The 56,741-nt window shown below is 63.1% G+C and carries 50 protein-coding genes (1 of these 50 only partly in view); 23 read left to right on the top strand and 27 right to left on the bottom strand.

Annotated elements, in window-relative coordinates; translation table 11 throughout:
* Positions 1 to 295: 295 nt before the first annotated feature.
* The 6 genes from lpxC to CQ12_RS23590 all read left to right on the top strand — a co-directional run bounded on the left by lpxC (position 296) and on the right by CQ12_RS23590 (position 7,927).
* The gene (gene lpxC, locus CQ12_RS23565; RefSeq protein WP_057837689.1) at positions 296 to 1,255 is read left to right on the top strand and encodes a UDP-3-O-acyl-N-acetylglucosamine deacetylase; all 960 of its coding nucleotides are present in this window, start codon (positions 296 to 298) and stop codon (positions 1,253 to 1,255) included.
* Positions 1,256 to 1,560: 305 nt separating this feature from the next.
* Positions 1,561 to 2,460 carry an outer membrane protein assembly factor BamD gene (locus CQ12_RS23570; protein ID WP_057837690.1) on the top strand — a complete coding sequence of 300 codons (900 nt, stop codon included), beginning with the start codon at positions 1,561 to 1,563 and terminating at the stop codon, positions 2,458 to 2,460.
* A gap of 167 nt (positions 2,461 to 2,627) precedes the next feature.
* Positions 2,628 to 4,298, top strand: coding sequence for a DNA repair protein RecN (recN, locus tag CQ12_RS23575; protein WP_057837691.1), 1,671 nt, complete (start codon positions 2,628 to 2,630; stop codon positions 4,296 to 4,298).
* Positions 4,299 to 4,471: 173 nt separating this feature from the next.
* The gene (gene ligA / locus CQ12_RS23580) at positions 4,472 to 6,628 is read left to right on the top strand and encodes an NAD-dependent DNA ligase LigA (RefSeq protein WP_057837692.1); all 2,157 of its coding nucleotides are present in this window, start codon (positions 4,472 to 4,474) and stop codon (positions 6,626 to 6,628) included.
* A 184-nt stretch (positions 6,629 to 6,812) separates the two neighbouring features.
* Positions 6,813 to 7,274: a riboflavin biosynthesis intermediates N-glycosidase gene (ybiA, locus tag CQ12_RS23585; protein ID WP_057837693.1), complete on the top strand. Its 462-nt coding sequence runs from the start codon at positions 6,813 to 6,815 to the stop codon at positions 7,272 to 7,274.
* A gap of 77 nt (positions 7,275 to 7,351) precedes the next feature.
* On the top strand, positions 7,352 to 7,927 hold the full coding sequence (locus CQ12_RS23590; RefSeq protein ID WP_057837694.1) for a DUF4291 domain-containing protein: 576 nt from the start codon (positions 7,352 to 7,354) through the stop codon (positions 7,925 to 7,927).
* Between the two features lie 17 nt (positions 7,928 to 7,944).
* On the opposite strand, the gene CQ12_RS23595 is transcribed toward CQ12_RS23590, so the two are convergent.
* The 3 genes from CQ12_RS23595 to CQ12_RS23605 form a co-directional block, all read right to left on the bottom strand.
* A complete protein-coding gene (locus CQ12_RS23595; protein WP_057837695.1) occupies positions 7,945 to 8,550 on the bottom strand; it encodes a WG repeat-containing protein in 606 nt (201 codons plus the stop codon).
* A 193-nt stretch (positions 8,551 to 8,743) separates the two neighbouring features.
* Positions 8,744 to 10,021: a multidrug effflux MFS transporter gene (locus CQ12_RS23600; protein ID WP_057837696.1), complete on the bottom strand. Its 1,278-nt coding sequence runs from the start codon at positions 10,019 to 10,021 to the stop codon at positions 8,744 to 8,746.
* A 270-nt stretch (positions 10,022 to 10,291) separates the two neighbouring features.
* Entirely contained in the window at positions 10,292 to 12,127 is a 1,836-nt protein-coding gene (locus CQ12_RS23605) for an aminopeptidase P family protein (RefSeq protein ID WP_057837697.1), read from the bottom strand.
* Between the two features lie 188 nt (positions 12,128 to 12,315).
* Between CQ12_RS23605 and CQ12_RS23610 the strand changes: the two genes are divergently transcribed.
* Positions 12,316 to 12,507, top strand: a complete 192-nt coding sequence (locus tag CQ12_RS23610; protein WP_057837698.1) for a hypothetical protein — start codon at positions 12,316 to 12,318, stop codon at positions 12,505 to 12,507.
* Between the two features lie 4 nt (positions 12,508 to 12,511).
* Here CQ12_RS23610 and CQ12_RS23615 read toward each other — a convergent pair whose 3' ends face one another.
* Positions 12,512 to 13,402, bottom strand: coding sequence for a 50S ribosomal protein L11 methyltransferase (locus tag CQ12_RS23615; RefSeq protein ID WP_057837699.1), 891 nt, complete (start codon positions 13,400 to 13,402; stop codon positions 12,512 to 12,514).
* 202 nt (positions 13,403 to 13,604) lie between these two features.
* On the opposite strand from CQ12_RS23615, the gene CQ12_RS23620 reads away from it, so the two are divergent.
* Positions 13,605 to 13,766: a Flp family type IVb pilin gene (locus tag CQ12_RS23620; RefSeq protein WP_057837700.1), complete on the top strand. Its 162-nt coding sequence runs from the start codon at positions 13,605 to 13,607 to the stop codon at positions 13,764 to 13,766.
* A 303-nt stretch (positions 13,767 to 14,069) separates the two neighbouring features.
* Here the strand turns inward: CQ12_RS23620 and CQ12_RS23625 are convergent, their stop codons facing one another.
* A complete protein-coding gene (locus tag CQ12_RS23625) occupies positions 14,070 to 15,671 on the bottom strand; it encodes a phytoene desaturase family protein (RefSeq protein WP_057837701.1) in 1,602 nt (533 codons plus the stop codon).
* A 177-nt stretch (positions 15,672 to 15,848) separates the two neighbouring features.
* On the opposite strand from CQ12_RS23625, the gene CQ12_RS23630 reads away from it, so the two are divergent.
* From CQ12_RS23630 to CQ12_RS23640, 3 genes are all read left to right on the top strand, one after another.
* Entirely contained in the window at positions 15,849 to 18,110 is a 2,262-nt protein-coding gene (locus tag CQ12_RS23630) for a spermidine synthase (protein ID WP_057837702.1), read from the top strand.
* A 63-nt stretch (positions 18,111 to 18,173) separates the two neighbouring features.
* Entirely contained in the window at positions 18,174 to 18,599 is a 426-nt protein-coding gene (locus tag CQ12_RS23635) for a YeeE/YedE family protein (RefSeq protein WP_057837703.1), read from the top strand.
* A 3-nt stretch (positions 18,600 to 18,602) separates the two neighbouring features.
* Positions 18,603 to 19,061 carry a DUF6691 family protein gene (locus tag CQ12_RS23640; protein ID WP_057837704.1) on the top strand — a complete coding sequence of 153 codons (459 nt, stop codon included), beginning with the start codon at positions 18,603 to 18,605 and terminating at the stop codon, positions 19,059 to 19,061.
* 39 nt (positions 19,062 to 19,100) lie between these two features.
* Here CQ12_RS23640 and CQ12_RS23645 read toward each other — a convergent pair whose 3' ends face one another.
* The 4 genes from CQ12_RS23645 to CQ12_RS23660 all read right to left on the bottom strand — a co-directional run bounded on the left by CQ12_RS23645 (position 19,101) and on the right by CQ12_RS23660 (position 24,730).
* Positions 19,101 to 19,898, bottom strand: coding sequence for a L,D-transpeptidase family protein (locus CQ12_RS23645; RefSeq protein WP_057837705.1), 798 nt, complete (start codon positions 19,896 to 19,898; stop codon positions 19,101 to 19,103).
* A 300-nt stretch (positions 19,899 to 20,198) separates the two neighbouring features.
* A complete protein-coding gene (locus CQ12_RS23650) occupies positions 20,199 to 20,960 on the bottom strand; it encodes an ABC transporter permease (RefSeq protein WP_057837706.1) in 762 nt (253 codons plus the stop codon).
* Positions 20,957 to 21,889 (bottom strand): ABC transporter ATP-binding protein, encoded by a 933-nt coding sequence (locus CQ12_RS23655; protein WP_057837707.1) that lies wholly within the window; start codon positions 21,887 to 21,889, stop codon positions 20,957 to 20,959. The genes CQ12_RS23650 and CQ12_RS23655 overlap by 4 nt, the downstream gene beginning before the upstream one ends.
* Positions 21,890 to 22,087: 198 nt before the next feature.
* Positions 22,088 to 24,730 (bottom strand): ATP-dependent helicase, encoded by a 2,643-nt coding sequence (locus tag CQ12_RS23660; protein WP_057837708.1) that lies wholly within the window; start codon positions 24,728 to 24,730, stop codon positions 22,088 to 22,090.
* Positions 24,731 to 25,019: 289 nt separating this feature from the next.
* Between CQ12_RS23660 and CQ12_RS23665 the strand changes: the two genes are divergently transcribed.
* A complete protein-coding gene (locus CQ12_RS23665) occupies positions 25,020 to 25,193 on the top strand; it encodes a DUF1328 domain-containing protein (protein ID WP_065752682.1) in 174 nt (57 codons plus the stop codon).
* Positions 25,194 to 25,229: 36 nt separating this feature from the next.
* On the opposite strand, the gene CQ12_RS23670 is transcribed toward CQ12_RS23665, so the two are convergent.
* Together CQ12_RS23670 and CQ12_RS23675 are read right to left on the bottom strand one after the other, a co-directional pair.
* The gene (locus tag CQ12_RS23670; RefSeq protein ID WP_057837710.1) at positions 25,230 to 26,057 is read right to left on the bottom strand and encodes an alpha/beta fold hydrolase; all 828 of its coding nucleotides are present in this window, start codon (positions 26,055 to 26,057) and stop codon (positions 25,230 to 25,232) included.
* Positions 26,058 to 26,126: 69 nt separating this feature from the next.
* On the bottom strand, positions 26,127 to 26,969 hold the full coding sequence (locus CQ12_RS23675; protein WP_057837711.1) for a class I SAM-dependent methyltransferase: 843 nt from the start codon (positions 26,967 to 26,969) through the stop codon (positions 26,127 to 26,129).
* Positions 26,970 to 27,130: 161 nt separating this feature from the next.
* Here CQ12_RS23675 and CQ12_RS23680 point away from each other — a divergent pair, with 161 nt between their 5' ends.
* Positions 27,131 to 28,666, top strand: coding sequence for a helix-turn-helix domain-containing protein (locus CQ12_RS23680; protein WP_057837712.1), 1,536 nt, complete (start codon positions 27,131 to 27,133; stop codon positions 28,664 to 28,666).
* 8 nt (positions 28,667 to 28,674) lie between these two features.
* Here CQ12_RS23680 and CQ12_RS23685 read toward each other — a convergent pair whose 3' ends face one another.
* A complete protein-coding gene (locus CQ12_RS23685) occupies positions 28,675 to 29,199 on the bottom strand; it encodes a thioesterase family protein (protein ID WP_057837735.1) in 525 nt (174 codons plus the stop codon).
* Positions 29,200 to 29,287: 88 nt separating this feature from the next.
* On the opposite strand from CQ12_RS23685, the gene CQ12_RS23690 reads away from it, so the two are divergent.
* On the top strand, positions 29,288 to 30,700 hold the full coding sequence (locus CQ12_RS23690; RefSeq protein WP_057837713.1) for an FAD-binding oxidoreductase: 1,413 nt from the start codon (positions 29,288 to 29,290) through the stop codon (positions 30,698 to 30,700).
* A gap of 201 nt (positions 30,701 to 30,901) precedes the next feature.
* Here the strand turns inward: CQ12_RS23690 and CQ12_RS23695 are convergent, their stop codons facing one another.
* Positions 30,902 to 32,653: an MASE1 domain-containing protein gene (locus CQ12_RS23695; RefSeq protein WP_057837714.1), complete on the bottom strand. Its 1,752-nt coding sequence runs from the start codon at positions 32,651 to 32,653 to the stop codon at positions 30,902 to 30,904.
* Between the two features lie 470 nt (positions 32,654 to 33,123).
* Between CQ12_RS23695 and CQ12_RS23700 the strand changes: the two genes are divergently transcribed.
* The 4 genes from CQ12_RS23700 to CQ12_RS23715 all read left to right on the top strand — a co-directional run bounded on the left by CQ12_RS23700 (position 33,124) and on the right by CQ12_RS23715 (position 36,752).
* Positions 33,124 to 33,822, top strand: a complete 699-nt coding sequence (locus CQ12_RS23700) for an outer membrane protein (RefSeq protein ID WP_057837715.1) — start codon at positions 33,124 to 33,126, stop codon at positions 33,820 to 33,822.
* Positions 33,823 to 34,557: 735 nt separating this feature from the next.
* A complete protein-coding gene (locus tag CQ12_RS23705; protein ID WP_057837716.1) occupies positions 34,558 to 35,310 on the top strand; it encodes an SDR family oxidoreductase in 753 nt (250 codons plus the stop codon).
* Positions 35,311 to 35,375: 65 nt separating this feature from the next.
* Complete coding sequence (locus tag CQ12_RS23710; RefSeq protein ID WP_057837717.1) at positions 35,376 to 35,765, top strand: cupin domain-containing protein; 390 nt, start codon at positions 35,376 to 35,378, stop codon at positions 35,763 to 35,765.
* Positions 35,766 to 35,816: 51 nt separating this feature from the next.
* Entirely contained in the window at positions 35,817 to 36,752 is a 936-nt protein-coding gene (locus CQ12_RS23715) for an MBL fold metallo-hydrolase (RefSeq protein ID WP_057837736.1), read from the top strand.
* A 73-nt stretch (positions 36,753 to 36,825) separates the two neighbouring features.
* Here the strand turns inward: CQ12_RS23715 and CQ12_RS23720 are convergent, their stop codons facing one another.
* From CQ12_RS23720 to CQ12_RS23760, 9 genes are all read right to left on the bottom strand, one after another.
* Complete coding sequence (locus tag CQ12_RS23720; protein ID WP_057837718.1) at positions 36,826 to 37,818, bottom strand: hypothetical protein; 993 nt, start codon at positions 37,816 to 37,818, stop codon at positions 36,826 to 36,828.
* Entirely contained in the window at positions 37,815 to 38,603 is a 789-nt protein-coding gene (locus CQ12_RS23725; RefSeq protein ID WP_057837719.1) for a creatininase family protein, read from the bottom strand. The genes CQ12_RS23720 and CQ12_RS23725 overlap by 4 nt, the downstream gene beginning before the upstream one ends.
* Before the next feature lie 17 nt (positions 38,604 to 38,620).
* Complete coding sequence (locus CQ12_RS23730) at positions 38,621 to 39,406, bottom strand: HvfC/BufC N-terminal domain-containing protein (RefSeq protein WP_057837720.1); 786 nt, start codon at positions 39,404 to 39,406, stop codon at positions 38,621 to 38,623.
* A complete protein-coding gene (bufB, locus tag CQ12_RS23735) occupies positions 39,403 to 40,305 on the bottom strand; it encodes an MNIO family bufferin maturase (protein WP_083519448.1) in 903 nt (300 codons plus the stop codon). Before bufB ends, CQ12_RS23730 begins: the two co-directional genes overlap by 4 nt.
* Before the next feature lie 100 nt (positions 40,306 to 40,405).
* Positions 40,406 to 40,663, bottom strand: a complete 258-nt coding sequence (bufA2, locus tag CQ12_RS23740) for a BufA2 family periplasmic bufferin-type metallophore (RefSeq protein ID WP_063799799.1) — start codon at positions 40,661 to 40,663, stop codon at positions 40,406 to 40,408.
* Positions 40,664 to 40,852: 189 nt separating this feature from the next.
* Entirely contained in the window at positions 40,853 to 41,116 is a 264-nt protein-coding gene (gene bufA2 / locus CQ12_RS23745) for a BufA2 family periplasmic bufferin-type metallophore (protein ID WP_057837739.1), read from the bottom strand.
* 272 nt (positions 41,117 to 41,388) lie between these two features.
* Positions 41,389 to 43,173: a DUF255 domain-containing protein gene (locus tag CQ12_RS23750; protein ID WP_057837721.1), complete on the bottom strand. Its 1,785-nt coding sequence runs from the start codon at positions 43,171 to 43,173 to the stop codon at positions 41,389 to 41,391.
* Positions 43,174 to 43,246: 73 nt separating this feature from the next.
* Positions 43,247 to 43,726, bottom strand: a complete 480-nt coding sequence (locus CQ12_RS23755) for a DoxX family protein (protein WP_057837722.1) — start codon at positions 43,724 to 43,726, stop codon at positions 43,247 to 43,249.
* A 139-nt stretch (positions 43,727 to 43,865) separates the two neighbouring features.
* The gene (locus CQ12_RS23760) at positions 43,866 to 44,597 is read right to left on the bottom strand and encodes a cytochrome c biogenesis CcdA family protein (RefSeq protein ID WP_057837723.1); all 732 of its coding nucleotides are present in this window, start codon (positions 44,595 to 44,597) and stop codon (positions 43,866 to 43,868) included.
* Between the two features lie 196 nt (positions 44,598 to 44,793).
* Between CQ12_RS23760 and CQ12_RS23765 the strand changes: the two genes are divergently transcribed.
* Both CQ12_RS23765 and CQ12_RS23770 read left to right on the top strand, forming a co-directional pair.
* Positions 44,794 to 46,839 carry an adenylate/guanylate cyclase domain-containing protein gene (locus CQ12_RS23765; protein ID WP_057837724.1) on the top strand — a complete coding sequence of 682 codons (2,046 nt, stop codon included), beginning with the start codon at positions 44,794 to 44,796 and terminating at the stop codon, positions 46,837 to 46,839.
* Between the two features lie 97 nt (positions 46,840 to 46,936).
* Positions 46,937 to 47,914 (top strand): hydroxyacid dehydrogenase, encoded by a 978-nt coding sequence (locus tag CQ12_RS23770; RefSeq protein ID WP_057837725.1) that lies wholly within the window; start codon positions 46,937 to 46,939, stop codon positions 47,912 to 47,914.
* Between the two features lie 72 nt (positions 47,915 to 47,986).
* On the opposite strand, the gene CQ12_RS23775 is transcribed toward CQ12_RS23770, so the two are convergent.
* The 3 genes from CQ12_RS23775 to CQ12_RS23785 are packed head-to-tail and all read right to left on the bottom strand — an operon-like array spanning position 47,987 to position 49,815.
* Positions 47,987 to 48,520 carry a hypothetical protein gene (locus CQ12_RS23775; RefSeq protein ID WP_057837726.1) on the bottom strand — a complete coding sequence of 178 codons (534 nt, stop codon included), beginning with the start codon at positions 48,518 to 48,520 and terminating at the stop codon, positions 47,987 to 47,989.
* Between the two features lie 16 nt (positions 48,521 to 48,536).
* Complete coding sequence (locus CQ12_RS23780) at positions 48,537 to 48,722, bottom strand: PqqD family protein (protein WP_245310100.1); 186 nt, start codon at positions 48,720 to 48,722, stop codon at positions 48,537 to 48,539.
* 49 nt (positions 48,723 to 48,771) lie between these two features.
* Entirely contained in the window at positions 48,772 to 49,815 is a 1,044-nt protein-coding gene (locus CQ12_RS23785) for a radical SAM protein (protein ID WP_057837728.1), read from the bottom strand.
* 123 nt (positions 49,816 to 49,938) lie between these two features.
* Between CQ12_RS23785 and CQ12_RS23790 the strand changes: the two genes are divergently transcribed.
* Positions 49,939 to 53,283: an adenylate/guanylate cyclase domain-containing protein gene (locus CQ12_RS23790; RefSeq protein ID WP_057837729.1), complete on the top strand. Its 3,345-nt coding sequence runs from the start codon at positions 49,939 to 49,941 to the stop codon at positions 53,281 to 53,283.
* Positions 53,284 to 53,410: 127 nt separating this feature from the next.
* The gene (locus CQ12_RS23795; protein ID WP_057837730.1) at positions 53,411 to 54,712 is read left to right on the top strand and encodes an MFS transporter; all 1,302 of its coding nucleotides are present in this window, start codon (positions 53,411 to 53,413) and stop codon (positions 54,710 to 54,712) included.
* 13 nt (positions 54,713 to 54,725) lie between these two features.
* On the opposite strand, the gene CQ12_RS23800 is transcribed toward CQ12_RS23795, so the two are convergent.
* A complete protein-coding gene (locus CQ12_RS23800; RefSeq protein WP_057837731.1) occupies positions 54,726 to 55,724 on the bottom strand; it encodes a M23 family metallopeptidase in 999 nt (332 codons plus the stop codon).
* A gap of 75 nt (positions 55,725 to 55,799) precedes the next feature.
* Complete coding sequence (locus CQ12_RS23805; protein ID WP_057837732.1) at positions 55,800 to 56,411, bottom strand: TetR/AcrR family transcriptional regulator; 612 nt, start codon at positions 56,409 to 56,411, stop codon at positions 55,800 to 55,802.
* Positions 56,412 to 56,518: 107 nt separating this feature from the next.
* Between CQ12_RS23805 and CQ12_RS23810 the strand changes: the two genes are divergently transcribed.
* Positions 56,519 to 56,741, top strand: partial view of a cytochrome P450 gene (locus CQ12_RS23810; protein WP_057837733.1) — the 5' end (the start) only. Its footprint extends 1,010 nt past the window's final position; 223 of the gene's 1,233 nt are visible here — the first part of the coding sequence; the start codon lies at positions 56,519 to 56,521; its stop codon lies beyond the right edge, outside the window.

The raw sequence follows: 56,741 nt of genomic DNA on the forward strand, positions 1-56,741 counted from the left end.
CCGGGGCCTTTCTCTTTGGAATGGCAGATGGTTCGCCAACCAACTGATTTTAAATCATTAATTGTACTTTAAGTGCTCAAATGCCACAGTTGGAACCGGTGGCGGCCATGCAGGAATTTGGTTAACGCTTGGCGCGAATGAGGCAGAGATGGGGTAACAATCCGTAAAGAAGCGTGAGTTGCGGGGTTAAGGGCAGTGACTATGGTCTGCCGTGACTTGGGGATGCCTAAAACGCGAATCGCCGCGCAAGTGCGGTTCCGAGCTTTAGGTTAAGTCGGGTAGTGGGCAGTTATCGATGAAATTCAGCCGCCAAACCACGCTTCGGTCGCAAGCCACCGTAACCGGCGTTGGCGTCCATTCCGGTTTACCTGTCAGCCTGACGCTCGGACCTGCTCCTGTGGATGCGGGTTTTATTTTTGTCCGTACCGGCCTCGATGAGGCCGACCGCGAAGTTCCCGCGATCGCCGAATCCGTTACCGCCACCGATTTCGCCACCGTCCTCGGCGACCGCGAAGGCCCGCTGGTTTCTACCGCCGAACATGTCCTCGCTGCCTTGCGCGGCATGGGCGTCGACAACGCCATCATCGAAGTCGACGGTCCCGAAGTCCCGATCATGGACGGCAGCTCGGCCGCCTTCGTCGCCGCCATCGATCAGGCCGGCATCGTCTCCCAGTCGGCCTCCCGCCGCTTCATTCAGGTGCTGAAGCCGGTGCAGGTCGCGATCGGCGACAGCTTCGGCGAACTGCGCCCGCACGCGAACGGGTTCCGCGTCGAGGTCGAGATCGACTTCGCCAATCCGGTGATCGGCCGCCAGAACTATTCCATCGATCTCAGCCCTGAAAGCTTCCGCCGCGAGATTTCCCGCGCCCGGACCTTTGGCTGCATGAACGATCAGGCTCGGCTCTGGAGCGCCGGCTTTGCGCTCGGTGCTTCCTTTGAGAATACGGTGGTGTTTGACGATACCCGCCTGCTGAATCCCGAAGGCTTCCGCTTTAGCGACGAATGCGCCCGTCACAAGGTGCTGGATGCGATCGGCGATCTGACCCTGGCTGGCCTGCCGCTGCTCGGCGCCTATCGTTCGATGCGCGGTGGCCACAAGCTGAACCACGCCGTGCTGACGGCCCTGCTGGCCGACCGCAGCGCCTGGCGGGTAGTCGATGCCGAACCGGCACGCCGTCCCCGCGGTCATGTCGAGGCAGGCGCGGGCATGGTGGGTGGCATGATCGCCCCGGCCTATGGCCCGGACGTTTCCTGACCTCGGTCTTTGCAATTTCTCTGAATTTCTGAGGCGTTTGCGCGGCTAGGCGCATTTTCCGTAATAACCACAATTGGTAACCAGGTGAGCCAGCCGCCTTAATCCGGGCGAATTGGCTGCGTATTCGGTTGGTCGAGGACCATTTTTCGGCTAGAGAAGCCTGCGGTTGCACCACAAGGCGCCACAGGCCTTGAGAATTGGGCACCAACGCATTGGGTACGGGGTATATGACGTCCATGACGACGGTTCACGGACGGACGGGCTCAATCATCAGTCGCATCACAGGGCGCCAGGTCACAGATTCCATGTCGGCACAGCGTATGACGCTTGAACCCAACAAATCACTCAGGCTTTCCAGCCTCGGACGGTCGCTGCGGCTGGCAGCGGGCCTGATTGCGCTTGCGATTCCCCTGAGCGGCTGCGGCACCGGCGCGCTGTGGGATAAGTTCACCCAGAAGGACGATACCTTCAACGAGGAGCCCGCGGACAAGCTCTATAATGAGGGCTTGTACCTGATGAACCAGCGCAAGGATAACAAGGCGGCCTCGAAGAAGTTCGAGGAAGTCGACCGCCAGCATCCTTATTCGGACTGGGCGCGCAAATCGCTGCTGATGTCCGCCTATTCCTTCTACAACCAGGGCGACTACGATAGCTGCATCGGCGCCGCGACCCGTTACGTCACGCTGCATCCCGGCAGCCCCGACGCGGCCTACGCGCAATACCTGATCGCAGCCTCGCATTACGATCAGATCCCGGACATCTCCCGCGACCAGGGGCGCACCGAAAAGGCGATTGCGGCGCTGGAAGAGGTGATTCGCAAATATCCGACCTCGGAATATGCCAACTCCGCCAAGGCCAAGCTCGAAGGCGCGCGCGACCAACTCGCCGGCAAGGAAATGGACGTCGGCCGCTACTATTTGGAAAAGAAGGACTACACCGCCGCCATCAACCGCTTCAAGACCGTGGTCACCCGCTACCAGACCACGCGGCACGTCGAGGAAGCACTGGCGCGCCTGACCGAGTCCTATATGTCGATCGGCATCGTCGGCGAAGCGCAGACGGCAGCGGCCGTGCTCGGGCATAATTTCCCTGACAGCAAGTGGTACAAGGACGCCTACAATCTCGTGAAGTCGGGCGGCGTCGAGCCGAGCGAGAACAAGGGGTCCTATATCTCCAGGGCTTTCAAGAAGATGGGGCTGGGCTGATAGTCTGGGCTGACCGGCAGGCGGCATTTACCCTGTGTCCATAACATGAACAAATATAGTACAAAACGCCCACTACATCTGCTAATGATGTGTCGATTCTAACATCTGCAGAGTCGGCCCCTAGGCGGGGCCGATGTCAGAACCTGACCAGTGGGGATTACCGTCACATGCTGGCGCGTCTGTCGATCCGTGACATTGTGCTGATCGAGCGTCTCGATCTCGAATTTTCCCGCGGCCTTGCGGTGCTTACCGGCGAGACCGGCGCGGGCAAGTCGATCCTGCTCGACGCCTTCGCGCTGGCGCTTGGCGGCCGCGGTGATGCCGGGCTGGTGCGCCACGGCGCGGAGCAGGGGCAGGTGACGGCCACCTTCGACATCCGGAACGGGCATCCGGCGACGAAGATCCTTGCCGGCAACGGCCTGGACGATTCCGGCGAAATGATTCTTCGCCGCGTCCAGTTCGCTGACGGCCGCACCCGTGCCTTCATTAACGACCAGTCGGTCAGCGTGCAAACCCTGAAGGCCGTCGGGGCGACGCTGGTCGAGATCCATGGCCAGCACGATGAGCGCGCGCTGGTGGACGCCTCGACGCACCGGCAACTGCTCGACGCCTTTGCCGGGCTAGAAAAGGAAGTCACGGCGCTGGAGACGCTGTGGGAGTCGCGCGGCGCCGCCGTCAGCGCGCTCGACGCGCATCGCGCCAGCATGGAACGCGCCGCCCGGGAGGCGGACTATCTGCGCCATGCTTCCGATGAACTTCGCGCACTGAAGCCGGAGGATGGCGAGGAAACCTCGCTCGCCGTGCGCCGCACCACCATGATGCAGGGCGAGAAGATCGCCAGCGACCTGCGCGAGGCACAGGAAGCGGTCGGCGGTCCGCATTCGCCGGTTCCGGCGCTGGCTGCCGCCGTGCGCCGCCTCGAACGCCGTGCTGCCAATTCGCCGAGCCTGGTCGAGCCGGCGGTGCGGGCCATCGACATCGCGATCAATGCGCTGGAGGAAGCCGACCAGCACCTCCACGCCGCGCTGGTCGCGGCTGATTTCGATCCGGCCGAACTGGAGCGCATCGAGGAGCGGCTGTTTGCGTTGCGCGCTGCCTCGCGCAAATATTCGACGCCGGTCGACGGGCTGGCGGCGCTGGCCGCCAAGTTCGCTTCCGACGTCGCGCTGATCGACGCCGGTGCGAGCCGGTTGAAGAAACTGGAAGCCGTTGCCGCCGAGGCCGACCAGCGCTACGGCGCGGCGGCGGCCAAGCTCTCCGCGGCCCGCAGCAAGTCGGCCGACAAGCTCAACAAGGCCGTCAACGCCGAACTGGCGCCGCTGAAGCTCGAACGTGCAAAATTCATGACCCAGGTGGAGAGCGACGCCAACGCGCCGGGCCCGCAGGGCATCGACCGTGTCGAGTTCTGGGTGCAGACCAATCCGGGCACCAGGCCGGGACCGATCATGAAGGTCGCGTCCGGCGGCGAGTTGTCGCGCTTCCTGCTCGCGCTCAAGGTGGTGCTGGCTGACCGCGGCTCTGCGCCGACGCTGGTGTTCGACGAGATCGATACCGGGGTCGGTGGTGCTGTGGCGGACGCCATCGGCTCGCGCCTCGCACGGCTCGCCGGCGGGGTGCAGGTGATGGCCGTGACGCATGCGCCGCAGGTCGCCGCGCGCGCCAGCCAGCATTTGCTGATCTCCAAGGACGCGCTCGACAGGGGCAAGCGCGTCGCCACCCGCGTCAATGCACTCGCCGCCGACCACCGCCGCGAGGAAATCGCCCGCATGCTGGCGGGCGCCGAGATTACCGTAGAGGCCAGGGCCGCGGCGAGGCGGCTGCTGCAGGCGGCCAGCTAGCCGTGTCCCGGACGCGGTGCAGCGCTCTTCGCGCTGCTCCGCAGAACCGGACCCACAGCCAGCCCAACATGGGCCCCGGACCAGCAGCGCACCGCTGCGCGCTGCGCAGCATCCGGGGCACGATATCTGTTTCCGGTTTTGCCCTCAGCCCCGCTTCATCGTATCCATGGCCCATGGCCAAGACAGCGAAAACCAGAACCCCCGTCGACATCTCAAAACTCACCAAGGCCCAGGCCAAGGTCGAGCACATGCGGCTGTCGCTGGAGATCGAAGTTCACAACGAGCGCTACTATCAGAAGGACGCGCCGACCGTCTCAGACGCGGCCTATGACGAACTGCGCCAGCGGCTGGAGGCGATCGAGGCGAAATTTCCCGATCTCGTGACGACGGATTCGCCGACGCAAAAGGTCGGCGCCGCGCCGGCGCGCGGTTTTGCAAAAGTGCAGCATGCTGTCCCGATGCTCTCGCTCGGCAATGCCTTCAGCGACGAGGACGTCACCGAATTCGTCGACCGCATCCGCCGCTTCCTCAAGCTCGATGCCGAGCACATTCCGGCGCTGGTCGCCGAGCCCAAGATCGACGGCCTGTCGCTGTCGCTGCGCTACGAAAACGGCGAACTGGTCCGCGCCGCGACGCGCGGTGACGGGTTTACCGGCGAGGACGTCACCGCCAACGTCCGTACCATCAAGGACATTCCGCACACGCTGAAGGGCAAGAATATTCCGGCCGCCTGCGAAATGCGCGGCGAGGTCTACATGCTCAAGAAGGATTTTCTCGAGCTGAACAGGAAGCAGGCGGAGGCGGACGACACGGTGTTCGCCAATCCGCGCAATTCGGCGGCAGGCTCGCTGCGCCAGAAGGACGTCGCGATCACCGCGTCACGGCCGCTGAAGTTTTTTGCCTATACCTGGGGCGAGGTGAGCGAGCGTCCGGCCGAAACCCAGCACGGCATGCTGGAGTGGATGGACAAGGCCGGCTTTGTCGTCAATCCACGAACGAAGCTTTGCAAGGATATCGAGGCGGTGCTGGCGTTCTACAGCAAGATCGGCGAGGAGCGGGCGACGCTCGGCTACGACATCGATGGCGTGGTCTACAAGGTCGACCGGCTCGACTGGCAGGACCGGCTCGGCTTCGTGTCGCGCAGTCCGCGCTGGGCGATCGCGCATAAATTCGCGGCCGAGCAGGCGACGACCATTCTCAACGGCATCGACATCCAGGTCGGCCGCACCGGTGCGATGACGCCGGTGGCACGGCTGGAGCCGGTCACCGTCGGCGGCGTCGTCGTCTCGAACGCGACGCTGCACAATGAGGACTACATCAAGGGCATCGGCAACGACGGCAATCCGATTCGTGACGGCGTCGATCTTCGCGTCGGCGACACCGTCGTCGTCCAGCGCGCCGGCGACGTCATTCCTCAGGTCGTCAGTGTTATCTTGGACAAACGGCCGAAGACCGCCAAGCCGTACAAGTTTCCGGAGACATGTCCGGTTTGCGGCAGTCATGCCGTACGCGAGGAAGACGAGGCGGTACGTCGTTGCACCGGCGCGCTGATCTGCCCGGCGCAGGCGGTGGAGCGGCTGAAGCATTTCGTCTCGCGGCTGGCGTTCGACATCGACGGGCTCGGCGACAAGCAGATCCAGGAATTCTACGAAGGTGGCCTCGTAATGTCGCCGGTCGATATCTTCACGCTGCAGAAGCGCGATGCGCGCTCAACCAGCAGACTGATGGAGCGCGAAGGGTACGGCGAAACCTCTGTCCGCAACCTCTTCAACGCCATCGACGCCCGTCGCAGCATCGAGCTGCATCGCCTGATCTTCGCGCTCGGCATCCGCCACGTCGGCGAGGGCAACGCAAAACTGCTGGCGCGGCATTACGGCACAATCGGGAATTTTCGCGAGTCGATGCTGGCCGCCGCCAAGGGCAGCGGTGACGAGGAGAACACCACCGAGGCCTATCAGGATCTCAACAATATCGGCGGCATCGGCGAGATCGTCGCCGACGCGGTGGTGGAGTTCTTCGCCGAGCCCCGCAATATGAAGGCCCTCGGCGAACTCCTGAGCGAGATCGAGGTGAAGCCGGCCGAACAGCCGCGCAAGAGTTCGCCCGTCTCCGACAAGACGGTCGTGTTCACGGGCTCCCTGACCAAGTTCACCCGCGACGAAGCCAAGGCGATGGCGGAGCGTCTCGGCGCCAAGGTCGCCGGCTCGGTGTCGAAGAAGACGGATTATGTCGTTGCGGGCGAGGAGGCCGGCTCCAAGCTCACCAAGGCGCGGGAGCTGGGCGTTGCGGTGCTGACCGAGGATGAATGGCTGAAGCTGATCGGGGAGTGAGGCGCCGCCCGTCATTGCGAGGAGCGAAGCGACGAAGCAATCCATCGTGCCGCAAGCGGATAGGTGAATTGCTTCGCTCCGCTCGCTGTGACGTCCAGTGAACCGTCAGCTCGAGAAGCCAAGTAGCCCGGATGAGCGAAGCGAGATCCGGGGGCATCCCCGCATGCGAATATGGAATGCAGCAATGAGCGGAAGTGTCATCTTATTTTACTCTACCAAGGACGCCTACGGAGAGTTTTCGAATTTCGCTGCCTTCCCGATCGAAATTGACGGTCGGACCTGGCCGACTTCGGAGCATTATTTTCAAGCGCAGAAATTCGCCGGCACTGAACATGAGGAACTGATCCGCACCACACCGTCCCCAATGACGGTTGCTAAGATCGGTCGTGACCGCAAGCGGCCGCTACGCCCAGACTGGGAGGAGGTCAAGGACAGCATTATGCGGAAGGCTGTCCGGGCGAAGTTCGATCAACATCCGCGGCTCGCAGCGATGCTGATTGAGACCGGAGATGCCGAAATAGTGGAGCATACAAAGAACGATGCCTATTGGGGCGATGGCGGCGACGGCAAGGGCCTAAACCGGCTCGGACAAATTCTGATGCAAGTGCGAGCGGAGATGGTGCGAGCGGGGAAAGACGTCATTTAACCTCCACGCGCCACGCACCCTCGGCGTTCATTTCATTCTGTGTGCCTTGACCACCCCTGCAAGATTACCCCCAGCCCATGACCGATACTCCTGAACGACAGATTCGCGCCGTCTATGACGCGCATACGATACGTGTGTATCAAGCCTACAGCGATGAGATTGCGGACGCGGCCCTCGCTCGCGGCACCTTCATTTCTCCGTCGTTCAAGATGGAGCGGATGACATGGATAAAGCCGTCGTTCCTCTGGATGATGTATCGTGCCGGATGGGGCTACAAGGATGCCGGTCAGCGCAGGATTCTCGCGATCGACATAAGCCGGGAAGGGTTTCACTGGGCTCTGGCACATAGCTGCCCCAGCCACCCCGAACCCTCGATGAGCGATGAAGACTGGAGCAGGCTGAAAGCGGCTTCGCCGGTGCGGATTCAATGGGATCCGGAGCGTGATCTGCATCTTCAGCCGCTGCCCCATCGCGCCATCCAGATCGGCATAAGCGGAGAGGCGGTCTCGCTCTACGTCAACCAATGGATATGGAAGATCACCGATATTACGGACGCCGCGCACGCCATTTGCGATCTGGTGAAGCGCAATGAACTGGATCAGGCTCGAGCAAAATTGCCGGCCGAACGCCCCTACGATGTGGTTTTCGGATAAATCACAAGCGTTCGACGTCAGTCGAAATCGAGGCGCTTGCCTTTCTCCTGCGGCCGGAAGGGTGAAACCACACGTCCCCTGCGGTCAATGCGTCCCCACTGTCCGCCCTCGTACCAGCCACGCTCGCCTTCAGTGGCAGTGCTGTCCGAGACATACGTACAAGCCGTGCAGACAACAGCAACGCCATCCCTGAACGGATAGGCACCGTCATACGTCGCCGGGATCACGAGATTGAGTTTGCGGTCGATGTACCCGACCTTGTCTCCGACCCGCGACCGCGCGAGACCGTCCTCGAAATAGTCCGGGCCGTTGTCCATTGATTCAACCGGCACCGGGATGGCGCCACGTCGAACGTAGTACCATTGGTATTTTCGTGTGTCGGTCCCATTGAACAACATGACCGAGGCCAGCCCATCACGGTCATATCGAAGTCGAGCCAGATAGGCCGGCTTCAAGCGCGGCCGCCCGTCGGGGCCGGTTGCCGCGCATTGCCTGAAAATGCGCTCGGGCTCCCAGCAATCGAAGACCGCTGGCGAAACCGCGCCCTGATCAATCGCCATGGCCGGTTTGGATGAGAGCGCAAGCAGGACGCCCAGCGCAGCGATCTTGAGAAAATCAGGCATGATGCGGGCTCGTAGAGGGTGGGCTGTATCCCGCCGTCTTTGCGAGCGAAGCAATTCATTGCGGCGTAAGAAAGTAGGGCGTCGTTCGCAGAACCGTCGTCGCTCGCAAGGCGGTAGCCTCGTAGCCCGGATGAGCGAAGCGATATCCGGGACAACTCTACATCCACCCCGGATGTCGCTGCGCTCATCCGGGCTACAACATTCCCTTATCTTCTTCCTCCGCCTTCTCGATCAATTCCTCGCTCACCACCACGTTTCGCCGCGGCACCAGGAAGAACATCGCCGACGCGCAGGCGATCGAGAGCGCGAAGACCGCGGCGGTCAGCGGCAGCGTGGTGGTGGAGTGGCCGCCGAGATAGGCGCCGAATTGCGAGACCAGCGCGCCGATGCCCTGCTGCAGAAAACCCATCGCGCCGGAGGCGGTGCCGGCGGCCTCGGGGCGAACGCTGATGGCGCCGGCCGCGGCGTTGTTCATCACGAAGGCATTGGCGACCATCACGATCATCTGGGTGCCGAACAGCCAGAGCGGCGCCTGGTTGGTGCCGGTGATGCTGAAGACAAGGTTGAGCAGGGCGCCGGCGAATTGCAGCGCCAGCCCGAACCAGATCAGCCGCTCGAGCGACTGGCGCGGCGCGAAGCGGACGCAGAACACGTTGCCGATCAGATAGGCGAATCCCGTCGCCGCGAACCAGGCGCCGTATTCGGCGGTGGTTCGGCCCATCTGCGTCACCACGATGTAAGGCCCGCCGCCGGCGAACATGAAGATGATCTGCGACGCCAGCACCTGGCACAGCACATAGCCGATGAAGGCGCGATTGCGAACGAGGCTGCCGATGTCGCCGCGAAAGCTGCTGCTCTGGCTGCGGACGCGGCGCGTCTCGGGCAGTGCGAGGGCGATCAGCACCGCGACGCTGAGCGAAGCCGCCGTGATGAAATAGAAGATGGCGCGCCAGCCGAACGCGGTTTCCAGCAGGCCGCCGACGAGTGCGCTGAGCATCTGCGCCATCATCATGACCGCGATCACGAGGCTGATCATGGAGCTGATGCGGTCGCGGCTGTAGAGGTCGCGGATGATGGCGCGGCTCACCACCATGCCGGTGGCGCCGCCCAGCGCCTGCAGGAACCGCGCGGCGATCAGTTGCGGCAGGGTCTGGGCCAGCGAACAGCCGATGCTGGCCACCACCATCAGGGCGAGGCCGGCGAGCAGCACCGGGCGGCGGCCGAATTTGTCCGACAGCGGCCCCATGATGAGCTGCGAGCAGGCGATGCCGACCATGTAGAGCGACACCGTCATCTGCGCCACCGAGATGTCGCCGCCGAACGTCGTCGCCAGCACGGGCAGCGCCGGCACCAGCATGTAAAGCGAGATCGGCGCGACGCCGGTCATGGCGACCAGCATCAGCAGCATGATTTTCGAGGTCGCAACGGCATTCGCCGCCGCGCCGGGCGGTTTGCCCACGACGCCGTGCATTCAGCTCAGATCCTGTTTTGGTTGAACTGACTTTTACCCAGATGGCTCAGCGGGAATAGCGACGTTTCGGCATGCGGCCATGCCGAATTGGGGAGGCGGCCACCGGACTGGGCCGCCGGATTCTACTTTGCATGGGGTTGTTTTCGCGGTTTTTGTGTCCGCCGTGGAAAGTAGGATGGGTGGAGCGCAGCGATACCCATCGTCTCACCACGCGCACCGGCATTGATGGGTATCGCTGCGCTCCACCCATCCTACGGCTTTAGCCTGTGCTCAAAGCGGCAGCAATGCTGCCGTTGCTTCATCCAGCCACAGCTTGGTGGCGTTGTCGTTGAGATGAGGACGCACCGCGCGGTTGACGCGCTCGTGGTAGTCGTTGAGCCACTTCAGTTCCGTTGCGCTCAGCATGTTGACGTCGATCAGGCGGCGGTCGATCGGCGCCAGCGTGAGCGTCTCGAAGGCGTTCACCGGCTTCTCGGCGCCGGGCACGTCGGTGCCGACGACCAGTTCGAGGTTCTCGATCCGGATGCCATAGGCGTCGGTCTTGTAATAGCCGGGCTCGTTGGACAGGATCATGCCGCGCTTCAGCGGCGTAATGCCGAGTTTCGAGATGCGCGCCGGGCCTTCGTGCACAGAGAGATAGCTGCCGACGCCGTGGCCGGTGCCGTGCTCGAAATCGAGGCCGGCCTGCCATAGAAATTGGCGCGCAAAGCTGTCGAGCTGCGCGCCGGTGGTGCCGTCGGGAAACACCGCGCGGGCAATTGCGATGTGCCCGCGCAGCACGCGGGTGAAGCGGTCGCGCATTTCGTCGGTGGGATTGCCGATCGCAATCGTGCGGGTGACGTCGGTGGTGCCGTCCTCATACTGCGCGCCGGAATCGATCAGCAGGAGGTCGCCGGGCACGATGCGCCGGTTGCTCTTGCGGGTGACGCGGTAATGCACGATGGCGCCGTTCGGCCCGGTGCCGGCGATGGTCGGAAAGGAAACATCCTTCAGCGCGCAGGTCTGGCGGCGGAAGGTTTCCAGCGCCTCGACGGTGTCGATCTCGGTCAGCGCGCCGGACGGAGCCTCGCGGTCGATCCAGGCGAGGAAGCGCGTCAGCGCCACCGCGTCGCGCTGGTGCGCGGTCCGCGTGCCCTCGATCTCGGTGATGTTCTTCACCGCCTTCAACAGGCTCACCGGATCGTTGCCGCGCACCGGTTTGCCCCCGGCGGTCACGATCAGGCGGCTCAGCGCGTCGGCAGCGGTGGCGCTGTCGAGCGCGATCGCCGTGCCGCCGCGTGCGAGTTCGGTCAGCATGGGCACCAGCGTGTCGGGCTCGCTGACATCGGCGGATTGTTCGAGATGGTCGCGCGTCAGGTTGGAAAGCTTGCGGTGATCGATGAAGACGGTGGGGCGGCCGTCCTTCGGCACCAGCGCGTAGGACAGCGGTAGCGGCGTGTGCGAGACGTCGGCGCCGCGGATGTTGAAGGTCCAGGCCACCGCGTGGCTATCCGAAAGCACTAGCGCATCGACGCCGAGCTTGTTGATCTCCAACCGGATGCGCTTGAGTTTTTCGGCCTCGATCTCGCCGGAAAACTGCACGCCATGAATGGCGACGGGGCCGCGCGGCGGGGCCGGGCGTTCGGTCCAGATCTGGTCCAGCGGGTTGCTCTCGACCGCGATCAGCTCCGCGCCCGCCTTGGCGCAGGCGGCGGCCAGCCGCTCGGCTGCCGCCGAAGTGTGCAGCCACGGGTCAAAACCGAGGCGGTCGCCGGCCGCAAGGTGCCGGGACAGCCAGTGTTCCGGCGGCGGATCGGCCAGCGGTTCGATGTGCCAGGCCTTGCGGTCGACCTGCTTGGCGGCCTGCAGCGTGTAGCGGCCATCGACGAAAACGGCGGCCTCGCGCGTCAGCACGATCGCCATGCCGGCCGAACCGGTGAAGCCGGTGAGCCAGGCCAGCCGCTCTTCGGAGGCCGCGACATACTCGTTTTGCTGCTGATCGGCCCGCGGAATCACGAATCCGGTCAGCTTCCGCCGTGCCAGTTCCTCGCGAAAGCTGCCGAGCCGTGCGGCGAGCGCCACGCCGCCTTCGGGTTCTTCGAATGTCTGGAAATGGGCTTCGAACATCGCCGGTCACTTTAGGGTTTGGGTGGAGAGGTCCGCAATCGGGCGGAGTTCGCCACAATTTGGCATATTCCGTGCTTCATTATATCCGTCCGCGTTAGTCGGACGAATGGTTTTGCGCCCCAGGCCGTTCGGCTCAAGATACCGGGAGGCTCAAGGAGTGTTTCAACTCAACGAAGAGGGGATACACCATGCCTGCTTTCATGTTTGAGAAGATTGCACCACCACCGGCCGATCGCGGCCCGGTCCCGCCGGTCGCCAACAAGAAACAGCGCGGCGTCATCGTTCAGATCCTCGACCGGTTCGCGGAAGCGCGCGTCAAACGGTCTTTGGAGGAAGAGAAGGGCGTTATCGCCCGCAATCGGAACAGATCGTCCGAATAGAATTTCAGTTCACCTTGCGCAGCAGCAGGCTGCTCCAGCCTTCGATGCGCAGGTGGCGAACCGGCACCAGCCCGCGCGCCCGGTAGGCGGCGATCACGGCAGGCGCCTGATGCGTCAGCAGCCCCGAGAGGATGACCAGTGCCGACGGCGCCAGATGCCGCGCCATCGGCCCCGCCAGTTGCCGCAACGGATTGGCGAGAATGTTCGCCAGCACCAGATCGAACGGCGCGGCCTGTGCAAACTGCGGCGCCGAGAAGCCGGTGGCGCGAACCGCCCGCACCAGATGTCCCGCCACGTTCAGCCGCGCATTGTCGCGCGCGACCTGCACCGAGGGCGGATCGATATCGCTGGCCAGGATCTTTTCATGCAGCGCCTTGGCCGCCGCGATCGCCAGCACGCCGGTGCCGGTGCCGAGATCGAGCACGCGGCGCGGGCGCCAGGCCTTCAAGACATGATCAAGCAGCAGCAGGCAGCCGCGCGTGGTGCCGTGATGGCCGGTGCCGAACGCCAGCGCCGCCTCGATCTCGATGCCGAGCTTGTTGGGTGCGACCCGCTCGCGGTCATGCTGGCCGTGGACGACGAAGCGCCCGGCGGGCACGGGTACGAGGTCTTCGAGACTGGCCCTGACCCAGTCCTTGGCCTCCACCGTGTCGAAGACGATGCCCGCGGCGATATCGGCGCCTGCGGCATTGGCCACGAGTTCGTGCATCAGCGCCTGGTCGGGTGCTTCCGCAAAATGCACCGTGACGTCCCATCGCCCATCCGGCCGTTCGAACGCGGCAATTGCGGCCTGGCCTTCAAAAAAAATTTCAGTCAGGACATCAACGACACCCCTGGCTGCATGCTCGTCACCGACGGCAAAATTGACGCGGTGTGTAGGCGCGCGGTAAGTCATTGAATAACCTTGGGAAAAGACGGGAGCTCGATTGGAGGCGGGGTAGTTCGGTTAAATTTGAGCAAATTTCACGTTGCAATACTCGGAAAAGTTGCAGCTCCGACGTTAGAGCAGCCTTAGATTCATTCTCGTAGGTTCCCGGACAGGAACTGCAGGGGGAACCTCGGTTCCACGAACATCAACCCAGGTCGGAACCAACCAAATGTCGATCATCAAGTCATTCCTCAAGGACGAGTCGGGCGCCACGGCCATCGAGTATGGCCTGATCGCAGCAGGGATCGCGATTGCGATCATCACCGCCGTGAACGGTCTCGGCACCAAGCTGAGCTCGAACTTCGATACCATCAGCTCCTCGCTGAAGTAATCGCCAGCTTCGGGGGCATTTCGGGGCCGGGCGCGTCGAGCGCGCCCGGTCCCGTTATTTTTGGGCCGGCATTGTCGGTCATTTCCACCGCCTATCCACAGTCGAGCAGGGCCTAGCTGATCCAGTTATCCCTGTCGCCATACCGATGCCGTCCACCGCCGCCACGGCGGGTTTTCGACACCCGGTCCACAGGCTTTCCCGCCCCGTTACCCACCGGCCGTCCACAGCTTGTCCACATCCGCTCTGAAGACGAGCCGCCGTGGCGGGTTAAGATTTCGTTCACCACGCGGTGCGTTTGTCAGCCTATCCGAACAGCGCGCGGTGATCGCCCAGGATCACCTTCGCGGCGTTGTGGCCGGGGGCGCCGGTGACGCCGCCGCCGGGATGCGCGCCCGAGCCGCAGTGGTAGAGTCCCCTCAGCGGCCCGCGATAATCGGCATGGCCCAGCATCGGCCGCGCCGAGAACAATTGGTTGAGCGTCAGCGCGCCGTGGAAGATGTCGCCGCCGAGCAGGCCGAACTGCCGTTCCAGATCCAGCGGCGACAGCACCTGACGGCCGATGACGCTGGCCGCGAAACCCGGTGCGAATTTATCCACGGTCGCGATCATGAGGTCGGCGACTTCCTCGCGATGATCGTCCCATGATTTCCCGTCCGGCAATTCCGGCGCGACGTGCTGGCAGAACAGGCTCGCGACATGCTGTCCATCAGGCGCGAGCGACGGATCCAGCGTCGAGGGGATCAGCAGTTCCACGACAGGTTCGCGGCTCCAGCCATGGCTGCGCGCGTCGAGCCAGGCGCGGTCCATGTAATCGAGGCTCGGCGCGAGGATGATGCCGGCGGTGAGATGATCGCCGGCGCCGGGCAGGGCGGTGAAAGAGGGCAGGGCATTGAGCGCGACGTTCATCCGGAACGTGCCTGATGCGTTGCGCCAGCGCCCGATGCGCTCGAGGAATTCCGGCGCCAGTGCGTTCGACGGCACCAGCCGCGTATACAGCAATTTCGGATTGACGCCGGAGACGATGTATTTCGCGCGGACGGTGGTGCCGTTGTCGAGGATGACGCCCGCGGCGCGACCACCCTCGACGATCACCTCGCGCACGCCGGCTTCGGTTTCGATCTCCGCTCCAGCCCCGCGCGCCGCGCGCGCCATCGCCTGCGTGATCGCGCCCATGCCGCCGATCGCGTGGCCCCACACACCCTTCTTGCCGTTCACCTCGCCGAACGCATGGTGCAGCATCACGTAAGCCGAGCCGGCGGCGTAAGGGCTGGCGTAATTGCCGACGATGGCATCGAAGCCGAACAGCGCCTTCACCAGGTCGTTCTCGAAACGCTCGTCCAGCATCTCGCCGGCCGAGCGCGTGAACAGGTCGAGCAGGCTGCGCTGCTGTTCGAGCGTGAGGCTGCGCAGGATTCCGGCCGTGCCCATGGCGTTGAAGGCTTCGCGGATCGCGCCGATGCCGAACCCCTCGACGAGGTTCGGCGGCGCGCGCAGCACGAATTGCCGCAACACGTCGGCGATGGCCTCCAGTTCGCGCGAGAAGGCGTCGATACGTGCGGCATCGTGTTTGCTGAGTTTTTCGACCGAGGCCAGCGTGCGGCCTTCGCCGGTGAGGAGATAGCTGCCGTCGGGCGCGGGCAGGAAATTCTGCGCGCGGCGTTCGACGACGCGCAGGCCGTGTTCGGCGAGTTTCAGGTCCGCCATGACCTGCGGATTGAGCAGGCTGACCGTATAGGCGGCGACCGAATTGCGGAAACCAGGATGGAATTCTTCCGTCACCGCGGCACCGCCGACAGCCTTGCGGCGCTCGACAACTTTCACGCGCAGGCCGGCCATCGCGAGATAGGCGGCGCAGGTGAGGCCGTTATGCCCCGCACCGATGATGACGACTTCGGTTTCGTTCATGTGCGCTTCAAGAAGGTTTGATTAGGGCGTGCTGTCGCGCCGTCCCGGCGCCCCGTCAAGTCCATCATTCCGCAGTTCCTTGCTAGCCATATTGCCATATGCTCCAATCCATGCTTCCGACACAACCTGCCGGAATGCTCGCCGCCGGCCCCCTGCCGGGTTCAAGCCGGAGCTTTCATGACTTCTGAGCCGTCTGCCTCGCGAAACCGGCTGGTGCTGGTCGTCTATACCGCCGCGATCTTCGTCAGCGCGCTGCTGCTGTTTTCGGTGCAGCCTCTGTTCACCAAAATGGTGCTGCCGCGGCTCGGGGGCTCTCCGGCTGTCTGGTCGGTGGCGATGGTGTTCTTCCAGTCGCTGCTGCTCGGCGGCTATGCCTATGCGCATTTCCTGATGCAACTTCGCAACCGCACGATGCCGGTGGTGGTCCATCTGGTGCTGCTCGCCGTTGCGATGCTGACGCTGCCGCTGTCGATTGCGAGCGGGTGGGGCGATCCGCCGACGTCTGGCTATGCGCTGTGGCTGCTCGGCCTGTTCGCGGTGTCGATCGGGTTGCCGTTCTTTGCGCTCGCGGCCAACAACCCGCTGCTGCAGGCCTGGTTCGTCCGCACCGGGCACCCCAACGGTCCCGATCCGTACTTCCTCTACGCTTCCTCCAATATCGGCAGCTTTCTGGCGCTGTTGTCCTATCCGGTGCTGCTGGAGCCGATGTTCACGCTGCGCACGCAGAACCTGATCTGGACCGGCGGCTACGGCCTCTTGATCCTGCTGATCGCCACCTGCGGCGTGCTGCTGCTGCGCTCGCCGGCGAAGGCCGCGGAACTGAACATGCCGGCCGACGATAGCGACGCGCCGGCGCCATCCTGGCTGCTGCGTGCACGCTGGATCTTTTTGGCGGCCGTGCCGTCGGGGCTGCTGATCGCGGTAACCGCGCATATTTCCACCGACGTCGCTGCTGCGCCGTTACTGTGGGTGCTGCCGCTGTCGCTCTATCTCTTGACCTGGGTGCTGGTGTTCCAGTCGCGCCCGCTGTTGCCGCACAAATGGATGCTGCTGGCGCAGCCGCTGGCGATCGCCGGCGTCGTGGTGCTGCTCGCCTTCGGCGGCGAACAGAACCTGCTGCTGACGCTCGGCGGACATCAGCTCTGCTTCTTCGTCATCGCGATGGCCTGCCATGGCGAATTGGCGCGCACGCGCCCCGCAGCGAAATATCTCACCGGCTTCTATGTCGCGCTGTCGTTCGGCGGCATGGTCGGCGGGCTCTTCGCCGGCCTGATTGCGCCGTTCACCTTCTCATGGGTCGCGGAGTATCCGATCCTGCTGGCGCTGGCGGCGCTGTGCCGGCCGCCCGGCAATGAACGCCTGCCGCGCTGGAGTCGATGGTACTGGCCGTTCCTGGCCGCGCTGGCGGTGGTATTGATCGCACCGACCTATTCCACCGGGAAAGTGTTCAATTGGCTCGACACCAACAGGGTCTGGGTGATCGGCGCCGTTGGCGTGCTCTCGGCGCTGTTGGCGCTTGGATTGAATGCCAACCGCTGGAAGATCTTCGCAACCGTCGTGGTGGCGCTGGTGCTGCTGCGCGCCTACCCCTCCGATGAGGGACGGGTGGAAACGGTGCGCAGCTTCTTCGGCGTCCACAAGATCGTGGTGACGCCGAACGGCCAGTATCACGTGCTGATGCACGGCACCACGATCCACGGCGCCGAGAAATTCAAGAACGACGACGGCACGCCGGTCACCGGCCAGCCGGAGCCGATCACCTACTACCACAAGGACGGCGGCATCGGTCAGGCGATCACCGCGATCCGCGAGCGCAAGGGCGCGCCGCTGCGGGTGGCCGTGATCGGGCTCGGCTCCGGCACGCTGACCTGCGCCGCCGAGCCCGGTGAGGAATGGAAATTCTTCGAGATCGACCAGACCATGGTCGATACCGCGCGCGACCCGAAATATTTCACCTACATTCAGGTCTGCGAGCCGAATCTGGAACCCGTGATCGGCGATGCCCGGCTGACCTTCGCGCGCGAGCCGAACGGGGTCTATGATCTGATCATCGTCGACGCCTATTCGTCGGATGCGATTCCGATTCATCTGGCGACCGAAGAGGCGATGGAGATCTACAAGTCCAAGCTGGCGCCGCAGGGCGCGGTGGTGATGCACGTCTCCAACCGGCACCTGGAATTGTCGAGCGTCGTCGTCGGCATCGCCGATGCCAACGATCTGAAGAGCTGGGTCTACAGTGAGGATACCAACCGCGACAGCGAATACATCTTCTCGACCTCGGTCGTGGTTTCGGCACGGGAAGAGACCGATGTCGGCAAGCTGGCGTCGTCGGATCAATGGGCGCTGACCGAAGCCGAAGACAACGAGCGGGTCTGGACCGACGATTATTCCAACGTGCTGGGCGCGGTGTGGCGGCGGCTCAGGAAAGGCGAGGAATAGCCGTCTTGCAGCCGGGCGGGGTGCGCCTATGATCAGTGTGTGCCCTGAACCGATGGAGCGACGATGGCCAATTTCACTCCGGTATCGGCCGCGATCGGCGGCGCGCTGATCGGGCTTTCCGCGGTCTTGCTGATGTTATCGACCGGGCGCATCGCCGGCATCAGCGGCATCTTCAGCGGCCTTCTGAATCTGCGCGGCGAGGACAAGGGCTGGCGCATCGCCTTTCTTGCCGGGCTTATCCTCGCGCCTGTCATCGCGGGGTGGATCGGCTACGGCATGGCGACGCCTATGCTGCCGGCCAACTGGGCCGTCATTGTCGCGGCAGGGCTTTTGGTCGGCTTCGGCACGCGGCTAGGCGGCGGCTGCACGTCCGGTCACGGCATCTGCGGCGTAGCGCGTTTGTCGCCGCGCTCCGTTGCCGCCACCGCCATCTTCATGGTGACGGCGATCGTCACCGTCGCCGTCGCACGTCATGTGTTGGGGGGCTGAACCATGTGGATCATTGCTCCCCTGTTGTGCGGCCTCGTGTTCGGTGCGGGTCTCCTGATATCGGGCATGGTGCAACCAACCAAGGTACTCGGCTTCCTTGATGTCTTTGGTGCGTGGGACCCGAGCCTGCTCGTGGTGATGGTTGCGGCGCTTGCGGTATCCGTGCCGGGCTTCATGCTGGTTGATCGCAGCGCGCGGCCGTGGCTTGGCGGGCAATTTTTCCGGCCCGGCAAATCGGGAATCGATCTGCCGCTGGTGACGGGCGCTGCGATGTTCGGGGTAGGCTGGGGCCTTGTCGGGTTATGCCCAGGTCCCGCCCTGGAAAGCCTCGCGACGCTGTCACCGGCAATCATCGTCTTCGTTGTCGCGATGGCCGCCGGCATGATGGCGCACGATGCCTGGCAGCAGTCGCGCCTGGCGGCGCAGCGCAGCCGCGAACTGGCAAGCGCGGCAGACGGCTAGGAGCGTAGCCGCAGACAATCCCGCTACGAGTTCATCTGGTTAGTTCTGATATCCGAATAGCCCGCGCGGCTGCGGCTGATAATACTGTTGCCGCGGTTGATAGTAGTAGCCCTGCGGCGCCGGTGCATAACCGCGGTTATCGTAATATTGCGGCTGCTGCTGATACGCCTGGGTGTCGTAGACGCGACGGCTCGGCGGCGCGGGATAGCGCGCTTCGGTCGAAGAACCGTCGGCGGGATAGATATAGCCGTCGTCGGCCCGCGCCTGCGGGGCCACGCGCTGCTGCTGCGGCGTGATCACGACGGGATCGCCGGCGGCGGAGTCGTATTGCTGTTCATATTGCGGCAGCGGCGCGCGGCGGGCGACCGCCGTATTGCCGCGCGGCCGCGGATTGCGCGCCAGTGCGACCTGCGACGACCCCGACAGCGTCACCGTGGTGTTGAGCACGCCTTGCTCCTTGACCAGCGCAAAGAGTCTTGCGGCGTTCTCGCGCGACAGCCGCACGCAGCCATGCGACGCGGGCGAGCCGAGGCGGTTGACGGAATCCGTACCGTGGATGGCGTGGCCGATCTTCGTGAAGAAGATCGAGTGCGGCATCGGCGCTTCGTCGAATTCCTTGGAGTAGTGATCCTCTTCCATCCGGAAGGCGCGGAAGCTGCCGTTCGGCGTCTCATACGAAGGAAGACCTGACGACACCGGCCAGCGGTAACGTTCGACGCCGTCGACGGCGACGGTCATCTGTTGGTTGTCCTTGTCGACTGTGATGGCGACCTTGGCCTGGACGGCGCCCGAGGCGAACAGCGTCAGGGCGGTGACGGCAATGAGGAAGGAACGCATTTTACCTTTGGCCTCCAGGCCCTGTACTAAAAACGCCGGCTCTCCGCCCCCCAAGCATCGACTATGCCCGGAAACCGGCACTGGTTCCAGTGGCCGCGTCGCAATCGTTAACGTCTCCGGCGGCGCAAGCAAGGCGGCAGGACGGCGCAATAGGACACGAAGTGCTGACATTTTCGCGAGCGGGGAAGAGGGGAGGCCCGTAGCCCGGATGAGCGCAGCGATATCCGGGGACCGGTGCCTGCGTCGTCCCGGATGTCGCTGCGCTCATCCGGGCTACAAGGCCTGCCCACGCTTCCCGCGTCAATTCCTCAGCCGGTATCCCGTCCGGAAGATCCACCACACCAGCGTCATGCAGATGGCGAGGAAGCCGATCGTCATGCCGAGACTGAGGGCCACGCTGACGTCGGCGATTTCGTAAAAGCTCCAGCGAAAGCCCGAGATCAGGTAGACCACCGGATTGAGCAGCGTGATCGTGCGCCAGCCCGAGGGCAGCATGTTCACTGAGTAGAAGCTGCCGCCGAGGAACGTCAGCGGCGTCACGATCAGCATCGGGATCATCTGCAGCTTTTCAAAACCGTCGGCCCAGATGCCGATGATGAAGCCGAACAGGCTGAAGGTCACCGCCGTCAGCACCAGGAAGGTCAGCATCCACCAGGGATGCAGGATATGCAGCGGCACGAACAGCGCCGCGGTTGCCAGAATGATCAGGCCGAGAATGATGGATTTGGTCGCGGCCGCGCCGACATAGCCGATCACGATCTCGACATAGGAAACCGGTGCCGACAGGATTTCATAGATAGTGCCGACAAATTTCGGAAAGTAGATTCCGAACGAGGCGTTGGCGATGCTCTGCGTCAAGACCGACAGCATCACCAGCCCGGGCACGATGAAGGTGCCGTAGCTGACGCCATCGACCTCGGTGATGCGCGAGCCGATCGCAGCGCCGAACACCACGAAATAGAGCGAAGTGGAAACCACCGGCGAGACGATGCTCTGCAGCAGCGTGCGCCAGGTGCGCGCCATTTCGAACAGATAGATTGCCTGGATTGCCCGGAAATTCATGGCGCCCTCACCAGGCTGACGAAGATGTCTTCCAGCGAAGACTGGGTGGTGTCGAGATCGGAGATGCGGATGCCGGCGTCACGGAGATCGCTCAACAGGCTGGTAATCCCCGTGCGCTCGCCCTTGGTGTCGTAGTTGTAGATCACGGCGCGGCCATCGTCGGAAAGTTCGAGGTCGTAGGCGGCGAGCGAGGCAGGGATCGCATCGACCTTGCCCTGCAGATAGAGCTTCAAATGTTTCTTGCCGAGCTTCTGCATCAGCCCGGCCTTGTCCTCGACCAGGATGATCTCGCCCTTGTTGATGACGCCGATGCGGTCGGCCATCTCCTCGGCTTCCTGGATGTAATGCGTGGTCAGGATGATGGTGACGCCGGAGGCCTGCAAGCCGCGCACCACGTCCCACATGCCCTTGCGCAACTCGACGTCGACGCCTGCGGTCGGCTCGTCCAGAAACAGGATCTGCGGCTCGTGCGACAGCGCCTTTGCGATCATCACGCGGCGCTTCATGCCGCCGGAGAGTGTGATGATCTTGGAATCCTTCTTGTCCCACAGCGACAGGTCCTTCAGCACCTTTTCGATGTGGGCGGGGTTCTTTGGCTTGCCGAACAGGCCACGGCTGAAGCTGACGGTGGCCCACACCGTTTCGAAGGAGTCGGTATGCAGTTCCTGCGGCACGAGGCCAATCAGCGAGCGCGCGGCGCGATAATCCTTGTTGATGTCATGTCCGCCGACGCTGACGCTGCCCTCGCTCAAATTGGCGATGCCGCAGATGATGCTGATCAGCGTGGTCTTGCCGGCGCCGTTCGGCCCAAGCAGCGCGAAGATCTCGCCGCGCCTGATGTCCAGATTGATGCCGTTCAGCGCCTTGAAGCCGGAGCCGTAGGTTTTTGACAGATTTGAGACGGATATGATGGGTGGCGAAGCGAGCATGGCGGTTTGAACGAGATTTGGGGCGAACGACGCAGCGGCACTTCGGCCGGGGTCGACGCAGGGAGAGGGGTGGGAACCGGGAGATAGGAACGCAATGCTGCTTATGCAATCGCGCGCGGAAAAATTATGCTGCTTTTGGCGCGCCGGGGACCTAGGGGCAAGTCAGTAAAGTTGCCCTTGCCTGGCCAAGGGTGCCCCCTACGTCCGCTTCACGAAATTATCGAGCACCTTCTTCTCGCCGGCCTTATCGAACGCGATCGTCAGCTTGTTGCCGTCGATCTTCACGACATGGCCGTAGCCGAATTTCTCGTGAAAGACGCGATCGCTGAGCGAGAATTCCGACACCGTGCCGGTGGATTTGGCGACCAGTTCGCCTTCGATCACCATCGGGCCGCGCTTGTTGCGCGAGAAGCCGCCTGAGAAGGCATCGCCGCGCGAGCCTGAGGCATCGCTGCGCGAGCCTGTAAATGACGACTGGCTTTCCTCGAAACCGCCGCGGGCCTGACCGCCGCGGCCGCCCTGGCTGCGGTTGCGGTTGGCTTGTGCGCGCTGCCAGCCGGGCGTCGAGTAGCTGGAGCCGAAGGATTCGACGTTGTCGAAACGCGACGGGCCATAGCCGCCGCTGCCGCCCCAGCCGGAGCCGCCTTTGGACTCGGTGATCTCGACATTTTGCGACGGCAGTTCGTCGAGGAAGCGCGACGGGATCGTGGTTGACCAGGTGCCGTGGATGCGGCGGTTGGTGGCGAAATAGAGCTTGGCACGGCGGCGGGCGCGGGTCAGGCCGACATGGGCGAGGCGACGCTCCTCCTCGAGGCCGGCGCGGCCCTGTTCGTCGAGCGTGCGCTGGCTCGGAAACAGGCCTTCCTCCCAGCCGGGCAGGAACACGTTGTCGAATTCGAGTCCCTTGGCCGAATGCAGCGTCATCAGCGACACGGCTTCTTCCTCGGCGCCGCCGTCGCGGTCCATCACCAGCGAGATGTGTTCGAGGAATCCCTGCAGGTTCTCGAACTCTTCCATTGAGCGCACGAGTTCTTTGAGGTTGTCGAGCCGGCCGGCGGCATCGGCGGAGCGGTCCTTCTGCCACATCTCGGTATAGCCGCTCTCGTCGAGCACGATTTCGGCGAGCTCCGTATGCGCCGTGACCTCGCGCTGGGCGCGCCAGCGGTCGAACTGCAGGATGAGTTCGCGCAAGCTCCCGCGCGCCTTTGGCTTCAATTCGTCGGTCTCGACCACAGCGCGCGCGGCTTCGAACAGCGGCATGCGCCGCTTGCGGGCGTGGTCGTGCAGCAATTGCACGGTAGCATCGCCAAGCCCGCGCTTCGGAACGTTGACGATGCGCTCGAAGGCGAGGTCGTCGGCGGGCGAATTGATCACGCGCAGGTAGGCCAGCGCGTCGCGGATTTCGGCGCGCTCGTAGAAGCGCGGACCGCCGATCACGCGATAGGGCAGGCCGAGGGTGACAAAACGGTCTTCGAACTCGCGCATCTGGAACGATGCCCGCACCAGGATCGCGACCTCGTTGAGGTTGTCGCCGGCGCGCTGCAGTTCCTCGATCTCCTCGCCGATGGCGCGGGCTTCTTCTTCCGAATCCCAGGAGCCGGTGACGGTGACCTTCTCGCCGTCGACATCCTCGGTGCGCAGCGTCTTGCCCAGCCGTCCTTCATTATGCGCGATCAGATGCGAGGCGGCGGCGAGGATATGGCCGGTCGAGCGGTAATTGCGCTCGAGGCGGATGACTTTGGCGCCGGGAAAATCGTGCTCGAAGCGCAGGATGTTATCGACCTCCGCGCCGCGCCAGCCATAGATCGACTGGTCGTCGTCGCCGACACAGCAGATGTTTTTGGGAGGAGAGGAGGGGGTAGCCGGAGCCTCCGTCATTCCGGGATGCGCTGAAAGCGCAGACCCGGAATCTCGAGATTCTTCGATGTGCGATTGCACATCGGAGTTCGCATCTTCGATGCGCCCCGGAATGACGGAAGACTCTGTCGCCCCCGGAATAATCGCCGACAGCGGCACGCCCGGCCGCGCTGGCGCTTGCGACAGCAGCCGCAGCCACAGATATTGCGCGACGTTGGTGTCCTGATATTCGTCGACCAGAATGAATTTGAAGCGGCTCTGATACTGCCTGAGCACATCAGGGTTTTCGCGGAACAGCCGGATGTTCTCCAGCAGGAGATCGCCGAAATCGGCGGCGTTGAGGATCTTCAGCCGCTCCTGGTAGGTGGCGTAGAGCTTGCCGCCCTTGCCGTTGGCGAACATCGCGGCTTCGCCTGCCGGCACCTGCGACGGCGTCAGGCCGCGGTTCTTCCAGCCGTCGATCAGCCCGGCCAGCATGCGCGCCGGCCAGCGCTTGTCGTCGATGTTCTCGGCCTGCAACAGCTGCTTGAGCAGGCGGACTTGATCATCAACATCAAGCACGGTGAAGTTGGACTTGAGCTGCACCAGTTCGGCGTGGAAGCGCAGGATGCGTCCGCCGATCGAGTGGAAGGTGCCGAGCCACGGCATGCCCTCGACGGCCTGGCCGAGCATCTGGCCGAGCCGCAGTTTCATCTCGCGCGCGGCCTTGTTGGTGAAGGTCACAGAGAGAATTTCATGCGGCCGCGCGCGGCCCTGGCTCAGGATGTGGGCGATGCGCGTCGTCAGCACGCGGGTCTTGCCGGTGCCGGCGCCGGCCAGCACCAGGACCGGCCCATCGAGCGTTTCAACAGCGTCGCGCTGCTCCGGATTGAGCCCGTTGAGATATTGCGGACCGGCCGCGGCCCGCGCACGCGCGGCGATGCCGCCAGCCGCGGGCTGGTGCTCGGGGACGCCGCGATGCGGCAGTTTGCTCGGCTCGGTCATGGTCGAATCGTCTCGGCCCCACGATGGCACCGTGAGGCGGTAAAGGGGAGCCTTCATAGCAGGGATTGAGGGTCATATAGGGCCTGTCCGGCCGTTTTGACAGGTTTTATCCCGGCGCTTTTACGCGCCCCATTTTGTGCTTCGACGGCGATTTTGTTCCGCGAAAATCGTCAAATTTCGGGGTTTCTGCGGCCGGAACCATCGTTCCCGGGGCGGATTGTTTCAACAGTCGATGCGCGACGCTTCAGCCGCCGGCATCGAGAGAGCAACAGCCAATCGAGGTCGTATCATGCTGAGCTGGGTCGTAACGTTTCTGGTCATCGCGTTGATCGCGGGTGTTCTGGGCTTCGGCGGCATCGCCGGCGTCTCCGTCGAAATCGCCAAGGCCATCTTCTTCATCGCCGTGATCCTGTTTCTGATCTCGGCCGTGGTCGGATTGGTGCGCGGACGTAGTAACGTCTAGCGGGCGCAACCGGAAAAACACGCCACCGCGCGCAAGCTAGCGCGCGGCAGTGGCCAGTTCGAGACTGGACTCCCCGACGTGGCGGGAGACCAGATCCGCAAATGGCTTCGGATGCGTCGCGATCATGAAGTGAGCCGCGCCAGCAATCGTGGCGCGGACGGCGCCCGGGATGCCGCGGCCCAGCAGATCATTCGCCCGGCCGACGGCCGGATGACTGGCTTCTCCCCACACGACCAGCGTAGGCACGTCGATGCTCGCCAATAATGCGGGCGTAAGGTGGAAGCCATAGGCCGATTCCCAATCCAGCAAATTCGCTCGTGTCGTCTCAATCGCATAGTCGCGGACGCGCTGCGGCCATGCGGCGAACGTCCCATTGCCACCATAGAAATCGATCATCCGCGCGATCGCATCGGTTTCGCCGCGCTTGAACGCAGCCGAATAAGCGCCGGACATGTTTCGGAAAGCGTCATAGTTCTGCATCTCGCCGGCCGCCCGCAGGATCTCCATGGCGGGCGCTTCGGCAATGGTCAGGCCGAGCAGCGGAACGCGCTGCCGCAGCGCCACCGCAAGCGCGGCCAATCCGCCAAACGAATGACCAACGAGATGCACCGGGCCGCCTGCGCGGCGGATCACGCTCTCGATGATTTCGCTTTCTTGCGCGATGTCCGCATTGCCTTCGGTGCGGCGCTCGGCGGTGCCGCCATACCCCAAAAGGCTGGTCGTCACGCAGCGGAATTCGTTCTGCCACTGCGCCATCACCGGCCGCCACGCGGCGCCGGTGCTGCACGATCCGGGTACCAGCACCACCGTCGGGCCAGTTCCGCTTTCGTGGTAATCGATCGGGCCAAGGGTCTCGAAAATCATCTTAAACTCCTTGCGAACGCAGGAATCGCGGCGGCCTTGTTTCGGGCCGCCGCGTCACGATCGAATCCGTCAGCGCTTGACGATGACGATCTCCAGGTACTCGCTCGGCAGCACCATGGTGCCGTCCTCTGCGCGGTTCATCGAGCCGATCAGCGTCAGGATGTCGTCGGCGAGGCGGCGCTGGTTGGTTTCATCAAGCGCGGCAAAGGCTTTCAGCGTCGGGCCGTAGTAATTCCTGAACACGTCGAGAAAATGCAGCGGCGAGCGGTAGCGGAACGTGAAGTGCCGCTTCTCGGTCTTGATGGAGGCCGCCGACGTTCCGAACATCTCGGTGATGCGCGCCTGCGTGCCCCACAGCGCAGGCGATTTCGCGCCCGCCGGCGGCGGCAGGTATTTGCCGAGCGTCTTGAACAACTGTCCGATAAAGCCGTCCGGCGTCCAGTTGGCGAGCCCGATCTTGCCGCCGCTCTTGCACACCCGCAACAATTCGGCAGCGGCGCGATCCTGATCCGGCGTGAACATGACGCCGAAGGTCGAAACGACGACGTCAAACGTCGCATCGCCAAAACCCAGGGCTTCCGCGTCCGCTTCCTTGAACTGGACCGACAGGCCTTCCGCGGCGGCACGCGCACGGCCTCGCTCGAGCAGGCTCGGCACGTAGTCGGTGGACATCACGTCGCACCAGCGGCGGGCTGCGGCGAGCGTGACATTGCCGTTGCCGGCGGCGACGTCGAGCACCTTCTGGCCGGCCCGGAGATCGAGCGTCTCGCACAGTTCCTCGCCCACGATCTGCAGCGTGGTACCGACGATGGCGTAGTCGCCTGACGACCAGGCGCCGTGCTGCTTGGTTTTCAGGGCGGAAAGGTCGATCTGGCCGGGTTGCTGGGCTTGGGCGGCGGCGGTGCTTGCCATGTCATTTCTCCTCTTGGGACGGTGAATTTTCCGATTTCTGCGTGCTGTCGACTTAATCCCCATGCCAGCCCGACGGCTATCCAGTTCGCGACACGGCTATCCTGAACGTGAACCTTTCCGCTGTTCCCAGGACTCACTACCAGGGCGCTTCGGAGTTGCGGATGATTGCCAGCCAGGACGTTTCGACGGTGACGTCGCCGCTGCCGCGCGGCGTCAGGCGTGCGCTGGATGCGATGCGCGCTAATATCGGCCACGCTTGGCGGCTGACGGAGCTTGCCGCTATCGCCGGCACATCTGGCAGGACCCTGCAGCGGCAGTTCCTTGCCTTTGTCGGCAAAACCCCGCGTGCCGTGCTGCGCGAGATCGGGCTCGAATGCGCCCGACGCGAACTGTTGCAGGGTACGCCGGGCGCCAAGATCATGGACGTGGCGCTGCGCTCAGGCTTTCCTCATTTCGGGCGGTTCTCGATCGTCTATCGCCGCCGCTATGGCGAAACCCCGTCGCAGACGCTGAAGCGGCAGGGAGTTCTCACCAATGCGCTCGGCGCGATGCCCTCGCTGTATGTGTCGGCGCGGGACCGGCCGGCGGTCGCCTTCGGGCCGATCGAGGCGGCGGCGGAAAATCTGGCTGTCGCGGCCGACATCGCCGACGATCTCGTCACCGCACTGACCCGCGCCGGCATCGCGGTCGCAACCCGCTCGATGGCGGCGCGCTATCATCTCGGCGGCGCCATCAGGGGATCGGGCGCGCAGACGCATTTGACCATCCGGCTGATCGACACCGAGACCGGCGGCCAGCTTTGGGCCCATCGCGCCGACGGCGTTGTGCGCGACGATACGTCAACGACGGAACATCTCGCTATCAGGATCGCCGCAGCGCTGCAGCCATGCCTGCGCCTGGCGGAGATCGATCGCGCGCTGCGAAAGCCGATCACGAGCCTCGGCGCGCAGGATCTGGCGCTGCGGGCGATGCCGGGCGTGCTCTCGCTCGATGCCATCGGCAATGCCCGCGCACTGGAATTGCTGGAACGCGCAATGAATCAGGATCCCAACCATCCGCTGGCCACCGCGCTGGCGGCGTGGGCGCATGTCCAGCGCGTGGTCTATCACTTCACCCATGCGCCGCAGCAAGAGCGTGCGCGAAGCCTCGAACTGGCCCACCGGGCGAGGGGGCTCGGCGGCGATGCCACCGCGCTCGCCATCCTCGGCAACGCGCTGTCGCTGCTCAACGCGTTCGATACCGCTGATCTCGTCACGCGCAAGGCGCTGGCGATGGACGGCGGCTCGGCCTGGGCGTGGAGCCGCGGCGGCTGGATCGACGTCTACAAGGGCGATCCGCAATCGGCGATCGAGCGCTTCAAGATCGCGCTCGATCTCGCGCCCCACGATCCGCTGGCCTTCAACAGCATGGTCGGGGTCGGCTGCGCGCTGTTCATCGCTGGTCAATATGCCGAGGGCGCGCAGTGGCAGGAACGCGCGCTGGCCGAACATCCCTCCGCAAGCTGGGTGCATCGCACGCTGTGCCCGGCCTATGTGCTTGCCGGACAGGGGCCGCAGGCCCGCCGCAGCCTCGGCGCCCTGCGGCAGCATTATCCCGATCTCACGGTGTCGGAAGTTCAGCGCGGCATGCCGCCGCTGCCGCCCAGCCAGTGCGAGTTGGTGGTCGGCGCGCTGCAGGAGGCCGGACTGCCGGCCTAGGCACTCAGCTATTTCTGAGGCATCGCGACCTTGCGGCCGGTCCCCTCGGGTCGCGGCACGGCGGCATGCGAAGCCACGACCGCGTCGATGCGCGCACGAATGTCGGGCGGGAAGGGCGCCACCTTGCGCGCCTTCATGTCCATATGCAGCGTCATGTTTTCCGACGTCGCGGACAGCCAGCCTTCGGTCGCATGGCGCAATTCCTCGAACGTGTGCAGCCGCTTCTCGTCGGTACCCAACAGATAAACTGAAATCTGAACGGGGTCGCCGAGGTGAATTTCCCTGATGTAACGCACATGGGCTTCGGCGGTGAAGGTGGAGCAGTGCCGCTCCTTCATGTAGGCCGGCCCGATCCCGAGCTGCAGCCACATTTCGTCGATCGCGCGGTCCATCATCACGTTGTAATAGGCCATGTTGAGGTGGCCGTTGTAATCGATCCATTGCGGCTCGATCTGCATCACCGAGGACAGGAACGGGACGGGCGGTAGCGGCATATTCTTCAGGTTTTCCCCGGCGGCGGCAGCGGTCGTCATCATTGATCCCGTCATTGTTTTCGCGCTCTTGACCCCCCTTATATCCTTTGCCACGGTCCGCTCAAATCCGGGAGGAATTGACGTGGCGATGACGATATCGGGTAATGTGAAGCGGCCGGAGCCGCAGGCGCTGGCAAGCGCGGTCGAGGCACTGGCGGCGCGATTCGGCAACCGGCTGATCACCTCGCAGGCGGTGCGCGAACAGCACGCCCACACCACCACATGGCTGCCGACGCAGCCGCCGGACGCGGTGGTGATGGCGGAGGAAACCCGGGACATTCAGGACGTGGTGCGGATCTGCGCCAAGCATGGCGTTCCCGTGATCGCGTTCGGAACCGGCACCTCGCTGGAAGGCCAAGTCAATGCGCCGGCCGGCGGCGTCTGTATCGACCTGCGCGACATGAACCGGATTCTCGAAGTCCATGCCGAGGATCTCGACTGCGTGATCCAGCCCGGCGTCACCCGCAAGGCGCTGAACGAGCATCTGCGCGACCAGGGCCTGTTCTTCCCGATCGATCCCGGCGCCGACGCTTCGCTCGGTGGCATGACCGCGACCCGCGCCTCCGGCACCAATGCGGTGCGCTACGGCACCATGCGCGACAACGTGCTGGCGCTGAAAGTGGTGCGGGGCGACGGCGAGATCATCACGACGGGGACGCGAGCCAAGAAATCTTCCGCCGGCTACGACCTGACGCATCTGTTTGTCGGCGCCGAGGGCACGCTCGGCATCATCTCCGAGCTCACCATCAAGCTGCGCGGCATACCCGAGACGATCGCGGCCGCGGCGTGCTCGTTCGAGACCGTGCGCGGCGCCTGCCAGGCGACCATCCTGGCCATCCAGACCGGCATTCCGCTGGCGCGGATCGAACTGCTCAACGCCGAGCAGGTGCGCGCCTGCAACGCCTATTCCAAACTCACTTTGCCGGAGACGCCGCTGCTGCTGCTGGAATTCCACGGCAGCGACGTCGAGGTGGCCGAGCAGTCGAAGAATTTTGGCGAGATCGCCAAGGAGTGCGGTGGCGGCGATTTCACCTGGACCACCAAGCCGGAGGACCGCACCAAGCTGTGGCAGGCCCGGCATGACGCCTATTGGTCCGTCAAGGCGCTGCGTCCCGGCGCGGGCGTGGTGGCGACCGACGTCTGCGTGCCGATTTCACGGCTGGCCGATTGCGTCACCGAGACCGAGGACGATCTGAAGCGGCTCGGCCTGCTGTCGCCGATCGTCGGCCATGTCGGCGACGGCAATTTCCACTGCTCGCTGGTCTGCGACGTCGACAACAAGGAAGAAATGGCGCGCGGCGAGGATTTCATGCACCGCCTGGTCGAGCGGGCGCAGGCGATGGGCGGCACCTGCACCGGCGAGCACGGCATCGGGCAGGGCAAGCAGAAATATCTCAAGGCCGAACTCGGCCCCGAGGCGATCGACGCCATGCGCGCGCTGAAGCAGGCGCTCGATCCGCAGAACATATTCAATCCCGGCAAGATCGTGCCGGTGGGGTAGGTGGTGTACTCATAAACGCATGGATGTCAGCTTCTGAGGGCCAAGCGGCAATCTTGCGATCAGTCAAGGCATTGCCGCTCGTGACCCAAGGACATGGGTGGCTTCTGCCTCGCTTGTATTGGTAGGTCACAAGTGCGCGGTGAGGCTGATACATGCGCGGCCCTGCAACTGGTTAGCAACCGAATCTCTATGCTCGCGAGCTCACGACTCCTTGTTATCCATCGCACTCGCTGTGCTGACCGGCCGGTCGTTTCCGGGGGCGACCAGTGGAAGTGTCATATGGACCGAAGTACCCTTTCCCAGGGCGGAGACCAGCGCGATACGGCCGCCCAGTTGCTCGGTCACGAGATTGTGGACGATGTAGAGGCCGAGCCCGGTACTGCCTTTCGCCCGCCGCGTGGTGAAGAAAGGATCGAACACATGTCGCTGGGCGTCTTCTGAAATTCCTCCTCCGTCGTCGGAGAAAGTAATCTCGACGACGTCGTTGATGCGAGTTGCCTCAAGCAACATGTTGCCGCCAGGTCGGTCGGCAAAGCCGTGGATGACAGAATTGAAAATCAGATTGGTCAACACCTGTCCGTAGGCGCCTGGGTAGCTGTCCATGATGACGTCGGCGGGTATGTCGAGTGTGAATGGATTGCGAGGTTTAGGGAGGCCGGGCATTATGCTGGCCACGATCTGCTCGGTTGCAATCCGAAGGTCAAAGTTGCGGCGATCTGCAAGACTGCGATCGGCAGCCACTTGCTTGAACGCCTGAATCAGCCCGCCGGCGCGCTCCAGATTTGCAACCAGCTGGTCGGCGGCGTCTTGGTTGCTATCGACGAATGCCGAGAGGGACGAGCGCCGCACAGGACCAGAGACGATTTGATTGGCGAACTTTGAGCAGCGCTGCGCCAGTGTCGAGGCGACCGTCAGGCTGATTCCAACGGGGGTATTGAGCTCATGTGCGACGCCTGCAACAAGGCGCCCGAGTGCGGCTAATCTCTCAGTTTCAATGAGATAGCGCTGGGTTTCGCTGGCGTGCAGCGCCGCTTCGGTGATCCGCCTCTTCTCCCGGATTTCGGCAAACAACGCAGCCAGAAGCGATGCGCCGATTGTCACAAGCAGGATGCTGACCTGCGCTGCAACTACGCGCTCCTCCATCGAAAGCGTGGGATTGCCGAAGTAGCCGATGCCAAAGGTCGTCGTCCAAACGATTGAAAGACTGACAATGAAGGCCGCAGCGGCGGCAAAAACCGGCCGGCATCGCGCCGCGAGCCATAGCAGTGGCGCGAACAGGATAGCGACCGGGCCTACGTTTGCCAGAAGATCTGATCGCAGAAAAATGGCCAGCGCGCTCACAAGCGCCAGGATCGCGACGGTCAAGGCGCCCTCGAGCAACTCGGTCAGAGGCGGCCGGTCCCGCGCGGCCGAGGCGAACTCGATCAGTAATGGTGCAACTACGATGATCCCCAGTCCGTCAGATGCGAACCAATGCTGCCAGGTAACCCATAGCGGGGTCGTCGCGCCGTGAAACAACTTGAATGCAATGGCGCCGCCGATGCCCGACACGGCAGTCCCAACGGTTGCTGCTCCGACCAATGCCATCACGTTTCGCGGCTTTCCCAACGTGAAGTCGGGACCATGGAAACGTTCGATCAACCAAGCGGTAAGCGCGGCCTCGCCAGCATTGCATAGGCCGAAGACAATAGACCCCCAGAGACTTCGGTCGCCAAGCAGGTTCGCCAAAATGGTAGCAGCCATCGTGCCGAAGATCACCGGCCATCGCGCGCGGAAACCCAGGGCGATCAAGGCACCCGCCGACACGCCTGCCGCCGGCCAGAACACGGCTACGCCCTCTGGCTTGGTCAGCAATTCGAGGCTAAGCCGCGCCGCGATGAAATACGCAACAGCGGTCGAAACCGTGAGCGTGATTGCGCCCACCCACCTTGTCAGGTCGAAAGCGGTGGACATCTCTCGATGGATCCCGGTGAATCCCATTTGCCGCCAGGTTGGATGCGAGCAGGTTTACCGATATTTCCCGACACATACTGGCGGAACGCACCTCAAGCCTCAAGCTGCTTGAATAGAACGAGCGTCCAGTATTGACCCAACTCGGACCTCTGGCGAGATCTGCTATTGCGCCGCTATCAGGGGTACAGTGGACCTCACCGACTAATCTGCGGCGGAGGGTTCATGAGGACACGCCCTGGACACGCCCGTCCTCCGCACCTCTGCGGTGAAACCGCAGGTGGCGGGCATGAGCTTGCGGCGGCGTTCTTCCCGCACCAGTTGTACATTGTGGCGGCGATCCTAATTTCGTTCCAAACATAGCCTCGTTTCAACACGGCGCCGCCCGACTTAAACATCATCGCGCCCGAACTGCCCTCTTCAGCTTGTTCCCGCAACATGTGTTGCGTGTGCGTGCGTGATGAGGTGCGTTGATGCGTTTTGTTTCCTGGGGGTTTGTTGCCGCTTGCGGCTTTTTACTGGCAGGTCCGGCGGCGAAGGCTGCCGAAATCCGTGTTCCGGACCTGCCTTCGCCCTCCTACAACTGGACCGGGTTTTATGCGGGTATCTACGGCGGCGGCGGGTATGCGGCCTGGGCTGCCGATTACTGCCGAAACGGTGCGTGCCGTCATGCGGAGGGGCAGGCGAGCGGCTTCGCGGTCGGCGTCTATGGCGGCTATAATCACCAGTTTGCCAACCGTTTCGTGATCGGCGGCGAGTTCGAGTGGGGCAAGTCCTCCTCGTCGCGGGACGAACTGATCTTTGGCGATAGCGTCTTGCTGTCGAGCTTCGGCGCGTTCGGTGGGGCTCGCCTGCGTGCGGGCTACGCGTTCGACCGCCTGCTGGCGTACGGCGCCGTCGGTGTCGGCGTGGCCAGCATCGGCAACGGCTATCGCTATACGGTGCAGAAGGGTTGCGACACCGTGCAGGAGATGATCTGGGACGAACAGGTCAAGGCGGGGCTGATCGTGGGCGGCGGCTTCGAATATGCCTTCACCAAGCATTTTGTCGGACGAGGCGAATATCTCTACGCCGATTACGGCAGCGTCTCACGGTCCGGCAAGGACCGGACGCGGACTGAATTCCGCAACGAGATGCACCTCGTGCGCGTCGGCGCCAGCTACCGGTTCTGATATTCCGGTCAGGCTTGAATGTGAGCCGTCACCCCGGGATGAACGCAATTGCGTTCATCCAGAGGCGGCCGCGCACAGCGCAGCCCTCGAAGGGGGACGGCCACCAGCCGGGCCGCTCATCCTTCGAGGCTCGCGAAACCCGTCATCGGGCCGCGCTTCGCGCGGGCCCGTTGGCTCGCACCTCCCCAGCGACAACGGCGAGACCATTGCGCGGGGATGACGGAGATAGTGAGAACGCATTACCTCGATCCAGTGGCGCGTTTACGCAGAAACAAAATTTGGTCGAGCGCATTTTTCTGTATGCGCAGAGATTGGTTCAATATCTTCGCTTTGGCAGTCGCGGGCCTGCTGCCCATTGCACTCGTTGTTGTCGTGTTCGCTCTACGCTAGAGCCTGACAAATCATCTCCGACAATCTAACACGGGTCAAAAGCATCGTCGGAGCCAAGCCACTGATGGCGGCCATCATGGCCTGAGATCGAACCGGCCCTGGCTTCTCACTGACTTCCATGGAAGGGTGTTCTTACACGGCCAAGACCCAACTCGGACATGAGCCGTCCAGGTGCCTCCACAAAATCGATCAGTAGTGCTGACCAGTCGACGACGTCTGAGTAAGCCGCGCGGCGTGTCATGCTGGTAACATTTTGTCTCAGTAGCTTTCGAACCGTCTTCTCGAACCCATTTGAGGGACCTCCAACCATCCAATATCTCCAGTCATCGATAGGGGAGGTCAACCATGAAGATCGTTGTGATCGGCGGTACCGGCCTGATCGGCTCGAAGACTGTCGCCATTCTGCGCCAGGGTGGCCACGAGGTCTTCGCCGCCTCGCCTAACAACGGCGTCAACACCATCACCGGCGAGGGGCTCAAAGAGGCCCTGGCCGGCGCGCAGGTCGTGATAGACCTCGCCAATTCGCCCTCATTTGAAGACAAGGCGGTGTTGGAGTTCTTCGAGACCTCCGGCCGCAACCTTCTCGCGGCGGAGGCCGCAGCCGGTGTCCGACACCATGTCGCGCTCTCCATCGTCGCAATCGACCGGACAGACAATGGCTATTTCCGCGGCAAGGTCGCCCAGGAGAAACTGATCGAGGCCTGCGGCATCCCTTACACCATCGTCCGCTCGACCCAGTTCCTGGAATTCGTCCGCGGCATCGCCGATTCAAGTGCGGATGGAAACCTGGTCAGGCTTCCGCCCATCCTGTTCCAGCCCATCGCGGCGGATGACGTTGCTGCCAACGTAGCCGATGTGGCGCTCGCACCACCGCGCAATGGCATCGTGGAGATCGCCGGCCCGGAACGAGCGCCGTTCAACGAAATCATCGCCCGCTATCTGAAGGCGGTTGGCGACCCGCGCGAGGTTGTGAGCGATCCCGAGGCCCGATACTGGGGCGGCCGAGTTGATGAGCACTCGCTCGTGCCGTTGGGCGAGGCGCGCCTCGGCCGCATCGGTCTGGACGAATGGCTCCGCCGCTCACAGGCAGCAGCCTGATCGCGCATCGAAGGTATGTCCAGTCTGTCACGAGCGGGTCCGGGCAACGAACGAATGAGGCGACTATGACGATCAAACTCGTTGCGTTGGTTTTTCTGTGCCTCATGACCGGCACTGCGGTGGCTCAGGAGCCCAAGGTCACGGCACTCATGTCTAAGGATCTTCCGGAGAGTCCCGGCAGGGAAGCCTTGATGATCACAGTCGAGCATGCGCCTGGCGGGTCGAGCGCCATCCACCGGCACAATGCACATGCGTTTGTCTACGTGCTTGAAGGCTCCGTCGTGATGCAGCTGAAGGGTGGACAACAGGTGACCCTGACGCCAGGTCAGAGCTTCTATGAAGGCCCTGATGATGTTCATGTCGTCGACCGGAACGCAAGCAGCACCCAGCCGGCGAAATTTCTGGTGCTCTTGATCAAGGACAAGGGCGCCCCGGCGCTCGTGCCCGCACAGTGACTGTTACGGCAACCCAGTACACGAAAGGTGCGCGAACAACAGGAGACAAACATGAGCTTGGACACCAACATGAGCTTAGGGAGCACCTCACAACCCGGTCGACCGGGGCTCGACGAGTTGGTTCCGTCGCGCTACGCGCTGAAGGTCGGCGACATTGACGTGCTGGTGGTCAGCGATGGTGTGCTGCCGCTCCCAACAGCAATGTTGGCCCACAACGTCGACCCGGCCGTCCGGGCGGCCTGGCTGAAAGACATGTTCCTGCCCCCGGACGCGTTGGATTGGGCGCTGAACGTGGTCGTGGTGCGTAGCGGCGGCCGGACCATCCTCGTCGACGCTGGGCTGGGGTTCGACCCGGACTTGCACTTGCCGCGGGCCGGACAGTTGGTCCATCGACTGGAGGCCGCCGGCATCGAGCTTGCGTCCGTGACCGACGTGGTGCTGACCCACATGCACATGGACCACATTGGCGGGCTGCTGGTCGACGGAGTGAAGGAGCAGCTGCGTCCGGACCTGCGGATCCACGTCGCGGCCGCCGAGGTCAAGTTCTGGGAAGCGCCCGATTTCTCCCACGTCTCCATGCCGCCGGGGTTCCCGGACGCGCTTCGGTCGGCCGCCAAGCGGTTCGTGAAAGAGTACCGCGGCCAACTGCGGCCGTTCGAGGAGGAGTATGAGGTCGCGCCGGGAGTGGTCGTCACTCGTACCGGCGGCCACACGCCCGGGCACAGCGTGGTCCGCGTGGCGTCCGGCGGCGACCGGCTGACGTTCGCTGGAGACCTCGTGTTTCAGGTCGGATTCGAACATCCCGAGTGGTACAACGGCTTCGAACACGACCCCGAGGAGGCGGCCCGCGTTCGGGTCCGTCTGTTGCGGGAACTGGCGACGACCGGCGGGCTGCTGGTGGCCACTCATCTGCCGTTCCCGTCCGTCGGCCATGTGGCGGTCGACGGCGACGCCTTTCGTTGGGTACCGGCCTTCTGGGACTACTGATTGCTTGTCGGGTTAGGCCAGAACCAGGGCGCGTACTCATAGCGCTAATGAGTTCGCGCACTAAGTCATCGCTTTAGCCGTTCGACTGCGGCGCAGTGATCGCCTTGCGGATCGCGGCGAGCGGTGCGGTGTCGTCGAATTCGATATCTTCGCCGATCCGCTTCAATCCGAGATCGCGCCACACCGTGGCGAGGTCCGGCGTCACCGGCTTCGGTCCCATTTCGCGGTGAAGGCGGGTCAGCACATCGACACCGACGGCCTTGTCGGCGGTCGCAAGAATGCGATCGATCGGCCAGTCCTGCTCGTGATTGCCGCCGGCGGCGAGCACGCCGCGCATCGCGTCCTGCAGGCCAAGGCGATTATTCGTCGCTTTGCGAATCTCGATATCGGCGAGCAGGCAGAACATCGCGCCGCCCCAATATTTCCGTCCCCAGGTGCCGGTGTTGTCGAGTCCCTGGTCGCCGGCCTGCGGCAGCCCCTTCGGCATGTCGCGCATCATCGCCTGCCAGATTTCCTGCGCTGTGAGGTCTCCCGCCTGCACCCGCGCAACCGGCTCGACATAGACGGCCAGTCCTTCGGAGAGCCACGCGTAGCGGTCGGGCATGTCGGGCAGGGCGGTATGTACCATCTCGTGCACCATCACCCAGTCGCGCCGCAGCACATCCTCGGTGGAATCGCGGCCGAGCGGAATGCGAATGGCGGCGCCGCGATAGCCCCATGTGGTGCCGCCGCTGATGCGCCCGCCGTCGACGGGCACCAGCAGCAGCCGCAGCGAGCTGACGGGAAAGCGCCCGTAATAGGTCGTGACGGCTTGCGCCGACATCCTGATCCAGTCGAGCAATTTTTCCCTCGGCAGCGCCATGTCGCCCGGCGCGAACGCGACATGAATGATGCCACCGCGTACCTCAAGATCGGTCTGGGGCAGCCGGTCGAACGCGTCGTAGGGCATGCGGTCGCCGCGCATATATTCCGATTGCGCGCCGGCGCGGAACGAAACGGTGCTCGCCAGCATCGCGGCGATGACGGCGGCGGCAAAGCTCCAGCGAAGCGCGCCGGCGGATTTCATCGCAACACGGCTTGGGCCGCGGCAGACCGGTGCTCGCCGGGTCCTTGCGCCATGAACGCGGCGGCCTGCTCATGGAGATCGTCGAGGATGGCGGCGAGCAGGGCTTCGCCCTTGGCCGCCGTCGCCCGTGTCGGATCGCCATAGCAGCCGGAGCGGCTGTAATTCGGCGAATGCGGATCAGATGGTGTCAAAGCGCCCGGCGTCTCCTGGATCAAGGCGGGGCTGGCTTCGGCGCGCGTCATGTCGACGAGATGCGGCACCATCGCCAGCATCAGCGACGTTTCCAACTCATCCGCATGGCTGCCATGGCCTTGCTCTGCCAATTGCCTCGCCGCGCGCGGATAGCGCGGACCCTCGTGAATCCACAAATGCCTGATCCGCTCGCCACCGAGGCGCGCCAGAGCACGGTCGACCGGCGCCAGGGTGCTGATCCCGGTATTGAGCACGAGCAGCTTTGGGCAGCCGCTGCCGAGAATCTGTCCCGCGATCTCGCGCACAAAGGCTTCGAAGGTCGAAATCGACAGGCTGCTGCTGCCGGCATATTCGGTGAAGGCGGGATAATGGCCATAGGTCAGCGTCGGCCAGACCAGCGCGTCGATTTTTTCTGCCATGCGGGCTGCGAGCCATTCGGCCTGAATGCGGTCGGTATTGAGGGGGAGGTGGAAGCCGTGCTGCTTGGCGGCAGCGCCGATCGGCAATATCGCCACCGCGCCGTCGCCGATGCGCCGCGCGACATCGTCCCAGTGCATGCGCTCGATGAAATGGCGATCGGTGTCACTTCCCATTCGCCGAGCGCTCCCCTTCATGAGCCGACGGAAACGTCCGTCAATAGTCCCGCCGTGATCCAGCCGTGCAGATAGCCCGCGCCGCGGCCCGCCGCGCTGTCGGGGTCGTCATAGGTCGCGAGCATTTCGCAGAGCACGCCGAACGGAATGCCGTTCGCGGCCTCATCCCACATCATTGCCTCTTCCGGCGAAAGCTCGCGGAACATCGGCGTGACGTCCTGGCGCCAGATCAGGAGATGCGCAGGCTGCTCTAGCGCGACCGCATCTGGCGGCGTTTCTTCGTTCTTGAGCGCGAGCCAGATCGCAGAGGCGTTGGTCGCAAGGTCGAGCCTGGCTGCGCTCGGATGCGGCCGGAATTTCAGGCCCGACCATGCCTCGGGCGCAAATCCTGCCATGTCGCTCAGCTCGACGACCTTGCCTTCCGCGGCATCGAAGGCGTCGTTGAGTGCCTTTTCCAGTGCGGCGAGATCGGACAGTTCGGGGTGCTCGGTGTAGGGCGCGGTCGATCTCAAAAACGCCGGCAAGCCTTGCGAGAACCAGCGCAGGTTCGGGTTCTCGGACGGGCGCGCCTTGACATAGGCGTAGCCCATCTCGTCGAACATTTCATCGCCGAGATAAAGATGCAGCAGCTCGTGGTCGTTGCGCATGGCCTCGACCAGCCGCGAGCCATAGGCGTAGCGATAGACCCCGAACAGCGCCTCGCGCTTCTCCCGCGGGCTGTCGAGGATTTCAGCCAGCACGGTATCGTCGCCATCGAGGATGCCGCGCTGGAATTCGGCTTGCTGTCGGGCGAAGTCGTTCATACCGTGCGGCTGCCCGTCGGCAAGGTTTGCGCGGCCATCTCGCGGGTCCTGACAACCTCGCGCACAAGTTCGTCGAGCGGCGGAATGTTGTCGTCGCGCTCGATCATGGTCGAGACGCGGCCGAAGCGTTTCAGCGCCGCGGCATAGAGATCCCAGACATCCTCGCACACGGGGTGATCGTGGGTGTCGATGATGTGAGTGCCCATATGGCTGTGGCCGGCCATGTGAAACTGCACCACACGATCCGCCGGAATGCCATTGAGGAAGGTCATGGGATCGTAGCCGTGGTTGAAGGCGCTGACATAGACGTTGTTGACGTCGAACAGCAGCCAGCATCCGGCGCGGCGCGAGAGTTCAGACAGGAATTCCCATTCCGTCATTTCGGAATTGTTGAACTGGACGTAGGTCGAGACGTTCTCGAGCACGATGGCGCGGCCAAGGAAATCCTGCACCAGTTGCACCCGGCTCACGACATGATCGAGCGCCTCCCTGGTGTAGGGGATCGGCAGGAGATCATGCAGGTTCTTGCCGTGCACGCCGGTCCAGCACAGATGGTCCGAGACCCATTTCGGCTCGACTCGCCGGGCGAGATCCTTCAGGGCTTGCAGATATTCGAAGTTCGGCGGCGCGGTGGAGGCGATTGACATCGACACGCCGTGCATCACCACGGGGTAACGTTCGCAGATCCGGTCCAGCGTGCGCAGCGGCTGGCCGCCGGGCAGCATGTAGTTCTCGCTGATGATCTCGAACCAGTCGATCGGCGGATTACCGCCCAGGATCTCATCGTAGTGCTGGTGACGCAGGCCGAGGCCGAAGCCGAGGAAGGAGGGCTTGGCCGATGTCGCCGGACGATCTGCGCGTGCGGCCGCAGCGGTGTCTGGCAATGTTGCGACGTTCATCTCGTCTCCGCTCGAACGGGCAGCCAAACGGGGCGGCGTGTCTTCAACCTAGCATGGAACCGAGGCCCGGCCTACACCGGGCCTCGACGGGGTCTGTGACCTAGGACGGCATGAACTTACCCTTGGCGGCGTCGCACTTTTCCTTGGTCATGGCCGAGAAGCCCTGACCCTTGCAGGCGTTCTGGCCCTTGCAGGCGTTTGCGCCGCCCTTGCACGCGCTCTGGCCCTTGCAGGCATTGGCGCCGACGCACTTGCCCTCGCCGGCGGCGTAGGTCGTGGTCGACACGGTGGTGCCGGCCAGGAACAGGGTGGCAGCGGCGGCGGCCAGCACGGCGCCTGATTTGGGGGTCATCTTCATTTGTATCCTCCAATGGAAGTGTGAGGGTGCACCGCCCGCAAGCGACAAATCCAGCCGACAAACGGCACCCGGAGAGAGTTACGTGGCGGGCCTGGATTTAGTTACGGGCGAGGCCGACTTTATTTTAGCCGATGGGCCGAAACAACGAGGGCCCGGCGGTGCCGAGCCCTCCGCGCAAGGATCCGCCGATCAGCTCTTGACGAACTTGGCGCCCATGGCGGCGCATGCCTTCTCTGATGTCATCGAGAAGCCGGTGCCCTTGCAGGCGTTCTGGCCCTTGCAGGCGTTGGCCGAGCCCTTGCAGGCGCTCTGGCCCTTGCAGGCATTGCCGGCCACGCACTTGCCCTGGGTCGCGTTGGCAGGCGTCGACACCGTCGACACCACCGAGCCGGCCAGGAACAGCGTGGCGGCGGCAGCGGCGAGCGTCGCACCGGATTTGGAATTCAACTTCATGACGATCTCCTCGATCCTTGTTTGAAGACAACACGCCGCAAGCATCCGCTGATCGCCCGATCACGGACCCTCACAACGCAAGCGATGTGACGGATGGCAATCGGGCCGCGGAGGCTTGCCGGAAGGCCACGTCTTCGTGACCGAGTGCTCATCCGAAAACCAGCTACGGGGCATCAGGCGATTTGGTTACAGAGTTTCAGAAGAAAATTTTCTTTTTTTGCGGTTGGGCATTCCGTAAGTCTCAGTTGCGCTGCACAACGCATTCGATCGAGCTATCCGCGTGCGGGCTTCAGCTTGGCCATCTGCGCGACCGTGGCCCGCAACTCCTCGGCATTGAAGGATGGAAACGAGCAGATCCGGTTGCTGCAGGCGAACGCGGCGGGTTCGCCAAGATCGGGATATTCGACGTCGGGATTGGGCAGCTTGCCCTCGCGCAGATCGAGCCACTCCAGGCGCTTGTAGCGGGCCGGCAGCGCGCGGGCCAGCGCATGCAGGCTTTTCGCGCGGGCGTCGTCCTTGTGTCCGACGATCGTCATGTGGGTCGGCTCCACCGCAAGTTCTTCGTCGGCAAGCAGAATGCCGGGCAGGGGGCGCATCATCGTGCTTGCAGCGCTGGCGAGATAGCGCATCGCGTGCGCGGCCTGCTCGCGATAGGCGTCATTGCCGAAGTAACGGTCGAGCAGGTTCATGAATCTCGCGACCTGCACCTGGTCTTCGATCAGCTTGGCAGGCTTCGCAAGCACGCCGGTCTTACCTTCCGCGGTCTTCGAGGTCACGAAGCCGCCGGCCTCATCGCGGAAGGTCGCGACGAAATCGCCGGCCTTCGCGGCGGCAGCGAGCCAGTCGCGATTTCCCGTCGAAGCATAGAGATCGAGGAAGGCCTGGCCCATCGCCAGCGTGTCACCGATGAACGGCCCGCCGCGATCCTTCTCGCCATGACGGAAGCCGCCATCCGGCAGTGCACGGTTGTCGATCACCCACTTCGCCGCGCGCTCGGCGTTCGCCAGCACCTTGGCATCGTTGCTGACGTTGTAGTAGGCCGAAAGCCCCGAAATCGCCCAGCCATTTTCGCGCGCGTAGAGATTCTTGTCGATGCGCGGCATTCCCAGTTTGCGGCGCTCGCGGTCCGACAGCGCATAGTATTGGTGCCCGTCGGTGTCGTGGTCGAGATCGGCATCCTGGCTGACATAGAACGCACCCTCGGGGCTTGTCAGGAATTGCGCGAGATAGCGTTCGATGTTGCGCGCGGCGGCGAGGTGTTTCGGGTCCTTCCACAGCGCATAAGCCTGGCTGTATTGCCGGAGATACTGCGCCTGGAACGACATGATCTTTTCGAAATGGGCGCGGGTCCAGGAGCCGCCCTCGGAATATTGATACACGCCACCCCACACCGGATCGATCAGCGCGATCGCTGCATCCAGCGTCTGCCGGGCGCGCTTGGCTGCAATGGCATCGCCGGCCTCGGCGCGGCTGATGGCCAGATCCATGCTGTCGGCGTCGATATATTTCTGGTTCTCGCCCCAGCCGCCGAGTTTTTCCTCGTAGGACTCGTCGACATTCTTCGTCAGCGCGGCGCGCTGTTCCTTGTCGAGGAAGGCGGAGGTGGACGGTTTCACCTCGAAGGCTTCGCCGACCGACGGCCCCGGCGTGGGATCATCGATGATCGCCTTGAGCAGCGCCTGCATCCGTTCCGGCTCGATGTATCCCCTGATCTTGGCGATCTCGGTGCCGTCGGGGCCGAACACGATGGTCGCCGGCCAGCCCCAGTCGCCATAGCGGCTCGACAGATCGGGATTGGCGTCCTGGTCGACCCGCACCGGCAGATATTTTTCCGCCAGCAATTCCCTCACCTTGGTATCCGCGTAGGTCGTCTTCTCCATGACGTGGCACCAGTGGCACCACACTGCCTCGAGATCGAGGATGACGAAGCGCTGTTCTGCCTGCGCGCGGGCGAACAGATCGTCGTTCCATTCGCTCCATTTCGGCCCGTCCGCGGCGGGCGACGGAGACGCGGCAAAGGCGGCGAGGACGAAGGCGGCAATGCGGATCAGTTTCATGGCGGCTCCGGAAGCACTGGCATTTTTTCGAGCTACGCAGGCGGCAGGATCCGGGCTCAACCTTTCGCCGATGTCACGGCATTGTGAGCGCCTTCGACGTGTCGCGGTGACCGCTGGCATTCACCAGCAGCCGGTCCAGCGAGGCGGCGCCGGGGCCTGCAATGGCGAGCCACATGAAGGCGGCGAAGTAGGTCGCTTCCTCGAAGCCGAGCAGCGTCTCCAGTGAATCGACATCGCCCCATTTCGCCGACTTGATGGCGACGACCATGACCACCGCCAGCATGGCGGCCGGAATGCGCGTGAACAGGCCGAGGATCAGCATCGCGCCGCCGAAAAATTCGACGCCCGACACAAAGGGGGTGAGTATCGTGGGAAAAGGAATGCCCCAGCCGGCAAAATTCTCGGTCACCTGCGCCAGGTTGTTGAGCTTGCCCCAGCCGGCCAGCATGAAGGTGTAGCCGACGATCAGCCGCATGATCAGCGGGCCGGCCCAGGAAAAATGTGATGCGATCTGAGCGGGCAACAGGATAAGAAGATTGGTGACAAAATTCATGCGACCTCCCTTTTAAGTATTGTCGTGACGGGGCCGCGGCCTGCGGTCCTCTTCCGGCGCGCTCGAAAAATGCCGCGCGATGGCGGAAATCCGGCTCCGACAGGAATTTCGCTAGCGAGCGCCCGCTTGTTACGGGGCCTTAGCCGAAATTTTGCAGGGCCGGGAAAGTCTCCAGCAGCCAGATGCTGACGCTGGAGACGGCGCCGGTCAGGAAGCCGATGCCGGTGATGACCATCAGGACGCCCATGGCCTGTTCGACCTTGCCGAGATGCCGCTTCATCCGTGCAAACAGCGAGGAGAACTGCTCGATCATGAAGGCCGCCAGCAGGAACGGGATTCCGAGCCCGGCGGAATAGACCGCCAGCAGGCCCGCGCCCTTGGTGACGGTGGCCTCAGCCGCCGCGATCGACAGGATCGCCGCCAGAATGGGGCCGATGCAGGGTGTCCAGCCGAACGCGAAGGCCAGCCCCATGGCATAGGCGCCCCAGAGGCCGACCGGCCTCGGCATATCCATCCGTCCCTCGCGCATCAACAGCCCGATCCGGGTCAGGCCGAGGAAATGCAGGCCCATGATGATGATCACGATGCCGGCGAGGATCGAGAGTTCGGCAGACCATGCCCGGATCAGCCCGCCGATCAGGGAGGCGCTGGCGCCGAGCGCCACGAACACGGTGGAAAAGCCAAGCACGAACATCAGCGCCGCGGCCATCACCGCACGCTTCGAGGCCTGTGTCGGTCCGTCATTGGCGACATGCTCGATGGTCGCGCCGGTAAGATAGATCAGATAGGGCGGCACCAAAGGCAGCACGCAGGGCGACAGGAAGCTGACGAGACCGGCAATCAGGGCCGCCGGGATGGAAACATCGTGCATTGCATGACCTTCGAGAATTGCCGCAAGGCATAGCGCCGTCTTGGCATGTACGGAACAGGCAATCGATAAGTTTCGTCCTCATTACGGCTCAACTGCGGTCACAGAGCCGTGTCCGAAGGCCGAAATGGCCTCAGTCGCGAAACAGACGTTGCTATGATTCCGTATTGCGGTAATCAGACCGTTCACGGGACCCCGCATGCGCCTCGGCATCCGCACCGCCATTTCCGCCCTCGTGCTGACGTCCATCGCCGTCAGCGCCGTCGGCGTGCATTTGTTGTGGTGGCGCACCGCCCATCAGGTCAGCCAAACGCTCGCCAACACCATCAACGACCAGATCGTATCAGCGGTCGGCGACGAATTGCAGTCGGTCACGAGCGAAGCGCGCTCGTCCATGATGGCCGTGCGGACGCTGCTGGCCGAAAAAGTGTTCGACCCGCGCGACGCACGGAAACGCGAAGTCGTATTCCGGTCGCAATTACTGTCGCAGCCGACCATCTCCTGGGTGGCGTTCGGATGGCCGGACGGCTCGTTCTTCGCCGGCCACAAGCTCGGCAACGACGTCATCGAAATGCTCGAGATCACGCCCGACCGCAATTTGCGCATCAATCGCTACGAATTCGTCGGCGATGATCTCAAACTCAAGGCAAGCTGGTTCGAGGACACCGACTATTCCGTGACGGAGCAGCAATGGTTTCGAGTCGTCAGGGAGACCAACGACGAACACTGGTCGACGCTGACGGTGCATCCGCGCGGCGAGCGGCTGGCGGCGGCCTTCTCGGCGCCGGTCGAGATCGACAAGAAGCCGGCCGGCGTTGCCGCTATCATCATCGAACTGACCCGCGTCTCGAATTTCCTGTCGCAACTCACGGTCGGCAAATCGGCGGGCGCCTTCATTCTCGAACGGGACGGTAAGGTGGTGGCCTCGCCCGATCCCGATGCCAGCGAGCTGGTGGCGCTGAAGACCGATCATCCGCTGTTTCCGATCGCGGTCGATGCGATCAGGAGCGCCGGCAGCGCCTATGAGCCCGGCGAGGGGCAACCGTTCAATACGACGGTGACGCGGGACGGCAAGGCCTATCAGGCTGTCATCACGCCGATCTCCTTTCCAGGCTGGTCGCTGGTGACGGTAGTGCCGGAATCCGAATTCCTCGGACCGGTGCAGATGACGATCCGCAATCTGCTGATCGGCCTTGCGGCACTGATCGTCTTCGCCGGGCTATTGTCGGCCTGGCTTGCCCAGCGCCTGATCGCAGCGCCCCTGATCAAGGTGGTCAACGAGATCAGGCATGTCGAGCGCTTCGATCTCGACAAGGTGCAGCGGCATCCGTCGCGATTGACCGAGATCGGCAATCTTTCCGGTGCGATCGGCGACATGGCGCAGGGGCTTGCGGCATTCCGCAAATACATTCCCGCCGACCTCGTCAAGCGGTTGATCAGCGACGGCAACGGCGCGCGGCTTGGCGGCGCGGTGCGGCCGATGAGCGTGATGTTCATCGATCTTGCCGGATTCACCGGCATGTCGGAGCAGCTCGGCGACCGCATCATTCCGCTATTGTCGCGCTATTTCGATTGCGTGTCGGCGCAGATTCAAAATCAGAACGGCACCATCGACAAATTCATCGGCGATGCCGTGATGGCGTTCTGGGGCGCGCCGTCGCCCAATCCCGATCATGCCGTCGATTGCTGCCGCGCCGCGCTGGCGTGCCGGCGTGCGGTGGAGGAGGCCGGTCTCGTCGACGACCACGGCCAGCGCGTCAGGATCCGCATCGGCATCAATTCCGGCGACATGCTGGTCGGCAATATCGGATCGGAAGTGCGGCTGAACTACACCGTGATCGGCGACGCCGTGAATATCGCGAGCCGTCTGGAAAGCACCAACAAGGCGTACGGCTCCACCATCATCATCGGACCCGAAACGCGAAGGCTGGCCGGCGACCGTATCGTGGTCCGCGAGCTCGACCGGCTGGCGGTCTATGGCCGCGCGGGCGGGCTGCAGATCTATGAATTGCTTGGCATGGCCGGTGAGCTCGACGGCAAGCCCGACTGGGTAACTTCCTATGAGGCCGGCCTCGCCGCCTGGCGCGCGGGCGACTTCAGCGCCGCGATCGATGGCTTCGAGAAGGCACTGGAGGTCCGCAAGGACGATGCGGCATCATCCCTGATGATCGAACGCTGCCGGCAACAACTCGAAAGTCCAGCCGCGGAGAACTGGGACGGCACGACCGTCACGCGAAGCAAGTAGCCAGCGGCCAACGCCTTGCGCGGGGCGCAGGGCTTGGGCCATAGATGGGCCGGCCGTGATCCGCATGCCACGGCGATCGACAGGGAAGTTGCCAACGTTGAAAGTCCTGCTGACGCATACGCCCCAGTCTCGCACGCAATATTACGGCGCGCGTAGCCTTGCCGGGCTGCGAGCCATCGCTGAGGTCAAGCTGCATGAAGCAGACGATGCGCTCGACGCTGCCGGCCTGATCGCGGCCGCTGCTGACGTCGATATCATCGTCGCCGACCGCCTCACGGCGGGGCCGGGCGAGATATTTCCAAAACTTCCGAAACTGCGCGCCTTCGTTCGCTGCGCGGTCGATATCCGCAACATCGATGTCGACGCCGCTTCCGCGGCCGGCGTCCTCGTCACGCAGGCCGGGCCCGGCTTCGTCCAGTCGGTCGCCGAACTCGCTCTGGGCTTCATGGTCGATCTGTCCCGCGGCGTGTCACGCGCCACGGCCGACTATCAGGCCGCGCGCAGGCCCGAAATCATCATGGGACGGCAACTGGCCGGCAGCCGCCTCGGCATCATTGGCTACGGCAGCATCGGCCGTTACCTCGCCGATATCGCCAAGGTGCTGCGCATGGAGATCATGGTCGCCGATCCTTATGCCGCCGTCAGCGATGCCGCCATCCAGCATGTGCCGCTCGACGATCTGCTGGCGCGCGCCGACTATGTCGTCTGCCTCGCGGTCGCCAACGAGCAAACCGAAAACTTGATCGGGCAGGCGGCGCTGGCGCGCATGCAGCGGCACGCCTTCTTCATCAATTTGTCGCGCGGCAATCTCGTCGACGAGGCGGCGTTATCGGGCGCGCTCCGCGAAAACCGCATCGCCGGCGCCGCCATGGATGTCGGCCGCGCGCTGGACCAGATGCCGTCGCCGGAGCTCGCAAAACTGCCCAACGTCATCGCAACCCCGCACATCGGCGGCCTGACGCCGCCGGCGATCGAATACCAGTCGCTGGAAACGGTGCGGCAGGTTGAGGCCATTATTGCAGGCGAGGTGCCGGCCGGCTCGGTGAACGCCGATCGGTGGAAGCGGCGCCCTTGATGCAGCGATGACGGAAACGCTCGTCCGTATGGACGACCGATTTTTGGCCGGGTGGCCGCAGATCTGTCGATCTCAGCCGAAACGATGAGCGCAACGCACCGGCTGGTACATTTGTTGGCTGTTATCTGCGCCGCGCTCGCGATCGCGGTAGGAGCACAGCTTGTTAACAAGGGTGGCAAAATTCGATCCGTCATGCATGGCGTCGCTGAAGGTCTGTAGCGCCTCAAGCGTCTTGAACGACCAGATTGTGCGATACAGCCCGCTGCGCTTTTCGCTGGTCGCGGAAACTGCATAGGTGCCGCGGTAGCCTACTTCGTATGGTGCATCAGTTGCAATTTTTGCCTCATTGTCGATCAGCCACTTCTTGAACTCATCGTGCTTGTCGAACGGAACGTCGTAACCCCATTCAATCACAAGCGCGCCCAAGAGGGTGCTGCTGCCAAGGAGTTGATCAATTCCTTCGCCCTCACCATGCTTGAGGAGATCGCAGAATGGGAAGAAGCCGCCCGATCGCACCTCCGGCTCGATTGGCTTGACCGTCGGCGTGGTCAGCCGTTCTCCAGCGATAAGGTCGGAAACGAGCCGTGTCGGATCGATGTTGCTCATTAAATTCCTCCTTCAATCAATCTGTTACCTTCAGCTCAATCAACCCCTGGTCGTGCAAATTCTTGATGCCAATCGCGAGCTGGCGACCGGCTTCTCGATCGGACATTTGAGACCCAACGTTCTTGCGGTACCGCTGCGCAACGTCGTGCGGGCTGCTGCCGTCGCAGAGCTCAAATATGAGCCAGGCATTGAGGTTCAGCATGAAGAGTTTCGGCGGACTGGGCCGAAACACCACGCAACTCTTCATCTCTTCAACGGGGCGAACCCGGAGGTTTGGGGCGTGGCTGTAGCAGCCATTCGGGTAGGACACGCAAGTCAACTCCATGGTTGAGCGTTCGGTCGAATGGATCCGGCGCGTCCCACGCGCCGTGGAATGCGTAAGCAGTAGAACGACATCCGCCGTGAGACCCTTGGCTCGAGGAGCAGCTCGGGCAAGTTTCCTTGACCTGACCTGATCTCAATTCGCGGTACAGCGGATGGTCCCACGTCTCCATGAAGGAGACATTCTTGATGTTTCCGTAGTTAACGTATTCCCGAAGATAGGCGCATCCGATCGAGTCCCCGAATGCATTAACCGCCGCCATTTGCCAGCACGAATTGCCGTCATTTGGATGCCAGGATTGCATCAGTTTCATGCCAGCGGGCAATCGCAGCGAGTCGAGCGCCGCATGCATCTCGTCGAGCGAGAGGGAAACTTCGTTCCAGCGGTACTTGAAGCGGCCAAGCGGATAAGGGCGCAACACGCCGGCCGTCTTCACACCGAGCCGTTGAGCCAGATCGATGTAGCCTTGCAGATCATCGGCGTTTCTGCGGTTAAGGATGGTGAGCAGTTGTGTTTCAATCCCTGCTTCCACCAAGTACGTCACGGCTTCGCAGGCGCGCGCATGACTGCCCTGTGTGCCTGTAAAGCTGTCGTGCACCTCGGCATGTGGGCTAAGAATATCGACAAGCACGATACCGACGCCGATCTCCTTGAGTCTGGCGGTGACATCGCGCGTTATCAGTGTGCCGTTGGTCCTGATCTCGGTGAAGAAACGGTTCGATGCGGAAGCGAGGAAGGGCAGGAAGTCCGGGCGATGAAAAGGTTCGCCCCCTTCAATATAGAGATAAACCACGCCGAGCTCGGCAATCTCATCAAGGAAGCGGCCCCACTCCTCGCTGTTCAACTCAGCCGACGCCTTCTCCGGCGAACAATCGGCATAGCAATGTTGGCAGAAGAGATTACAGGTCTCGGTGTAGCAAATTGAAAGCTTGAGCGGCTTCTGAAGCGCAAAGGGATTTTGTATGGGAGCCATGACGGCAGCCCCTGTTTCTGCAACGCGATTCGATCGCGTTGTGGGCCTATCTCGCGCAAGCTTGGAATGCTAAGCTGGCATAAGACCTATTAATTGGCAAGCCACAAGCCTACAGTCACTCATATGCAATGCCCTGGTTGCGCTCGTTCGAATCCGGAAACAGCGCGCTTCTGCTCCCAATGTGGCGCGAGGCTGCATCTAGCCTGTGAGAGCTGTGGCTCCGAAAGCCCGGCCGGGTCTCGCTTCTGTGGCGGATGTGGTGCGCCACTTTCGGATTCCTTGAATGCTCAGCGCCTGGATCATTCCACATCGACCGGGACGTCTGGTGCGACGAACCATGATCAGCGTCCCGAGCGACGTCAGGTTACCGCGCTCTTCATAGACATGATCGGTTCGACCGATCTGTCAGTTCAACTCGACGAGGAGGAGTTCAGGGATATCATCTTCAGCTATCGCGACACCTGCGCAAGCGCGGTACGACGCTTTGACGGCACCATCATTCGCTATATCGGAGATGGGCTTCTTGTATGTTTCGGATTCCCTGTAGCGCATGAGGATGATCCCGTCAGAGCGGTGCGCGCAGCGCTGTCGCTTCTGAACGATATGCGTCAACTTAACAGCCAGGAATCGTCCTCCAAGCCGCTGATCCACGTGCGGATGGGCATGCATACGGGGATTGTCATCGCGGGTGATTTGCGATCATCGGGAACGTTCGAGACGATGGGCATCCTCGGTGACACGCCCAATATTGCATCCCGGCTGCAGCAAATGGCGCCCGCGGATACATTGGTGATCTCCGAAACGACCGCTCGGCTCGTCGGCAGCCTGTTCGAGCTTCAAAGTCTTGGCTCGCACCAGATCCGCGGTACGCAGGGAGCAACCAACCTCTACCAGGTTGTCGCTGAAAAGCTGGATCCCGGCCATGATGCGCTGCGCGCTGTCCATCCGATGGTTGGGCGCGGTCAGGAGCTTGCTCTTCTGCATGATCGTTTCACGCAGACGATCAATGGAGAGGGACAACTGGTCCTCATTGCGGCCGAGGCTGGTGCGGGCAAGACACGGCTGGTACGCGAGTTCAAGGAAGCGCTCGCAGGCACAAAGGCATCGTCCGTCACCTGCTATTGCTCGGCGTATAATCAGTCGAGCGCGCTGTACCCAATAGTCGAGTTGATCCGCCGCGCACTGAACCTGGACAGTCTCGGCGCCGTCGAGGACAAGCTTGCGCGTATCGAAGAGGTCTTTGCCGGATTGGAGTCCGTAACCGCCGATGCCGTTGGGCTGATAGCTGAACTTCTCGAACTGCCAGTGTCGTCACCGAAGCACGAGTTGGCTCCTTCGCAGCGTCGCGAGCTCCTGCTTGATGTCCTCACGCACTGGCTGCTTAGGCAATCCGAACAGCAGCCTGTCCTGTTTATCGTTGAAGATCTTCATTGGGCCGATGCTTCGACCAGCAGCCTGCTCGCCCGGCTGATTCAGCGAATTTCGGCTCGGCAGGTGATGGCAATCTTCACATTCCGGCCGGAATTCAAGGCTGAGTGGATGCTGGAAGCGCACGGGACGCGCCTCGGCCTTCGCCGACTTTCTCCGATCGAGGCTCGGATCCTGGTCAAGCAAGTCGTCGGAGCCGCGATCATCCCGACCGATGTGATCGAGCTGGTCGTTACAAAGACGGGCGGTATCCCACTCTTCATCGAGGAACTGACTAAGACAGTGCTTGAAGGCAATGTGTCCGCGAGCAGCGAGAATGATTTGCGACTCGCGTCTGCCGTGGACAGCATTCCATCGACGTTGCGTGGTTCACTGGCTGCGCGGCTGGATCGTCTCAAGGTCGCGAAACCCCTGGCGCAAATTGCTGCGACACTCGGGCGTGTTTTCGACAGGCAAGTTCTAAGTGCAGTTACCGGTGAGAGCGAGGCGGCACTTCACGATCAACTGGCTGAGCTCCTGCGGGATGACTTCTTGCAGCAGCACGGAGTACTCGGCCACGCCAAGTATTCGTTCCGGCACGCGCTCATTCAGGACGCCGCGTACGATTCGCTACTGAAAAGCGAGCGTCAGGCGTTGCATCGCAAGATTGCGGAGGTTCTATCGAGCCAGTTTCCGACAGTGGTCGCGGCGACACCTGAAGTCGTTGCTCAGCATTACACGGCCGCGAACCTTAATGAGCCTGCCATACTGCATTGGGAAGCAGCGGGAAAAAAGGCTGCGGAGCGCTCGGCGAACGTGGAAGCCGCCAGTCACTTTGCGAGCGCGCTGGCGGCGCTGCGGCGCCTTCCCGATACAGTCGAGCGCGCGCGTCGCGAGCTCTCGCTGGAGATTGATCGTGGATCACAGCTTCTCGCCACGAAGGGTAATGCTGCACCTGAGGTCGAAACCGTATTCTCCCGCGCTTGCGAGCTGAGCGAACGGCTCGGGGAGCATCACATGCTCTTCAGGGCCCTCTATGGACTCATGATGTTTTGCATCGTTCGGGGTCAGCTCGAGAAGGCGAATGCGCTCGGCGTGCGGCTGGTCGAGCGCGCAGAACTGGCAAATGACCGCGATCTTCTGCTGCAGGCAAAACGGCCGCTTGGGCTGACTCTTTTCTATCTTGGTCAATTCGCAGTTGCGAAAACAGCTCTTGAGGAGGCGCTCCGGTTGTATGATCCGGATCGGCACCACCATCATCGTTTTGAGTATGGTTCCGATCCTGCTGTGCTGGCCCAATGCAATCTTGCGTGGACTGAATGGTTCATGGGGCTAGCCGATAGCGCCGTGGCGGACAGCGCCCGGGCGATCGATAGAGCCGTTCAACTCGATCATCCCCACAGTCTCGGGTTTGCGGTGAGCTTCGAAGCTTCGATTCGACAGGCGCGAGGCGAAGCGGTCGAGGCCCTCGAAGCGGCGGAGCGAGCCATCAATGTCGGGCGCAAATATCGCTTTCCATATTGGAGTGCGTGGGGCCAAATGCTGCGGGGCTGGGCTGTCGGAAAACTCGGCGACTTGCGGGAAGGCGCCGCAGAAATCGAGCAGGGCCTTGCCGACTATCGTGCAACAGGCGCAGAGCTCATGCGGCCATATGGACTGATGCTGCTCGCCGAGACTGTTGCGGCGGCCGGTGATGCGCAGCATGCCCTTCACCTGCTCGATGAAGTCGGCGTGACGATATCGACGAACAAGACATTATTCTGCGAGCCGGAATTGCATAGACTTCGAGGCGAATTTATCCTTGCTGGAAATCGCGGGAGTCCAAAGGCGCTCGATCTTATTCGAAGAGCCGCTGACCTCGCACACGGAATGGGCGCGCAGGCGCTGGAGTTGCGCGCGATACTTAGCTTGGCATCCGCTACGCAGGGCGCTGAACGCGCCGCTACCTTGGAGAGACTAGGCCGGCTCTACGGCCAAATGGCCGAAGGATTTGGCACTGCAGATATGATTTCGGCGGCTCGTCTGCTAAGCCTGAACACGGGACAGAATACGGACGCCTGATCCGAGGCTCGAAAAGCAGTACTCCGCACAGTCATGATCGTCCCTGACTCCGGTGACGAAAGATTTTCGGATTGGCCTTGCCGGTAACAAGGTCGGACCACTTCGATTGCTCCAACAGAAATCCCTGATGCGTCTTCCTTTCTTCTACGGCTGGCTGATTGTTGTGGTGACGTTTGTCACCATGGCGATCGGTGTCAATGCGCGGACGGCGTTCTCGCTGTTCTATCCGCCGATCATCGGCGAGTTTGGATGGGATCGCGGCGTCACCGCGGGCGCGTTTTCCTTCGGCTTCGTGGCTTCCGGCGTCGCCAGTCCGCTGATCGGCCGCATGATGGACCGCCTCGGTCCGCGTGCGGTGATGGAACTTGGTGTCGCTCTGATGGGCGGCGGGATGTTGCTGGCGCCGCTGACGACGCAGCCTTGGCATCTCTATCTGACGCTCGGCGTGATGGTCGGTGCAGGCAGCGTCTGCCTCGGCTATTCCGGCCAGTCGTTTTTCCTGCCGAACTGGTTCATCCGCCGCCGGGGCCTCGCCATCGGCATTGCTTTTGCCGGCGTGGGCATCGGTTCGGTGACCTTGCTGCCCTGGGTGCAGCATGCGATCGAGCAGACCGGCTGGCGTGCCGCCTGCACAGCGATGGGGATTCTGATCTTTGCGGTGCTCGCACCGATCAATCTCTTCCTGCACAAGCGCCCCGAGGATATCGGGCTATTGCCGGACGGCGATGCCGCGCCGTCCGCGACATCGGCCGCCCCTCGCTCAAACGTCGTCGATCCCGTCTGGGCCGGCACCGACTGGACGCTGCGCCGCGCGCTGCGTACCGCGCGCTTCTGGTGGATCTCGATCGGTTACTTCTCGGGTCTGTACATCTGGTACGCGGTGCAGGTCCACCAGACCAAATATCTGCTCGACATCGGCTTCAGCGCTAACGTCGCGGTATGGGCGCTCGGCGTCGTCAGCCTGCTCGGCATTCCCGGCCAGATCTGGCTTGGCCATCTCTCCGACCGCATCGGGCGCGAATGGATCTGGGCCATCAGTTGCGCCGGCTTTGCAATCTGCTTCGCGGCGCTGATCGCGTTGAAATTCGCCCCGGTGCTGCCGCTGGTCTACCTCATGATCTTCACGCAAGGCGCGCTCGGCTACGGCCTGACGTCGATCATGGGCGCGGTGGTGCTGGAAATCTTTCAGGGCAAGCAATATGGCAGCATCTTCGGCACCATCATGCTGGCGGCGCTGGCCGGCGGCGCCGCGGGCCCATGGGCGACCGGACTGCTCTACGATCTCTCAGGCAGCTATACGCTCGCCTTTGCCATCGGCATTGCCGTCAGCATCCTGTCGGGGATCGCGATCTGGCGGGCGTCGCCGGGCAAGGTGAGGGCGGTCGCGGGACAAATGCACAAAGTGCCGATCAGGAGCGAAGCTGGCTAGCAGGATGAGCGGCTCACCGCGGGCGCGCCTCGATGTCGAAGGTCTTTTGCAGCACTTCCGCGCCGTCTCTGGTCACACGGTAGGTCGCGGTGTAGCGGCCGGCGGGCCATGCCGCCTCGGTGCGCTTCTTTCCGGTGAGGATGAGGAACTGTGCCTTGTCGCGATCGAGCGCGGGAGGGCTGTTGGCCGCGAGCGACGTGCCGTCCGGGCCTTGCACCGCGAGGAATTGCTGGTCGCCGGCCTGCAAGCCGATGGCTCTCACATAAGCGACGAGCGCATCCGAAGCGGACGTGACGGAATGCTTGCCGATCTCTCCTGATTCAACCAGCTCCATGGTCGGGGCGATGGCGGCAAAGCCGTAATCGATGATTTCGCGGGGACGGTATTGCATCTGTTCGCCGAGCGAAGCGGCCCAGATCGACTGGCCGCCGCCGCAGGAATTCTCCGTCGCGCCATAGGCAAAGGGATCCACGATCTTGCCGCGATGCCGCACCGTGAAGTGCAGATGGAAGAATTCGGTTTCGCCGGATAGGCCGACCAGGCCGATCGGCTGTCCCGTCGTCATTTGATCGCCGACCTTGACCCGAACGCTGCCCTTGGCCATGTGGCAATATTGCGTGCGCCAGCCACCCTCATGCTCGATCACCGCGCCGTTGCCGCATTCCTTTCCGGCAATGGCCGCCTTGCCCACAGTTTTGACCGAGACGTCGTCCATGTCGTTTCGCGTGCCGATGACGCGGCCGGGCGCCGCGGCGAGCACCTCTATTCCCTGCCGCTGGATTTCCAGATTCCGGATCCTGATGTCGGTGCCGTCGTGGCCGTCATAGCTGCGTCCGCCGCAGCGATAGTCGCGAGCCTTGTCGGAAGGGTCGTGATCGACATAGCTCTGGAAGAAGCAGGTCAGGCCCGGCTGGCACTTGACGGGCAGCGCGAGCGAAATGACTTCCTCCGCCCTGGCGTCGAGCGCGGTGGCAAGGCAGAACGAAATCAGGATCAGGTATTTCAGGTGCATCCCTCCGCATGCCGCGAAACGATGCATAGGTTGGCGCGCGGAATGTGTCGAATATCCGAGCATCGTTCGCGAGCATCACGCCGCTGAAATTCCCATCGCCCGCTGCAGGTCGCCGATGGCGCGGAAAAAGCTGTCGGGCGCCGTCGTCTCCGGATCGATCAGGCGGTGCAGACGAAAACCATCCTCCAGCGCCAGCACCAGCGCGCCGGCCCATGTCGGGTCGAGAACCGACTTTTTGCCGCTGTTCCTCGCCGTGGTCTCGATGATGTCGGTGACAAGTTTCCGGCGGGCACGCAGCCGCTTGGCGAGCTCGGGCCGGCGCTTTTCGGCGCGCGCCACGAACAGGATCATTTCCATGTGAAGCAGGGGAGAGCGGCCGAGCGGATCCTGCGCGCCGCGATTCATGCTCTTCAACGCATCGAGGAAATCCGGAAGGTTTCTGTGCCGCTCGAGCAGATCGCGGATGCGCCCGATCGATTGCTCGACATGATCCTCGAGCATGGCGATGATCAGTTCGTCCTTGCTCTTGAAGTTCGAATAGAATGCCCCGCGCGTAAAGCCGGCCGCGGCCGCGATCGTCTCGATGCTGGCGCCGCCGATGCCCTGTTCTTCGAACACGCGCGCCGCCGCCTCGAACAGCTTGTCGCGGGTATCGTCCCTTGTCGGCCTGGTGCGCACTCTTGACATCTGGCCAGTTTAGGCGAGAATGCAACTCAATACAACAATGTATCGAATTTCGATCGATCGGCCGGGGGAAGACGCGCTGAACGGCGCACAGCCAGCATGAGGTCACTATGAACGAGCATGTTCAGACTGCCAGTAGCGCGCCGCTGTTCAATCCGCTGGCTCCGGAATTCATCCGCGACCCCTATCCCCATTACGAGCGGATGCGCACCACCGACCCGGTGCACCTGACGTCGTTCGGGACGTATGTGGCAAGCCGCCACGCCGAGGTAAGCCTCGTCATGCGCGACAAGCGGTTCGGCAAGGACTATGTCGAGCGCACCATCCGCCGCT

It is taken from the genome of Bradyrhizobium jicamae, assembly GCF_001440395.1.
GTDB classification, from domain to species: Bacteria; Pseudomonadota; Alphaproteobacteria; order Rhizobiales; family Xanthobacteraceae; genus Bradyrhizobium; species Bradyrhizobium jicamae.

Coding starts and splice junctions, on each gene's coding strand:
- CQ12_RS23705 (WP_057837716.1), top strand. CDS start 34,558: ATGAAGATCGTTGTGATCGGCGGTACCGGCCTGATCGGCTCGAAGACT.
- CQ12_RS23595 (WP_057837695.1), bottom strand. CDS start 8,550: ATGCCTGATTTTCTCAAGATCGCTGCGCTGGGCGTCCTGCTTGCGCTC.
- CQ12_RS23805 (WP_057837732.1), bottom strand. CDS start 56,411: ATGTCAAGAGTGCGCACCAGGCCGACAAGGGACGATACCCGCGACAAG.
- CQ12_RS23670 (WP_057837710.1), bottom strand. CDS start 26,057: ATGATTTTCGAGACCCTTGGCCCGATCGATTACCACGAAAGCGGAACT.
- CQ12_RS23690 (WP_057837713.1), top strand. CDS start 29,288: ATGACGATATCGGGTAATGTGAAGCGGCCGGAGCCGCAGGCGCTGGCA.
- CQ12_RS23645 (WP_057837705.1), bottom strand. CDS start 19,898: ATGCGTTCCTTCCTCATTGCCGTCACCGCCCTGACGCTGTTCGCCTCG.
- CQ12_RS23725 (WP_057837719.1), bottom strand. CDS start 38,603: ATGGGAAGTGACACCGATCGCCATTTCATCGAGCGCATGCACTGGGAC.
- CQ12_RS23650 (WP_057837706.1), bottom strand. CDS start 20,960: ATGAATTTCCGGGCAATCCAGGCAATCTATCTGTTCGAAATGGCGCGC.
- CQ12_RS23615 (WP_057837699.1), bottom strand. CDS start 13,402: ATGACTTACCGCGCGCCTACACACCGCGTCAATTTTGCCGTCGGTGAC.
- recN (WP_057837691.1), top strand. CDS start 2,628: ATGCTGGCGCGTCTGTCGATCCGTGACATTGTGCTGATCGAGCGTCTC.
- CQ12_RS23680 (WP_057837712.1), top strand. CDS start 27,131: ATGATTGCCAGCCAGGACGTTTCGACGGTGACGTCGCCGCTGCCGCGC.
- CQ12_RS23755 (WP_057837722.1), bottom strand. CDS start 43,726: ATGAATTTTGTCACCAATCTTCTTATCCTGTTGCCCGCTCAGATCGCA.
- CQ12_RS23620 (WP_057837700.1), top strand. CDS start 13,605: ATGTCGATCATCAAGTCATTCCTCAAGGACGAGTCGGGCGCCACGGCC.
- CQ12_RS23590 (WP_057837694.1), top strand. CDS start 7,352: ATGACCGATACTCCTGAACGACAGATTCGCGCCGTCTATGACGCGCAT.
- CQ12_RS23715 (WP_057837736.1), top strand. CDS start 35,817: ATGAGCTTGGACACCAACATGAGCTTAGGGAGCACCTCACAACCCGGT.
- ybiA (WP_057837693.1), top strand. CDS start 6,813: ATGAGCGGAAGTGTCATCTTATTTTACTCTACCAAGGACGCCTACGGA.
- ligA (WP_057837692.1), top strand. CDS start 4,472: ATGGCCAAGACAGCGAAAACCAGAACCCCCGTCGACATCTCAAAACTC.
- bufA2 (WP_057837739.1), bottom strand. CDS start 41,116: ATGAAGTTGAATTCCAAATCCGGTGCGACGCTCGCCGCTGCCGCCGCC.
- CQ12_RS23730 (WP_057837720.1), bottom strand. CDS start 39,406: ATGAACGACTTCGCCCGACAGCAAGCCGAATTCCAGCGCGGCATCCTC.
- CQ12_RS23655 (WP_057837707.1), bottom strand. CDS start 21,889: ATGCTCGCTTCGCCACCCATCATATCCGTCTCAAATCTGTCAAAAACC.
- CQ12_RS23640 (WP_057837704.1), top strand. CDS start 18,603: ATGTGGATCATTGCTCCCCTGTTGTGCGGCCTCGTGTTCGGTGCGGGT.
- CQ12_RS23710 (WP_057837717.1), top strand. CDS start 35,376: ATGACGATCAAACTCGTTGCGTTGGTTTTTCTGTGCCTCATGACCGGC.
- CQ12_RS23800 (WP_057837731.1), bottom strand. CDS start 55,724: ATGCACCTGAAATACCTGATCCTGATTTCGTTCTGCCTTGCCACCGCG.
- CQ12_RS23765 (WP_057837724.1), top strand. CDS start 44,794: ATGCGCCTCGGCATCCGCACCGCCATTTCCGCCCTCGTGCTGACGTCC.
- CQ12_RS23635 (WP_057837703.1), top strand. CDS start 18,174: ATGGCCAATTTCACTCCGGTATCGGCCGCGATCGGCGGCGCGCTGATC.
- CQ12_RS23675 (WP_057837711.1), bottom strand. CDS start 26,969: ATGGCAAGCACCGCCGCCGCCCAAGCCCAGCAACCCGGCCAGATCGAC.
- CQ12_RS23695 (WP_057837714.1), bottom strand. CDS start 32,653: ATGTCCACCGCTTTCGACCTGACAAGGTGGGTGGGCGCAATCACGCTC.
- CQ12_RS23660 (WP_057837708.1), bottom strand. CDS start 24,730: ATGACCGAGCCGAGCAAACTGCCGCATCGCGGCGTCCCCGAGCACCAG.
- CQ12_RS23785 (WP_057837728.1), bottom strand. CDS start 49,815: ATGGCTCCCATACAAAATCCCTTTGCGCTTCAGAAGCCGCTCAAGCTT.
- CQ12_RS23700 (WP_057837715.1), top strand. CDS start 33,124: ATGCGTTTTGTTTCCTGGGGGTTTGTTGCCGCTTGCGGCTTTTTACTG.
- CQ12_RS23795 (WP_057837730.1), top strand. CDS start 53,411: ATGCGTCTTCCTTTCTTCTACGGCTGGCTGATTGTTGTGGTGACGTTT.
- CQ12_RS23625 (WP_057837701.1), bottom strand. CDS start 15,671: ATGAACGAAACCGAAGTCGTCATCATCGGTGCGGGGCATAACGGCCTC.
- CQ12_RS23665 (WP_065752682.1), top strand. CDS start 25,020: ATGCTGAGCTGGGTCGTAACGTTTCTGGTCATCGCGTTGATCGCGGGT.
- CQ12_RS23605 (WP_057837697.1), bottom strand. CDS start 12,127: ATGTTCGAAGCCCATTTCCAGACATTCGAAGAACCCGAAGGCGGCGTG.
- CQ12_RS23775 (WP_057837726.1), bottom strand. CDS start 48,520: ATGAGCAACATCGATCCGACACGGCTCGTTTCCGACCTTATCGCTGGA.
- lpxC (WP_057837689.1), top strand. CDS start 296: ATGAAATTCAGCCGCCAAACCACGCTTCGGTCGCAAGCCACCGTAACC.
- CQ12_RS23630 (WP_057837702.1), top strand. CDS start 15,849: ATGACTTCTGAGCCGTCTGCCTCGCGAAACCGGCTGGTGCTGGTCGTC.
- CQ12_RS23720 (WP_057837718.1), bottom strand. CDS start 37,818: ATGAAATCCGCCGGCGCGCTTCGCTGGAGCTTTGCCGCCGCCGTCATC.
- CQ12_RS23760 (WP_057837723.1), bottom strand. CDS start 44,597: ATGCACGATGTTTCCATCCCGGCGGCCCTGATTGCCGGTCTCGTCAGC.
- CQ12_RS23610 (WP_057837698.1), top strand. CDS start 12,316: ATGCCTGCTTTCATGTTTGAGAAGATTGCACCACCACCGGCCGATCGC.
- CQ12_RS23685 (WP_057837735.1), bottom strand. CDS start 29,199: ATGACGACCGCTGCCGCCGCCGGGGAAAACCTGAAGAATATGCCGCTA.
- CQ12_RS23780 (WP_245310100.1), bottom strand. CDS start 48,722: ATGCTGAACCTCAATGCCTGGCTCATATTTGAGCTCTGCGACGGCAGC.
- CQ12_RS23570 (WP_057837690.1), top strand. CDS start 1,561: ATGTCGGCACAGCGTATGACGCTTGAACCCAACAAATCACTCAGGCTT.
- CQ12_RS23750 (WP_057837721.1), bottom strand. CDS start 43,173: ATGAAACTGATCCGCATTGCCGCCTTCGTCCTCGCCGCCTTTGCCGCG.
- CQ12_RS23600 (WP_057837696.1), bottom strand. CDS start 10,021: ATGCACGGCGTCGTGGGCAAACCGCCCGGCGCGGCGGCGAATGCCGTT.
- CQ12_RS23790 (WP_057837729.1), top strand. CDS start 49,939: ATGCAATGCCCTGGTTGCGCTCGTTCGAATCCGGAAACAGCGCGCTTC.
- bufB (WP_083519448.1), bottom strand. CDS start 40,305: ATGAACGTCGCAACATTGCCAGACACCGCTGCGGCCGCACGCGCAGAT.
- bufA2 (WP_063799799.1), bottom strand. CDS start 40,663: ATGAAGATGACCCCCAAATCAGGCGCCGTGCTGGCCGCCGCCGCTGCC.